Annotated in this window: 33 protein-coding genes; 24 read left to right on the top strand and 9 right to left on the bottom strand. The window is 44.3% G+C overall.

The genetic code is table 11. From position 1 onward, the window contains the following. Positions 1 to 337: 337 nt before the first annotated feature. Entirely contained in the window at positions 338 to 553 is a 216-nt protein-coding gene (locus ACED53_RS14805; protein ID WP_017100312.1) for a hypothetical protein, read from the top strand. A gap of 172 nt (positions 554 to 725) precedes the next feature. Here ACED53_RS14805 and ACED53_RS14800 read toward each other — a convergent pair whose 3' ends face one another. The 3 genes from ACED53_RS14800 to ACED53_RS14790 form a co-directional block, all read right to left on the bottom strand. Further along, complete coding sequence (locus ACED53_RS14800; RefSeq protein WP_029225412.1) at positions 726 to 3,566, bottom strand: Hsp70 family protein; 2,841 nt, start codon at positions 3,564 to 3,566, stop codon at positions 726 to 728. A gap of 138 nt (positions 3,567 to 3,704) precedes the next feature. Beyond that, positions 3,705 to 5,678, bottom strand: a complete 1,974-nt coding sequence (locus ACED53_RS14795) for an Hsp70 family protein (RefSeq protein ID WP_017100314.1) — start codon at positions 5,676 to 5,678, stop codon at positions 3,705 to 3,707. Then, the gene (locus ACED53_RS14790; protein WP_017100315.1) at positions 5,678 to 6,310 is read right to left on the bottom strand and encodes a DUF2760 domain-containing protein; all 633 of its coding nucleotides are present in this window, start codon (positions 6,308 to 6,310) and stop codon (positions 5,678 to 5,680) included. Before ACED53_RS14790 ends, ACED53_RS14795 begins: the two co-directional genes overlap by 1 nt. Before the next feature lie 348 nt (positions 6,311 to 6,658). Between ACED53_RS14790 and ACED53_RS14785 the strand changes: the two genes are divergently transcribed. The 6 genes from ACED53_RS14785 (at position 6,659) to ACED53_RS14760 (ending at position 11,813) form a co-directional block, all read left to right on the top strand. Next, complete coding sequence (locus tag ACED53_RS14785; protein WP_017100316.1) at positions 6,659 to 8,197, top strand: sensor domain-containing diguanylate cyclase; 1,539 nt, start codon at positions 6,659 to 6,661, stop codon at positions 8,195 to 8,197. Positions 8,198 to 8,284: 87 nt separating this feature from the next. Continuing rightward, positions 8,285 to 8,815, top strand: a complete 531-nt coding sequence (locus tag ACED53_RS14780; RefSeq protein ID WP_009847018.1) for a 3'-5' exonuclease — start codon at positions 8,285 to 8,287, stop codon at positions 8,813 to 8,815. Positions 8,816 to 9,184: 369 nt separating this feature from the next. Beyond that, positions 9,185 to 9,541, top strand: coding sequence for an antibiotic biosynthesis monooxygenase (locus ACED53_RS14775; RefSeq protein WP_017100317.1), 357 nt, complete (start codon positions 9,185 to 9,187; stop codon positions 9,539 to 9,541). A 16-nt stretch (positions 9,542 to 9,557) separates the two neighbouring features. Continuing rightward, entirely contained in the window at positions 9,558 to 10,253 is a 696-nt protein-coding gene (locus tag ACED53_RS14770; protein WP_009847016.1) for a hypothetical protein, read from the top strand. A gap of 418 nt (positions 10,254 to 10,671) precedes the next feature. Further along, on the top strand, positions 10,672 to 11,370 hold the full coding sequence (locus tag ACED53_RS14765; protein ID WP_032499115.1) for a helix-turn-helix domain-containing protein: 699 nt from the start codon (positions 10,672 to 10,674) through the stop codon (positions 11,368 to 11,370). A gap of 5 nt (positions 11,371 to 11,375) precedes the next feature. Further along, entirely contained in the window at positions 11,376 to 11,813 is a 438-nt protein-coding gene (locus ACED53_RS14760; RefSeq protein ID WP_029222865.1) for a hypothetical protein, read from the top strand. Between the two features lie 33 nt (positions 11,814 to 11,846). Here the strand turns inward: ACED53_RS14760 and ACED53_RS14755 are convergent, their stop codons facing one another. The 3 genes from ACED53_RS14755 to ACED53_RS14745 all read right to left on the bottom strand — a co-directional run bounded on the left by ACED53_RS14755 (position 11,847) and on the right by ACED53_RS14745 (position 15,245). After that, entirely contained in the window at positions 11,847 to 12,296 is a 450-nt protein-coding gene (locus ACED53_RS14755) for a TerB family tellurite resistance protein (protein ID WP_017100319.1), read from the bottom strand. Between the two features lie 393 nt (positions 12,297 to 12,689). Next, positions 12,690 to 14,735 (bottom strand): alkaline phosphatase D family protein, encoded by a 2,046-nt coding sequence (locus ACED53_RS14750; protein ID WP_017101162.1) that lies wholly within the window; start codon positions 14,733 to 14,735, stop codon positions 12,690 to 12,692. A 24-nt stretch (positions 14,736 to 14,759) separates the two neighbouring features. Beyond that, positions 14,760 to 15,245, bottom strand: coding sequence for a hypothetical protein (locus ACED53_RS14745; RefSeq protein ID WP_017101161.1), 486 nt, complete (start codon positions 15,243 to 15,245; stop codon positions 14,760 to 14,762). A gap of 81 nt (positions 15,246 to 15,326) precedes the next feature. Here ACED53_RS14745 and ACED53_RS14740 point away from each other — a divergent pair, with 81 nt between their 5' ends. From ACED53_RS14740 to ACED53_RS14730, 3 genes are all read left to right on the top strand, one after another. Then, positions 15,327 to 16,640 (top strand): MipA/OmpV family protein, encoded by a 1,314-nt coding sequence (locus ACED53_RS14740; RefSeq protein WP_017101160.1) that lies wholly within the window; start codon positions 15,327 to 15,329, stop codon positions 16,638 to 16,640. Positions 16,641 to 16,867: 227 nt separating this feature from the next. Continuing rightward, positions 16,868 to 20,950 carry an ATP-dependent RNA helicase HrpA gene (gene hrpA, locus ACED53_RS14735; RefSeq protein WP_102579976.1) on the top strand — a complete coding sequence of 1,361 codons (4,083 nt, stop codon included), beginning with the start codon at positions 16,868 to 16,870 and terminating at the stop codon, positions 20,948 to 20,950. Positions 20,951 to 21,093: 143 nt separating this feature from the next. Further along, positions 21,094 to 21,588: an outer membrane beta-barrel protein gene (locus tag ACED53_RS14730; protein WP_009847008.1), complete on the top strand. Its 495-nt coding sequence runs from the start codon at positions 21,094 to 21,096 to the stop codon at positions 21,586 to 21,588. A 327-nt stretch (positions 21,589 to 21,915) separates the two neighbouring features. Here ACED53_RS14730 and ACED53_RS14725 read toward each other — a convergent pair whose 3' ends face one another. Together ACED53_RS14725 and ACED53_RS14720 are read right to left on the bottom strand one after the other, a co-directional pair. After that, entirely contained in the window at positions 21,916 to 22,692 is a 777-nt protein-coding gene (locus ACED53_RS14725) for a hypothetical protein (protein ID WP_009847007.1), read from the bottom strand. Next, on the bottom strand, positions 22,613 to 23,392 hold the full coding sequence (locus ACED53_RS14720) for a hypothetical protein (RefSeq protein WP_102579977.1): 780 nt from the start codon (positions 23,390 to 23,392) through the stop codon (positions 22,613 to 22,615). The genes ACED53_RS14725 and ACED53_RS14720 overlap by 80 nt, the downstream gene beginning before the upstream one ends. Before the next feature lie 207 nt (positions 23,393 to 23,599). Between ACED53_RS14720 and ACED53_RS14715 the strand changes: the two genes are divergently transcribed. The 12 genes from ACED53_RS14715 to ACED53_RS14660 all read left to right on the top strand — a co-directional run bounded on the left by ACED53_RS14715 (position 23,600) and on the right by ACED53_RS14660 (position 39,711). After that, positions 23,600 to 23,782 carry a hypothetical protein gene (locus tag ACED53_RS14715; RefSeq protein ID WP_069591697.1) on the top strand — a complete coding sequence of 61 codons (183 nt, stop codon included), beginning with the start codon at positions 23,600 to 23,602 and terminating at the stop codon, positions 23,780 to 23,782. Positions 23,783 to 24,005: 223 nt separating this feature from the next. Further along, entirely contained in the window at positions 24,006 to 24,791 is a 786-nt protein-coding gene (locus tag ACED53_RS14710; protein ID WP_017099755.1) for a TetR/AcrR family transcriptional regulator, read from the top strand. 120 nt (positions 24,792 to 24,911) lie between these two features. Next, positions 24,912 to 27,584 carry an MMPL family transporter gene (locus ACED53_RS14705; protein ID WP_029225341.1) on the top strand — a complete coding sequence of 891 codons (2,673 nt, stop codon included), beginning with the start codon at positions 24,912 to 24,914 and terminating at the stop codon, positions 27,582 to 27,584. Between the two features lie 44 nt (positions 27,585 to 27,628). After that, positions 27,629 to 28,450, top strand: a complete 822-nt coding sequence (locus tag ACED53_RS14700) for an outer membrane lipoprotein-sorting protein (RefSeq protein WP_017099753.1) — start codon at positions 27,629 to 27,631, stop codon at positions 28,448 to 28,450. Between the two features lie 9 nt (positions 28,451 to 28,459). Continuing rightward, positions 28,460 to 29,692, top strand: coding sequence for a hypothetical protein (locus ACED53_RS14695; RefSeq protein ID WP_017099752.1), 1,233 nt, complete (start codon positions 28,460 to 28,462; stop codon positions 29,690 to 29,692). 270 nt (positions 29,693 to 29,962) lie between these two features. Continuing rightward, positions 29,963 to 31,072 (top strand): GGDEF domain-containing protein, encoded by a 1,110-nt coding sequence (locus tag ACED53_RS14690; protein ID WP_029225340.1) that lies wholly within the window; start codon positions 29,963 to 29,965, stop codon positions 31,070 to 31,072. Positions 31,073 to 31,383: 311 nt separating this feature from the next. Next, on the top strand, positions 31,384 to 32,367 hold the full coding sequence (gene pheS, locus ACED53_RS14685) for a phenylalanine--tRNA ligase subunit alpha (RefSeq protein WP_004734764.1): 984 nt from the start codon (positions 31,384 to 31,386) through the stop codon (positions 32,365 to 32,367). Positions 32,368 to 32,385: 18 nt separating this feature from the next. Further along, positions 32,386 to 34,791, top strand: coding sequence for a phenylalanine--tRNA ligase subunit beta (pheT, locus tag ACED53_RS14680; protein ID WP_017099750.1), 2,406 nt, complete (start codon positions 32,386 to 32,388; stop codon positions 34,789 to 34,791). 203 nt (positions 34,792 to 34,994) lie between these two features. Then, positions 34,995 to 36,173 carry a DUF4297 family anti-phage-associated protein gene (locus ACED53_RS14675; protein WP_017099749.1) on the top strand — a complete coding sequence of 393 codons (1,179 nt, stop codon included), beginning with the start codon at positions 34,995 to 34,997 and terminating at the stop codon, positions 36,171 to 36,173. Next, positions 36,170 to 37,888, top strand: coding sequence for an anti-phage-associated helicase HerA (gene herA / locus ACED53_RS14670; RefSeq protein ID WP_017099748.1), 1,719 nt, complete (start codon positions 36,170 to 36,172; stop codon positions 37,886 to 37,888). The genes ACED53_RS14675 and herA overlap by 4 nt, the downstream gene beginning before the upstream one ends. Positions 37,889 to 38,254: 366 nt before the next feature. Further along, entirely contained in the window at positions 38,255 to 38,461 is a 207-nt protein-coding gene (locus ACED53_RS14665) for a hypothetical protein (protein ID WP_017099747.1), read from the top strand. 323 nt (positions 38,462 to 38,784) lie between these two features. After that, positions 38,785 to 39,711, top strand: coding sequence for a hypothetical protein (locus ACED53_RS14660; RefSeq protein ID WP_029225339.1), 927 nt, complete (start codon positions 38,785 to 38,787; stop codon positions 39,709 to 39,711). Between the two features lie 116 nt (positions 39,712 to 39,827). Here the strand turns inward: ACED53_RS14660 and ACED53_RS14655 are convergent, their stop codons facing one another. Further along, positions 39,828 to 41,336, bottom strand: a complete 1,509-nt coding sequence (locus ACED53_RS14655) for a DUF3360 domain-containing protein (RefSeq protein WP_012604176.1) — start codon at positions 41,334 to 41,336, stop codon at positions 39,828 to 39,830. Positions 41,337 to 41,748: 412 nt separating this feature from the next. On the opposite strand from ACED53_RS14655, the gene ACED53_RS14650 reads away from it, so the two are divergent. Further along, positions 41,749 to 42,303 (top strand): hypothetical protein, encoded by a 555-nt coding sequence (locus tag ACED53_RS14650; RefSeq protein ID WP_009846993.1) that lies wholly within the window; start codon positions 41,749 to 41,751, stop codon positions 42,301 to 42,303. Positions 42,304 to 42,637: 334 nt separating this feature from the next. Beyond that, a complete protein-coding gene (locus ACED53_RS14645; protein WP_029225338.1) occupies positions 42,638 to 43,510 on the top strand; it encodes a patatin-like phospholipase family protein in 873 nt (290 codons plus the stop codon). Positions 43,511 to 43,614: the final 104 nt, after the last annotated feature.

Raw genomic sequence — 43,614 nt, 5'->3', positions numbered from 1 at the left:
GGGTTAGGTATGCCTGAAACTTGTCGTATTGATTAAGAAATACGCGAAACGGGGTAGTTCTATCTTTAAATTTAATTACGCAACAAAGCCGAGTGTTGGCGATCCGATCAACAGATAGACAGACAAGAAGCGAGCATTGAGCTCGCTTTTTTTATGCCTAACGACCTTCGAAGATCACCGGGAGGAAACGATTATTTTACCTCAGCTGAGGATGACTATTTTTACAGACATAGAGGCAGTTAAATTTAGAAATTGAGATCGCTATCTCATTGGCTTAGTTGAAGTTTTGTGGGGTTGAGCTATCTTTATATTACTGCCTTAGTGGAGGTGAAGTATTATGATTTGGGATACTCTCGAACGTGTAAATAAACTTCGCAAGGAAGCAATGGAAGATCCAGAGTTTTTGGATTCAGCAAAAATGCATGAGGAATGGCTTTTAAGCGAAACTCATAATCAAGCGAACAAAGGAGCCAAAGAGAAAAAACCGAAAAAGTTATCTGATATTTATGAAAATACGGATTTTCCTATCAATCCAACTGGAACGAAACATTAACAATGATGAACTGCAACACGGCTGAGGCTCTTAACCAAAAAGCGATAAGTCGACTAAACATACCAGCCTTAAGCCACCAATAAAAAAGCCACTTTCAACGAACCGAAAGTGGCTTTTTCTTTTCCTGTTAGCTTCTTTACTCATTAACAACTAAAGCTAATCGTTTTGAATGCTAGCTATTGATTAGGCTTAAGCCGCTTGGTAATGCATCACCAAACACGCGCTTAGACTCGCTCTCAGAAAGCTCAGTAACTTCACTTACTAGTGTTAACCAAGACTCTGGCACCTTGCTTTGCTTTAATTTTTCAAGAACCTGAGCACGGTAGTCATCAGAGATATCGAACTGTCGGTCACCCGTCTTACGACAAATCATCACAGCCGCGAAGGCAATCATCTGCTCTTTCTGCCAATTCTGGTCAAGCAGCTTTGGTAACCACTGTTCTGCTTGCTCTCTTGGAATGACGCTGTGTTGGCTTCCGTATAACGGTGTACGAGACGCTAAGCGACCCAGAGCCCACCAGTGAGCCTGTTCGAACTGATTATGGTTAATCGCTTTGCTTAAGAACCAAGTCGCTAATAGAACCTTGTCTTCCACTTCAAGTTGCTCAAGTGATGCTGCCAATCTCACCATGGCTTCATAGCCATTGTCTTGCGCATCTTTAGCCGTTTTAGGGTTCTTCATTGCACCTGGGTGAAGGTACTTCGCGATATCAGCCAAGATGTTCTCTTGCTGCTCTTGATTCAGGCCACCGGCAACACGACGCCAGAATACCCACCAATCTGTCCAACCTTGATGGTTCTGGAACTGAATGTTCTGTTGGTAGAGCCCCCAAATTTGTTCAATACGCCATGAATCGGTTGGATCACCAAAGCCGGGACGCAAAGAGTAACCTGCCAAACGGAGCCAGTTTTTCTCGTGTGCTTCTGAACGACGACGGCGTTTACGACCTAATGAAAAGGTATCAAACAGATGGCGAAGGGTCGTGAAGTCCCATTCATCACGCTTACCGAGTCGTTTCTCAAGATCTTTCGATAGTGTTTTGATCTCTTTCGATTCAGCACTCTTCTTGTTGCCGCTGTACAGACGAGAAATCAATTCCTTACATTCATCCAGCCTTGGGTGAAGTTTAGCGGTATCAGACTCATCGCCTTGCTTGTTTCTGACTTCAAACTCGAGCAACCAACGTTTAGAGTCATCTTCTGTACTCACACACTCCATTTTCAGTGTGCCGACTTCTGTTAATTGACACGCGAGCAATACTTCGACGCGTTCTTTTTGGTTGGCTTGGAGCTCTGCAGTACCTGAACCTTCCAGTGTTGAAATATACGGTGGAAGAGGGGAGAACAAGTCAGCGTCGACATTGACCATCACACCATTTTGAATAGCGGTGTCATGAGCAATTTGATCGTGGGTTGAAGTCAGTAGATTAAATCGTACTGGCTCACCTAAAGTCAGCGAGAAACGACGGCTGTTTAAGCGTATCTCTTGGCCTTCTTCAGTCCTTTTAGCAAGCAGACAAAGCGCTTTACCCATCTTGTTCTTCTCTTGTAAATGCAAGAAGTAAGAACGAGCGGCACCACCACCGATTTTCAGTTGTGCACCACGGCGTGCTTTACCAAAAGCTACAGCACCAAGGGCTACAGACCAGTCAGGGTGAGGGTTATCTAAGACGGTGATTGGTGCACCGTTCCAATTGCCAAGTAACTGAGTAATACGTTCGGTGACAAGCTCACTGTTGAACACACCACCGTTGAGTAGTACACCAACAGGAATTGCAGGTTTGGTATCGTCAAACTCAACAGAGTCTGACTTTTCCAATGCGGCTTTAGATACTTGCTGGTGGGTCGCTAGGAATTCGGCAACGTGCTTACTTACAGCAGGATCTGCTGCGTAGGGTAGACCGAACTCTACAACCGCGCTACGTCGTTTGTCGGGTATTTCCGTAAACTCTGAAAGCGGGAAGAAACCTTCTAGTGCAATCTGATGAACTTCTTGTTTGGTTAAACCAATACTCTTCGTTCCGCCAAGCAGTTTTGAACCGCTGCCCAGCATGGTGATCTTCACATCGTCTGGCGCATTAGCAGAAAGCAGGCTCTCTTTTGCGGCGCGAGTCTGCTGAATAAGCTTGGTTAGGCTCGAAGCATTCAATTTTTTGTTTTGATTGAAGCGCTGCTCTGCAAGGTGGGCAAGAGCTAAATCGAGGTTATCACCCCCGAGCATCAAGTGTTCGCCAACGCCGATACGGTCGAGTGCGAGCTCTTGATTGCCACCGTTATCCGATTTGAAGCTCGCTTCGATCAAACTTAAATCGGTAGTGCCGCCACCAACATCACACACTAGAATCAGCGGGATCTGTTGAAGTTCGTCTGTAGCGGTTTGTTGGTGACGGGCATACCAGTCATAACAAACGGCTTGCGGCTCTTCGAGCAATAGAATCTTACCTAAACCAGCAAGTGCTGCCGCTTCGAGTGTCAGCTTACGTGCTGTCTCATCGAATGAAGCAGGAACGGTGACTACAACGTCTTGGTCTTCAAGCTTATTGCTTGGGTTACGGTAGTTCCATGCTTGACGGATGTGGTTAAGGTAGCTTGCGCTTGCGACAACAGGAGACACCTTATCGACGTCAGTTGCGCCTGCCCAAGGCAGAATGTCGGAGTTACGATCAACCGCTTGGTGAGATAACCAGCTCTTTGCACTGGATACTTGGCGGCCTTCGACTTTTGCGCCCAGTTCGCGAGCCCATTCACCAACGATGACATTTTGAATATCGCCTTCAACTAAGCTCGGTTCCCAAGGCATGGTGAGATCGGAAGGGGAGATCTGACCTTGTGCGGGATGATAACGAAATGATGGAAGTAGAGGCTTGCGAACCACTTCACCGGGGCCGATGAGTTGGTCAATATCGAAAAGAGAAACGGGAGCATGTTGTAGGTCGTCGTTGATTTCACAGTAAGCGACAACAGTATTGGTTGTGCCTAAGTCAATGCCGACTAAAAAACGAGGAGATGCCATACAAAACCTTATTCTGCCAAAGTGATGACCAGTTAATGGATAATTTTGGTCTTATTATTGTCTTTGGAATGCTTTTAATACAGGGCTAGGGAATCGCATTGATAAAGTAACGGCACCCGCTAAGGTGCCGTTGATTCATTATGCTTCTACGTTTGAGTCGTTATTCGAGTCTTCACGAACGTCGAACTCAACATGCCATTTCTGACCATTGTCAGTGGCTATCGCTTCTAGGTATAACGTGCCTAATTCAGTAACACGAGACGCCAAAGTCACCGGAACCACTTCACCTTCGCGACGACCTTCAGAAACAGGCAGTGTCACTTGGATTTCAGGAAGCTCATCAAGATCTTCTGGAGCCCAGTGATCAAGGTGCGTACCTGCTTGGTCTTCACGACGTGTTGTTGAACCGAAGAATTGGAAGTGTACTGGCTGACCAATCACTAGACCGAACTCTTGGCTAGGAACTTGAACGCTTGAGCCTTCTTCCATACCAAATGGTGCAACACACAGTGCTTCCATTGGAGGAGCCATACCTGGGATAGCTGGCATCGCGCTTTCAATTCCTACGTAGTAAGAAGAAGCGATACCACCGCGGATACGAACGCCTTGACCACGACGTACTGCGCCGTAGTAAGAAGCGCCACTTGCAACCGCTAGGTCTAAGTCTAAGCCTGAAAGCTGTTTAGCGAATTCAGCGTCTGCATTAATTAGCCATTCATTGATCGTGTCTGAAAGACGATCAGCAAGTAGGTTAGATTTTAGAACACCACCATTGAACAGTACCGCTGTTGGTTTGATGAAGTCTGCTGCTGGCGCTTCTGTACCGGGCATACCTGGCATGTTTGCAAACGGGTTGAAATCTTGTTGAGCGGCTTCGCTATTTCCAGAAAGCGCATTGGCTTGCTTAGAAAGGAATGCAGCAATATGACGAGTAATACCCGCATCTTGAGCGTAAGGCAGACCCATTTGAGTCAGTGCACCACGAGTTTTCTGTACTGGGTGATCCGTTACAGCGACTTGTGGGAAGAAGCCATCAACCAATGTTTGTTGTACTTCTTGCTGAGTCAGTTCTGTTTTCAGTGTTGCGCCAAGTAGCTTAGAGCCACGGCTTGGAACAACGATCGGCACAGATTGGAGTTCTGCATCGTTTAGCAATGCTTCTTTCGCATCACGACATGCATGAGTCATCGCTTGAACCTGCCAAGGAGCCAGTTCTTTGCCTTCTTGAGCCAGCTTCATTTTCAGGCGGTAAGCGAGCGCTAAGTCCATGTTGTCGCCGCCAAGTAGGATATGTTCACCTACTGCGATACGGTTCAGACTTAGGTTGCCTTCATCTTGTGTTACTTCAACCAACGAAAGGTCAGTCGTACCACCACCGATATCGACAACAAGAACGATGTCGCCAACGTTCACTTCATCGCGCCAAGTATCGTTGCTGTTATCAATCCAGCTGTAAAGAGCTGCTTGTGGCTCTTCAAGAAGCGTTAGGTGAGTAAAACCAACATTACGCGCAGCTTCAGCCGTTAGGTCTCGAGCCGCAGGATCGAACGAAGCTGGAACGGTGATCGTTACATCTTGGTCTGCCAGTTTGTGTTCTGGGTTAGCGTGGTTCCAAGCATCTTTAAGGTGCTCAAGGTACAACTCAGTTGTCTTAAGCGGAGATACCTTTTCAACTTCTTCAGGGCTGCCTGCTGGAAGGAACGCATCACGACGGTTAACACCACCGTGGCATAGCCAAGATTTTGCACTTGCGACCAAACGGATAGGGGTTTTCGAACCTAGGTTACGAGCAATCGCACCGACTAGCGCTTTAGGTTCAGAAGACCAAGGAAGAACGCGAGAGCCCGCATTCATTTCATGTTCGTGCGGCTGGTATAGGAACGAGCCAAGTTGGCTGCGAGTTTCTACGGTACCTGGAGCCGTCAATTGAGGGATTGGCATCACCTCAACGCGAGCATCTTCATTGCTTGTGTCGATGTAAGACAAAACGCAGTGTGTTGTACCTAAATCGATACCAACACTGAACTTAGGCGCTTGCTCTTGTGAATGCATCTGCGGCGTATGTTCTTGAGAAGAAGACTCGTGCGATGATGGCTGAGTTTGGTGTTCCATTATAGCTCTACCTCTGCCGGTGCAATTACAGATGCATCGTAGTTTTCAGCAAGCTTAGGCAGGTTCATGTCAGTTGCTTTCCAACCTTTGTGAATCAATGTGCCATTGAACGGTGCGTTACCCGTTACGTTGCCAGTTAGGCGAATTTCTTGAGGGTTGAAACCTTCAGCAATAGTGATACGTGTTTCTTCATCTTCAGTGCGGATGTGAGACAGCGTTACGTAATCGGCTAATACTTTTTGACCGCCAGTGTGAATAACACGAGCTGCCGCGCCAACTTCCTCATCAGAGAATGACGTTAGGTCTTCTTTTAGGAAGTCAATTAAACGAGCTTCTTGCTGCATGATAGACAGTAGCTGCATTGCAGAATCTGTTGGTGCTGTTGCCAGCTTAGATTCAACTTCTACTACTTTTTCGATCACACGTTCAACTTCAACAACTTTCTCTACTTCGACAATTTTCTCAACTGGCTTTTCAACTTCAACGATCTTTTCTACTGGTTTTTCTACGACTTTCTCAACCATTTTGGTTTTACGAGAAACGGCAATTAGCAGTAGTAAAACGCTTGATGCAGTCAGGCCTGCGTGAAGCATATCAAACGTTTGTGGGATTAGGTTCAAATCAACGATCATAGTGATTTCTCTTTAAAATTGATTTAACGGTATATTCGTCGGTTTAAAGGAATATACAGATTGGAAAGAAACTCGGTAGCACGAGACTGAAACGGTCGCTTTCAAGCTATAAATATGGGTGGATACTAGCATATTCAAGGCTTAAGAGGTGTATTTAATGTTTTCAAACAAGTGGCTTTTTAGTGTGTTAGCTTGAAATTTAGTCGAGATTTGTCTGGTTATTGGTCATGAGGGGCAGTAAAATTTACAAAATGCCCGTTTAATGTGACATTTAGGACTAAACATGAATGGAGCATTATTTCCGTCCGTTATATACTTTTCATTCAATAGAGCCTATTTGGAACCCGCATGCCCCAAACTACTGACCCACTAACAGGGTTGAAGAGACAAACTCTCCCGTTGGTCGTATTTTCGGTCAGTTTTTTGATTACTGTTTTGTGCTTTGTATTAGTCATGCTTAATCAAAAGCGTGCGCTGAATATGAATTTGGATAGTTTTGCTACTCACCAGACATTGAGCTTGGAAGCCTTTATAGATAATGATGTGGCATATATTGGGTCTGGTGCTAATTTTTTCTACGCAAATGACCCTGAAAATTGGGATAAGTTTGATCGCTTTGCTAAGCAAACCATAGATGATTCAAAGAGTTTAATTGCCTTGCAGTGGATGCAAAAAGTGCCCGCAGACGAGATAGCTGAGCACACGGCGAAAATGAAAGAAAAGTACCCATTCTTTAAGCTGTATACCATTCCTAAGAACCAAGCAAAAACCTATGGCTACATTTTGGATGGTCAGCCAGCTTTCGTTGCTAGCGATATTTTCCCCAATACAGAACCAAACAACAAAGTTCTTGGCTTTTACTCTTCTAGAGAGCGATTTGATCTCGTTCTAGATAATATCAAACAGACACGTAAGGCGAATATTTCAGACAAAGTTCGCTTGATACAAGATGGGCTAGATAAAGACACAAAAAAGAGTGGCATGTTGGTGTATCACCCTGTCTTTGAGGGAGGGAGTGACAACTTACTCGGCGTTGTAATTGGTGTGGTTCGCACCACATACTATTTTGAGAACTTGCTGGCTTCGACGGTTGGGGATATGAATGTTTATGTCCGCGTTAGTGATGTCGGTTTTGAAGCCGAAGATGCACCTGTCTTGTTCGAAACGAAAGGTTATGAGGGTGTGACTGGACAACATATCACCAAGAAAATCACACTCACTAACCGTGAATGGGTTGTCGACTTCAAGATAGACTCATGCATTTCGTTTAATGGTTACCTGGTGTTGGCCGGGATTGCCCTCGTGGGCACGACTATTTCACTGTTGCTTTCTTATATCGTTAAACTGCAAGTCCAAGAAAAAGTACGCCTGTATAAAATGATTGATGAAAGAACGGAAGAACTCCGTTTTCTTGCCAATCATGACAGCCTTACAGAGATTTATAATCGACGAGCCTTTAATAAGGTGCTCGATAAAGCGATACAAGGTGACAAGCCGTTTAGCTTGATTGGATTTGATGTCGATAAATTTAAAGGGATTAATGATCAATTTGGCCACCCGGCTGGTGATGCCTTACTGGTTCATGTAATTCAGTTGATTTCAGGCAGTTTGAAAGAGGGCGATCATGTCTTCCGTATGGGAGGAGATGAGTTTGGTATCATTTCGAGCGTCATTGAACACGACGCACTGGCTCGTTATTTAGAATGCATTTTAGATACGGTGAGCGAGTCTCACTGTGAGCATAAAGGTCAACTATTGAGTTGTACTCTAAGTATCGGTGCTACCATCCGCAGTAAAGAAGACATCGAAGAACTCCTTCAAAAAACCGATAGTATGCTTTACCTAAGTAAGTCAAATGGCCGAAATCGCGTTACAATTGCAGGCTAAATGAGCACTTGATGCAACTAGGGTCGAGTTCTGTATTGGGCTAATGTACAATTTGACAAAATTTTTGACGAGAGAATTAGGCGACGTATGAATCACAATCGAGTGGTATGTTTCGATTTGGAAATGTGCTGTTGGAGCGAAGACGGTGTGGGAACAACAGGCGAGATCATTGAAGTTGGTCTTGCTGAAATTGATCTAGCATCTGGCACTATCGTCAAGCGAGCACAATACTACGTTAAGCCAGAGAAAGATGAAGTCTCTCTGTTCTGCGCCGAGCTAACGGGCATAACACCTCGTAAAATCGAAAAGCAAGGTCGTCCATTAGAATCTGTCATCAAGTCGATGATTAAGAACTTCGGTGGACCAAAAAAAATCTATGCAGCGTGGGGACGTGACGACCTTATCTTACACAAAGAGTGTATTGAGAAAGGCATCGAACCTCCGTTTAGCGAGTTCTTGAATATCGCCACGCTTTATCGAGTTCAGAATCGATTGAAAGAAAAACGTATTGGTCACCGTGCTGCTCAAGAAGCGAAAAACATTGAGTGGGAAGGTCGTCAGCACTCTGGTTATGTTGACGCTTATAACTTGGCAAAGCTTGCGCTGACTATGTTGTAATCGTTTGTATTTCAGAGAGGCGCTTGGTTAAATACTTAAAGGTTAAACACTTAAAGTTAGCCTGAATCTTGTGAGTTATTAAAATGAAGAGCCACCTACTTATTAGGTGGTTTTTTTGTGCCTGTTATTTGAGGGTAATGACGATCCAAATTGAGGGCAATGACTATTCACGTTAAGGGCAATGACTATCCCAAGAAACCTAATTTCAACAAGTGGTTTATCAATAGTGAATGGCTACATCGCTTATTTTACGAGTGAATAATATTGGTTTGAAATTTAGCTTTTTAATTAATATTAAATCGCAGGTCTCGACCTTGATTGGGTAGGGCTAGGTGGTAGCGTTAGCTCACCCAAAACAAGGAGAATAGGATGAAGAACATTATTAAGTATGGATTGGCACTGGGGGCGCTAAGCGTAAGTGCGTTGGTTTCGGCACAACCCGTTGTATTGATAAATACCTTTTCAGTCGAGCCGGCCCATGAGGCCGCTACATTAACGTATTGGGAAAATGCGCGAGACGTATTGGTGAAGCAACCTGGATATATCTCTACCAAATTGCACCGCTCTTTAAGCTCGGATGCGACATACCGTTTTATTAATGTTGCAGAGTGGGAAAGCAAAAAGCATTTCCATGATGCGATACAGGCGATGAGAAAAGAATTACCACCTTTAAAAACTGAAGGGGTTTCTGCTGACCCTAACTTGTATGAAATTATTCGCGACTAATTAGGAAGCCACCACAATGAAAACAACTCTAGGAACCTTTTTAGCTATTTTTAGCTTTCTATTTTCAGCCATTCTTTTTTCAACCCATGCCCACGCAGCGGCATACGGCGTGTCAGTGGCTTGGAAAACCGATGACGCCCAAGCCGTATTTGAGGCAATGCCTCATCAGAAAAAAGCATTTGCCAACCTGATTGATGCGGGCTTGGTACACGATATGTTCGTATCACAAAGCTTTATTGGGGATAAAAAGTTTCCGATGATTAAGTTTGTGATTGAAGCGGACAGTGAACAGCACGTTCGAGAGTTGATTGGTAACCTACCATTCCAATTTAAAGAGCTTGTCGAGGTGACTGAAATCAGAGACATCGGTAATAAATGGTTAAACACTGACGTCGCTTTCAAAAACTACGCAGTCGAACTCGCTTGGACAGAGCCTGAGAATCAATTCATTGTCGATGAGATTATCAGCCAAGATTTACAAATGGTTGTCGATTGGAGCGCTCAAGGCGTGATTACTTCTGCTTACTTAAAACATCAAGAAATAGCTCAAGAGAAGCCAAACCAAAAAGCGATGATCAGACCCATTTACTCAATGGCAATATTGGCTAAAAACGAAGAACAAGCTCGCGGAGTTGCCAGTCAGTTGAATGCAGTAAAGTTAGGCTTCGCTGAAGTTATGATTAGTGAACTTGGATTCAAACTGGAACTATAATTTCGCTAGAACAAAATTGTGACCTCGTTTTCAGATTGCGTAACGACGAGGTCTTAATATAGGACCATGACAAGTTTAGAGTTAAACTTGGCTATGTTCATAGGTGAGTGAGTTTTCGTGACTGGCTCACCTTGTTGTTATTTTATCTTGTTACTTGCTGAGCTTATATTTGGCTTAATTATTGACTAAACTTATTACTCTTCTTTTCCATGTATGGTTTGGTATTAGCTCGACCAAATAAACACCTTTTTGATGACCTTTTATTTATGAACGCCTCGCCGAAATGAACGCCAATAGCCCTGATAAGATCACCTTAGACGCTTCGGGTATCGAATTGAATAACAATACTCTCATTAATTCGAGCTCTAACAAGCAGGTCACCTTGTCTTCATCCGAAAGTTTGATCCTTGAACATTTGGTGATGAATAGCCCGAAAGCGATTGGCCGAGACTTCCTTCTTGAACATTGCTGGCCTGGGCGGGTGGTGACAGGAAGCTCGCTAAACGTAGCGATAAAGAACATTCGTACAGCGTTGAATGAACTGAACTGTGAGTGCAAAATTTTAACGGTTCAGAAGCAAGGGTACAGTTTTAGCAGGCCTCAACAGCTTGGTGGTTATCTATCAACACCCATTTCTGCTATTCAAACTCAAGTAGCTCAAGTTAATGTTCCTAATGAAACCGTTGAGCTAGAGGTTTTTAATACTGACAGTGATCGCAGTGATGACAGTAAAAGCGAGTCTGTATTACCCCAACAACGGGAACTTCATAAACAGCGAAGGGTTAAGAGTTTTCTCACTCGTCACCAATCTCGTATCGTAGGGATGGTCGTCAGCGCGCTTCTTCTCGTGCTGTTTTATCAGTTCGTTTTTTTTATGGATAAAACGAGCTATCGTGGCATGGATGTTTATCACGACAGTTTGAATTTTGATCAAGAATTATTAACCGAACTCAATACCGTCTCAGAACTCGGTGTTGATTCGCTTTATCTGCATCGCATCGGAGTTGGGTGCCAGAATATCCAAGCCGTCGCATTGATAAACGGGCGCTGGAAAGAGATGAGTCACCAGTTTAAATCTTTGTCTTGCGATGACGATAATGACGATGAGCGAGGGTGAGTGATATGAATCGTAAGTTTTGGATGCCTATCTTACTCACGTTTTTTGTGATTCTAAATGTAGGCTTAATTTCTGGGCTCGCAACCAAAAGTACTTATAAATTTTCCGCAGAATACCCGATGGTAGGCTGGGAAAAAATATCACTTCGATTGGAAAATGGTCGAGTCAAAATGCAGTACATTGGTTACGATATCGATGGGAATATCGCTCAAACTAAGCAAATGTTTGGCGTGTTCTTGCGCTGGGGGAATCATTACTACTTTTATCAATTGGATCAAGATCAGGCCCAAGATAAGCAGACATTCAATATCAAGCACTTATACATTCAACAAACACAAGGCAAGCGCAGTGTGTTGGTATCAAATCAGCGCGGCCTTTATGTCACTAAGAAGGGCACGCCGTTAGAGCTCAAAGGCATCATGCATGGCGACCGTTTACGTTGATCCAGTCACTTAACGTGAGTATCGAGCCTTTGGTTAGCTTTTACCGATGACGTTCAGCTTAGTTTTGATAAAGTCACTGTGGTCAACGTAGAGCAGTTCTGCGGTTTTACGGATCACTGAATCTTCAAGTGGGTCAATCTCTCCATCCGCATGCGCGACTTCCCACATAGCTTTGATTAAATCTATGCGAACCGGCTGCGAAAGCTCTCGCAGTTGAGAAGTGAAATCGTACAGAGAAACAGATTGTTCAACTTGAGGCTCAGCTTGTGTTAATAAAGCTTTTGATTCTTCTTCGGTTATGTTCAGTAAACGCTGAAGTAAGTGCAGTTTGGCTTGTTGCTCTGATTCGTTGATCGCGTGGTCTGCACCAGCGACTTCGCATAACAAGCTGGCGATGGCTAAGTTAGGTGAGGCAGTGGGCGTTTTGCCTAAATCAGAGCCGTCAACTAATTGTTTAAATAACGAGGTAAGTGAGTTAAACATAAGAGCATTCCAGTTTTGGTGAATATTATTACTATTGGGCCTACGGAGTGTGATCGCAAGCGTCTTTACTTAAAACTGACATTACGAAGAGGTCAGCAATAAGGAACACTTGTTTAGGGCGTATTGACCTTTCGCGGTTAAACTTTGTTCGAGATAAAAGCGTTTTAATCGCGGCGAGGGGGAAGTAGCCTAGTCATTCTAAGCAAATCTCCCTCAACAAAGAGTAAAACGCTTTTTGCGGGGGCGCCCAGCCCGAACCCTTCGGGCAGCGCTTGCTGGTCATTTCTACTGTGTTATCGGCTTCTCATGTAGGCTAGCTATACATCGAAGCCTCTGCCTTGTATAAATACCCAGCAACTCGCTGCAAAAATTAGCTCGAAAGGTCAACACGCCCTAGTAAGGTTCAGGAAAGCGGGTGGTTTTACCGTCACCGCTAAGTGTTGTGATCAACTGTGGTTTACCATCCTCATCTAGCCTTAATTCACCAATCGCACTTCGGTTTGAAAGGCGATAGAAGGTTTGATTGTCTGGGCTCCGCTTCTCGATCTTTAAGCGCTTTCGCTTGGTGAAATAGTTCAGAATCGAGCGCGGGCTATACAATAGTCTGTCCCACACATCGCAGAATTTAAGCAGCGGAGCTGGGAATTGATTTTTAATGCCACTACAGGTGATTTGATAAATGTTCGGGCTATTTCGGCGGTATCTAAGCTTGATATCGTAAGCAAAGGAGTAGTGAACATCGCCCGAAAGCACCACGAAATTGGTCGGTGTTTTGGTATGGGTAAAGATACTGATCAGCGTATTGGCACTGCCCGGATGTGCCATCCAGTTTTCAGCGTCAATCACCAATGGCTTACCAATTGTAGTCGCCATCTTTTGCAATGTTTCAATAAACTTCACGCCAAACATCGGTGCAGCTGAAACGATCACGACTTTATCTTGATGCATCAATTGATGTTGAAATTCAATCAAGGCCTCCCAGTCCATCAAACCTGAAGGTTTATTCATACGAGATTCCGAACGCCAGCGACGGGTTCGGGTATCCAACACAATGACTTTGGGTGAAGTATCTATTGTGTAATGCCACTCCTCAAAGCGACTCAACATCTCAATGAAGGCTCGATGCTTGTTTGGCTCGATGTCGCTAACAGAGTGAGTAGTCGCGGCATCGCCGGTTTCACTGTTCGTTTGTTTAAGGTTGTCCGTTTGTTCAACGTCATGCGTTTGTTTAAGAACGCGCGGTTGATCGATAAAAAGCTGTTTTGCTTGCTCGATGAATGTCTCGTCGAAGCTCTCCGGTTTATTACCCCAGCCCTGACACATCCAGTAGGCCGCAAGGCCGTTACCAATGACTTGAGTTGCGAACTGGTTTTGGTCTACGGCATGTTCCCAACCCACGGTAAGGTTCCAATCATCGGTCACATCGTGATCATCAAAGATCATGTACGTAGGGATATGTGCGAACAGACGTTGTACTTGCGGTAAGCCAGCAATGAAATCATCCATGATGACGCTTTCATCACGCCACTGTTGCTGCTCAGTCGGTGTTAATTGGCGTCCACCTTGAGTGAAGTTATTCTCAATTAAGCGCTCTCGATTGACACACTGCCACAGTGTCGGCGACCAAACTAACAGGTACATCGCGATAAACTCAGACAGCGTGACCAAGTGGTTTTCACAATCGGTAGAGCTAAAAATCGGTACGCCACGATTCGGGAAGAACTTATCGAGCATGGATTCTGAAGTGGTGTGGTGTGGCAAGTACTGATCACGTTGATATAAGTGATATTCGCTCTCAAATAAGGCGTCACTGCTGTTGATTCGGTTAACTTGCGAGTCAGTCGGTAAGCTCTCTCCCACTAGGCCAAGCAATTGAATCACTTGCTGAATAGCATCAAGTGTTGGGCCTGCCACATGGTCAGCGTAGATCTGATCGCCGCTCATCATCAGCATATCGGGCCTTTCAGCGACGGTTTGATCGGCCATCTTGTTATCTGCTGCGACTAGGCTGTCTTTGCTTGGATGATGTGGATTACGGCAAGAGCCATGAAGAATGTAATCAGCCGAGGTCGATATCTTAAACTCAACGCGAGATTTACCGTTGAAAACAAGGTGAGGTGCGAGCTCTTTTAATGAGCCTGACTCTGTGTGAACGTCATACTCTAGAGGTGTATTCGTCGGGAACTCACCTTGTAAGCGGATGAGCGTTACCCACGCATGTGTACCGATTTGAATCGAATCATGATCTTCAAGCGATGAGGTATAAAACGGCTGGTCTTGTGCTGCTTCAGAATCGTCTATTTCTTGAGTATGAAGTTCGGCTCTGCCTGTCAGAGGCGAGCTGGTGGCTAACCAAAGTACGACTTCAGTTGCAGTCGTTTTTCTTAAAATGGGTCCGGCGAGTAACAGGGGAAGAGATGATGTCGTAGAGGGTTTCAATACGGTACCTAAAATCGTTGGTGGCTAGTCGTCGTGGTGTTGTTTTGTTTCGAGCTTGTTCGTTTCAGGCTCTGTTATGTCAGGCGCGATCATTTCAGACTCAGGTGTTTCAGAACCATCTGCTTCAAGGAGTTCGATAACTTCCGAGCTAGAAAGTTCATGGCCCATTAGAAATATTGCCAATAGGGCATCGGCTTTGGTCTTGGTATCGGATGTGTCGTCTAACACTTGCTCCAGTTTTTCACGAATCATAGCAATTTCGTGTTCAACAAAACCACGGCCTTCTTCATCCCCTTGATTGTCTTCAGGGGCATTGTCGAACTCAAGAAATAGCATGTCGCCGTCTAGGTTGGTATTCACCAAACGCTCGGGCAACCATGCCTCACCAATAACAATATCCGGATCGGAATCTTTGGGTAAGTGATCTATAATGTTTTGTAATTCGGAGACTTTCACAATGCTTTCATTTAACCGAGAATATTCTACATTGTAACGGTCAATGCCGCTCAAACCTAAAATTAGTTAGCCGTTATGGCTAATAAATGTCTATTCAGTAACACAAAATTTATTACAAAGAGTAATTACATAAGAATGAAGCTCAAATATTTACCGACTCTCGCTTCGTCGGGCGTTGTTTTCGTCAGTAGCGTTTTCCTAAGTACGAATGCGTGGGCCGCTGAAGAGCAAGAGTGGGGCATCGCTGCAATGTTTCGTACGGCAAGTATTCCTTACGACACGTCAGGTGGCGACCAAACAGTTAGCTCTTTTGTTCCAATGCTATTTTTCAAGAACGATTATGTGTTCATTGATGGGACTGAGATGGGGGCTTACCTTTACCAACCCGACGACGAGAAATGGTCTCTGAATGCTATATCTCGCCTGCGCTTTATTGACATTCCAGCTTCTGAACAGAACGCTATTGAAGGCGATACAGCGGACTTCGGTGCCCAGTTAACGTATCAACTGGATGAACAATGGACTCTTGAGACAGAGTTTATGAGTGACAGTGAATACAACTTCCACGGTAACTTACGAGCGAAAGCCAAGTATGAAACCGGAGACTGGGAGCTCACTCCGCGTGCGACACTGCGTTATAAAAGTGCTGACTTCAACAGCGAGTATTACTCAGCAGCGAGTGAAACCATCGGCGCAGGTGTGGACCTGAATGTCGGTGTAGAAGCGCGTTACCATGTGTTTTCGAACTTGTATTTATTGGGTTCAACCAGTGTGACTCGACTGGATGATAACGCCTATGACTCGTCGATTGTCGAAGACCGTTATCAAGGCGAACTTTACCTTGGTTTTGGCTTTTTCAACGATAAAACCAAAGCGCCAAAACCTAAGCTGAGCAATGCGCCGTATTTACGTGTTGCACACGGCTGGGCGACGCCATCGAATATTGGCGACATCATGAAGTTCAACAGGGAGAAAGACGAATACAACAACCAGTTGACCTCATTCTTCTATGGCCACCCGTTAACCGATGAGATCTTCGGTTTCCCATTGGACATCTACTTAACGCCAGGTATCGCGCATCACTGGAGTTCAGATGTTCAGTCAAGCAGCACCGAATACATTGTCGCAATTAAAGCGTATTACACTTTCGACTGGCCAACTCAATGGCGTGTTGGTGTGGCAGAAGGTATGTCTTACATCGATTCGCTGACTTACATCGAAGCGAAAGAGATGAAAGAGAAGGGTTATAACGGGAGCCACTTGCTTAATTATCTCGACTTTTCGTTCGACGTAAACGTAGGTGATTTAATGAGTAAGAATGACCTGAACAACTTATGGTTCGGCTATTCGTTGCATCACCGCTCTGCTATTTTTGAAAACGCCTCTCAGTTTGGTCGAATCAAAGGCGGCAGTAACTACAACACGGTTTATCTACAGTACGAGTTTTAAGCGCGTTTTTTAGCAGGCAGTTTATAACAGGCGTTTTTAGCGTTTAGTTTTTAACTGTGATTTTTGAAACATTCGGTTTGCGTTCGTCACGCTTCCATCGCTTTTACTAACGTGAGAGTGACTAATCAGCCTGATAGCAAAAGGTTTTCCCTTTGTTGTCAGGCTTTTTTGTTTGAGACTTGTGATATAATCGCGCGAGTTTAATAAGTACAAGAATAGGACACGCTTTGACTTCGTCTCCGGAAAAAGCAGATAACAACAAGAATGCAGCACAGCCAAGTTCTCCACAGAACGAAGCGAAATCAAATAAGCCTGCATCGAACCGACCTGCTAAACAATTAAATGCTGAACAAGCAAATGCCAAGAAAGCTGAACAGTCAGCGACAAAGACAAAATCATCTCAGAATAGCCCAGTATCTCTTCGTAAAGCGCTCCACGAATGTATGATGCGTGATCGCTTCCGTTTGAGTAAGCGAATTACTGGCGCGAGTAAAATCAAGAACGAACAATCTAAGCACGCTGTCTTCGATGAGATTGCGTTAGATATTGCCAAGTCAATGATGACGGCAACTCAGCGTGCTGCGCAGAAACCAACCATCGAATACCCAGAGATTCTCCCAGTAAGCCAAAAGCGCGATGATATTGCGAAAGCCATTGCTGAAAACCAAGTGGTTATCGTGGCGGGTGAAACGGGTTCGGGAAAAACTACTCAGTTACCCAAGATCTGTTCTGAGCTTGGCCGAGGTCGTTTTGGCCTAATTGGTCATACTCAGCCTCGTCGTCTTGCGGCGCGTTCGGTTGCAAACCGTATTGCGGAAGAGATGGAAACGCAGTTGGGTGAATTCGTTGGTTACAAGGTTCGATTCAACGACCAAATTTCTGAAAACACCCAAATCAAATTGATGACCGACGGTATTCTACTGGCGGAAATTCAACACGACCGTTTCTTAAGCCAGTACGACACCATCATTATCGATGAAGCGCACGAACGTAGCCTGAACATCGACTTCATCATGGGTTACTTGAGAGAGCTTCTACCAAAGCGTCCTGACTTGAAAGTGATTATCACGTCGGCGACTATCGATCCTGAGCGTTTCTCGAAGCACTTTAACAACGCGCCGATCATTGAAGTGTCAGGCCGTACTTACCCAGTAGATACGCGTTACCGCCCACTAGGTGGTGATGACAGTGATTCAGACCGCGATCAAATCGAAGGTATCTTTGAAGCCGTTGATGAGCTGTGTGATGAAGGCCAAGGCGATATCTTGATCTTCATGAACGGTGAGCGTGAGATTCGTGATACCGCGGACTCTTTAAGTAAACGTAACTTGCGTGATACCGAAATTGTTCCGCTTTACGCACGCCTTTCTGCGGGTGAACAGAACCGTATCTTCCAGTCTCATACTGGTCGACGCATCGTTCTGGCGACCAACGTGGCAGAAACCTCGTTAACCGTTCCGGGTATTAAGTATGTCATCGACCCGGGTACGGCGCGTATCAGCCGTTACAGCTACCGCACTAAAGTACAGCGCCTACCGATTGAGCCAGTGTCTCAAGCGAGTGCTAACCAGCGTAAAGGTCGTTGTGGTCGTGTTGCGGAAGGTATCTGTATTCGCCTGTACTCTGAGGAAGATTTTGAATCACGCCCAGAGTTTACTGACCCTGAGATTCTTCGTACTAACCTAGCATCGGTTATCCTTCAGATGACAGCGTTAGGCCTAGGCGACATTCAAGCATTCCCATTTGTTGAAGCGCCAGATAAGCGCAACATTCAAGATGGTGTAAGGCTACTTGAAGAGTTGGGTGCGATTGCGACCGTTGAACCGTCAGCGAACAAAAACAAGAACCATGGCGACGATAAGAAGAAGCTAACGGCAATTGGTCGTAAGCTCGCTAAGCTGCCGATTGATCCACGTTTAGCGCGTATGGTGATTGAAGCGCCAAGCAACCGCTGTTTGCACGAAGTAATGGTGATTGCCTCTGCATTGTCGATTCAAGACCCGCGTGAGCGTCCATCAGACAAGCAACAATCATCTGACGATAAGCACAAGCGCTTCTTCGATAAAGAGTCGGATTTCATCACGTTTGTGAACCTTTGGGATTACGTTAAGCAGCAACAAAAAGAGCTGTCGAGTAACCAGTTCCGCAAACAGTGTAAGCAAGATTATTTAAACTATTTACGTATCCGTGAATGGCAAGATGTGTACTTCCAAATTCACCAAGCGATGCGTGAATTGGATACCAAGCTGAATACAGAACCGGGTAGCTACGATGGCATTCACATGTCTCTGCTATCAGGTTTGCTTTCACACATCGGTATGAAAGACCAAGAGAAGAATGAATATCAAGGTGCTCGTAACGCACGCTTCCATATCTTCCCTGCGTCTGGCTTATTTAAGAAACAGCCTAAGTGGATCATGTCTGCTGAGCTTGTGGAGACCTCAAAACTTTGGGGCCGTGTTATCGCCAAAATTCAGCCTGAATGGATTGAGCCATTAGCGAAACACTTGATTAAGCGTAGCTACAGCGAACCACATTGGTCGAAGAAGCAAGCGGCAGTAATGGCTCACGAAAAAGTGATGCTTTACGGAATCCCAATCATCCCGAAACGTTTAGTGAACTATGGTGCGATTGACGCAACCGTCAGCCGTGAGCTGTTTGTACGTAGCGCACTTGTTGAAGGTGAGTGGGAAACTAAACATGCCTTCTTCAAACAAAACCGTAAGCTTCTACAAGAAGTGGAAGAGCTAGAACATAAATCGCGTCGTCGTGACATCTTGATCGACGATGATGAACTGTTCGATTTCTATGACCAGCGTGTGGGTGAAGAGGCAGTTTCAGGACGTCACTTCGACACATGGTGGAAGAAGACCAGCCAGAAAACACCGGAACTGCTTAACTTTGAAAAGTCGATGCTGTTCCGAGGCGATGCTAGCCACGTTACTGATTTGGATTACCCGAACTTCTGGCATCAAAATGGTATCAAGCTGAAGCTGAGCTACCAATTTGAGCCGGGCGACGACAACGATGGTGTAACGGTACACATTCCGCTGCCTATCTTGAACCAAATAGACCAGAACGGTTTTGATTGGCAGATCCCAGGCCTACGTCAGGAACTGGTGATTAGCCTAATTAAGTCGTTACCAAAAACGCTACGCCGTAACTTTGTGCCTGCGCCAAACTACGCTGATGCGTTCTTGGCTCGTGTTACGCCGCTTGAAGCTCCACTATTGGATTCCCTTGAGAAAGAGCTGCGCCGTATGACCGGTGTGGAAGTGGTACGTGATGACTGGAAGTTAGACCAGATTCCAGAGCACTTAAAGGTAACATTCCGTGCTGTGGATCATCGCAAGCGCAAACTGAAAGAGCAGAAAGACCTGCATGAGTTGAAAGAGAGCCTGAAAGACAAGGTTCAAGAAACACTTTCTAAAGTGGCAGACGATGACATCGAGCAGCAAAACCTGCATACGTGGAGCTTTGGTGAGTTACCAAAAGTCTACCAACAGAAACGTGGTGGCTATGATGTTAAAGCCTTCCCAGCACTGGTGGACACCAAAGACAGCGTAGAGATCAAATTGTTCGAAACAGAACAAGAGCAGATCACCGCAATGAAATCGGGTCAGCGTCGTTTAATTCTGTTGAACGTGCCATCGCCGATCAAATACTTGCACTCGAATTTACCGAACAAATCTAAGCTCGGTTTGTACTTCAACCCATACGGACAGGTGCTCGATCTTATCGATGACTGTATCGCTTGTGGTATTGATAAGCTGATTGAGCAGAAGGGCGGCATAGTTTGGGAGCCAGAACAGTTTGAAGCTCTAAAAGAACACGTACGTGCGGAGTTGGATGACACAGTTGTTGAGATTGCTCAACAGGTTGAAACCATCTTAACCACGGCATTCGCCATCAGTAAGAAGCTGAAAGGGCGTGTCGATCTTTCAATGGCATTTGCGCTTTCAGACATTAAAGCTCAAATAGAAGGTTTGATTTTTAAGGGGTTTGCCACAGAATGCGGCTGGAAACGCTTGCCGGATATTCTACGCTATATGAAAGCGATAGAGCGCCGAATGGAAAAACTGCCGATTGACCCGAATAAAGATCGCCTTCATATGATCAAAGTGGACTCTGTAATGAATGATTACAAAGAGCTGCTGAATAAAATTCCAAAAGGGATCGCGGTTCCAGAAAATGTAAAAGAGGTGCGTTGGATGATAGAAGAGCTTCGTGTAAGCTTCTTCGCACAGCAACTCGGTACACCTTACCCAGTATCAGATAAGCGTGTTAAAAACGCGATTGATGCTTGCTAAACGAATAAAGCTAGACGCAATGGCAAGGTTTGGGTATAAATCTTGCTTGTTGCATTACTAATTGAATAGTTATTACATACAGGGCGACTTGGTGGCAATTCATTACCACGCAAGGCCTGCCAACAGGACGAAAAAGGTCGAATATGAAAAAAACGTTATTGGCTCTAGCACTGCTAGGTGCATCTTCAACAGCGATGGCTGATTCTTGGTTGTACGGCGGCGCAATGGGTGGTCAAAACTCATTAGGTAATCAAGAAGAGACAGCGATGGGTATCCACGTGGGTACGGGCATCCTTCCATTTATTGGTGTTGAAGCGGGTTACTGGGATCTAGGTTCTTTCGACAGTGTTAAATACGGCAACCAAACACTGACTAAACTAGACGCAAGCACAACTTACCTAGCAATCAAACCAAGCATCGACTTTGGTCCTCTTCACGTATACGCGAAGGGTGGTCTTCACTCTTACGAGCTTAAAGCGAACGGCTTCAAGCAAGACGAAGTTGATATCATGTACGGTGTAGGCGCAGAATACTTCATCTTTGGCCCACTATCTGTAGGCGCTAGCTACCAAAACTTCAACATGAAAGATGACGACTCAGGCGTTTTCTCTCTAAACGCAACTATCCACCTACTGTAATTAATCAGTAAGGCGATCGTAAATAGCGGTCGGATAATTGTTTGATGGGTTTATAATACCAATCGTAGTAAATAACTGTTCATCCTAGCTAGTTAAAACGCTCGATAACTTCGTTAGAAATTTTGATTGTAGAATAACTACTTATCAAAAATTGCTGCCTTGTTCTCAAGCCTTTTTCCGGCGCTATTTATGATCATTTACTTACTGTGATTGGTATAAAAACTCATAAAAAATGCCAGCTTGATAGCTGGCATTTTTGTATCTATTGACCGGGTAATCTTGACGGTATTTTCTGACCGTAGACCGTAGACCGTAGACCGTAGAAGGCTACTTTTTACTGTTTAGAATTTTCTGAATTCTTGGGTTAATCGCTTTGCCGTGTTGGCTTTCGTACTCTTCACGTTTTAAATCGTTCAGGTTCTTTACGGAGTTAGCAGCAAGAAGGAACTGCGGTAATTCAGTTTCTAGCATGCCTTTCTCATCTAAACGTTTTGCTTCCAAATAGTACTTCTTAAACAGGCCATCAAGCTTGTTTTCAGCGGTGCGTTTCAAGTCGTACAGCTTGTTTTGGATAAGCCACTTTTCAATGTTGTTAACAGCTGTGCGTGACAACACGCGAATGCGGCTATCAAGCAGCTCTTCTTCTGTTAATGAATCCTTTAGAATCCAAAGCTCACCCATTTGCGGCGGCCAACTGTTGCCAAGTTGAATACGTTCATGACAGTGCATTAGCACGCGGTTAAGGCCGTCTGAGTCAACAGAGTGGGCAAACTCAAGAAACTTTCCGCTTGGCTCACTACCGTATTGGTATTCCCACTGAGTTTCGTACACGCTCAAGAAAGAACCGAAAACATGGATACACCAATCGGTCAGCTCCAACTCTGCGGGATCTTGGTCAACAACAGGCACTTGTTGAGACGAACCCGTGCTAGCAGCATTGGGTGTCGCTACTTCAGTGCTCTGTGCTTCAATAACCTCAGGTACTACAGAGCCTGTAGAGTCAGGAACAACAGGTGAAGCTGGCTCAGAAGGTTGGCTTTTTGCCTTTTTGAATGAGCTGCTGCCTGAAGCGTTCAGATGGGCTAAGCTTTTGTCGATACCCATTTCCTTGAGCTTGTCCTGCATTTCCTGAATATTGAGAGGTCTTCTGCTGTTGTTGTCTTTCATTTTGCTTCTCGTTAACTAGCCAGTACTGCAGCTTGGATTCAATCCGAGATAGTGGCATTAATTCATTGGCTTTGGCTTTATACCAGAGGACAAATTTCTTCCATACTAAACTATGGTCACCGGTCAAACCGGAGAATTTAAACGCACGTTCTGCCCATGATGGTATCTCTTCTTCGTTGAGATCATGAGTAGATACGGTGTTGCTGTTCATTGAGCCTCGGCCTTGTGGGCGAGGGGCATGCTGCATGTGTTGCATCGGTGCCGGAGCAGGCTGAAACTTGGGTGCAGGTGCAGGTGCAGGTGCAGGTGCCGTAGAGTAGACAGGAATACTGTTGGTCGGTTGAACCTCAACGTGCGCCGTAGCTTGCTCTTGCTCAATGAGCATTTTGAAAACGTGAATCTCTTTTTGATCTCGATAATCTACTTTTATCTTATCGAGAAAACCTTGGTCGACTAAACACTTAAGGCAGTCGGCTAAACCAAACGTAGAGAGAGCACAAAGTTGACCTGCTGTTTGTAAGCACACATTGGTGTAGCCGAATTCGTCAGCACCGTCTGCAAGCATCAATAAAACAAGCTTTTCTGCTGGGCTAGAAGTATTCACTTGCCAAGCTAAATAAGAATATTTGGCGCTCAATATCGTGTTCTCAAAAAAGGTAAGTCGTTGTCACTATTGTAAGTCACCCCTTACCTAATTTATAGCAACTTAGTAGAAAACGGCATTAGTAAGCCAAATATTAACCATAAGGAGAGGTCTGCACCAAAAAGTGAACCTGAACTCACTCATTCTCGTGGTTTACGTACCCCTCCATTCGGCTCGAATAGCTGACTGTCCTAAACCATCATGCTCTATTTAGATGAAGACAGCGTAATGGGCTTGTATTGGTTTCGCCAAACTAAGGCGCTTCTTCCTGTGTTGGTTAGTGATGCCGCGTTGGTTAGTGATGCTGTGTCGGTTATTGATCTTATGTTGGTTACTGATGCTATGCCAGTTAATGACGGCAGGCTGGTGAGTAACGCGATGTGATTATTGATGGTTTTCACATCTATTCATAACGTGAATTTAATTTTATGAAACACCTTGATATGATCAATATTTGCGCTATTATGACGATAAGTCATAAATGACGAAGCGTCACAAAATGGTTAACTACATGAATTTACTATTCGTGTTAATATATTGGATAGGAGCGTTTTAAATACTGGCGAAGCTTAGATGATAGCTAAGCTCAAATACGGACTGAGAAATTATGTTTGGCTTTGGTTGTAAAGGCGATAAACAAGGTATCTTTGGTTGCAAAGGCGTGTTGTCTAAAAAGCAGCAGTCTATAGCAGACCGAGAAGTAGAATTGATGTTGTTAGCAAAAGATCTGGTTCGAGAACAAGGGTTCGGAAACCTCACGATGGATAGGCTAACGGCAGCAAGTTCTTATTCTAAAGGTACGATATACAATCACTTTTGCAGCAAAGAAGACGTGGTTTTAGCCTTGTGTATTCACTCTTTAAAGACCGAGGCATTAATGTTTGCTCGCTCTGGAGAGTTTGAAGGCAACACACGTGAAAAGATTGTCGCACTGCACGTTGCTTACCGAATCTATGTTCGCATGGAACCGGTACTATCAACCTGTGCGATCATGGCGAAAAGCCCGTGGGTACTAGAGAAAGCGTCTAGTGCACGTGTAACCGAGATGAATGAACTGGAAGAGTTGGTGATTGAACAAGCCGATTCAATGGTAAACCGAGCAGTAGAAGCCGGTGACCTTAAGTTCTCTTCTGGTGTGGGTTCAGATGCCATCGTGTTTGCTAACTGGTCAATCGCATTTGGTTCAAATGCCTTGTCTCAGAACGCATCAAACAGTCATTGTATCAAGCGGTTACAAGACCCGTATTCAGTATTACATAACGCGAACATGCTACTAGACGGCCTAAATTGGCAGCCCCTTTCTAGCGATTGGGATTACCGCAAAACCTGGCGCCGTGTAGAACAAGAACTGTTCAGTGAAGAAGTCGCTTACCTAGAGTCAGTAGGTCGATAATCTTCCATTAAGCCCACTCGTGTGGGTTTATTAATAACCATTAGTGACGATTCGTCATAAACTTAAGTTTGCCTAGTGTGGTTTTGGTTTTCTTGAGTGTATGACTAAGAATTGTGTCTTTTGTCAGCTCCGGCTGGCTTTTTAAGACACAACTATGACGAATCGTCACAAATGGAGACTGTGATGGAACATGACAGCCAGAAGCCCAACTTAGCTAATAGCTCTGATTTAATGAGTAACCCTGATTCAACTAGTCACCTCGATCTAGCTAATAACCCCGATTTAGAGAGTCAATCGTCCAACTCAGGTCAACAGGCTCATAATCTAGATAACAGTTGGCACTCAATACCGACCAAGCGTTCGTTTATCGTTTTGCTGGTGGTTTTTTCAATCATCATGCTCTCTGCTCTAGGGGCCAAGAACCTCTACTTTAGAGGGGACTACAACATCTTCTTCGAAGGCACCAACAAACAGTTGATGGCGTTCGACGAAATCCAAACTACCTTTGCGAAAACCGACAACCTCGCGATTGTCGTCGCGCCTGAAGGCGGCAATGTCTTCACCCCAGAAACCCTCACCTTAATTCAAAACCTCACGGTCGATGCGTGGCAGATCCCGTACTCAAGCCGTGTTGATTCGCTGGCCAATTATCAGCATACCGAAGCCGTTGAAGATGACCTCTTAGTGGAAGACCTTCTTTACGAAGAATACGAGCACACACCAGAGCGAATCGCCAAAGTAAAACAGATCGCGCTCAACGAACCACTGCTTAAGAATGCATTGGTGTCGGCCTCTGGCGATGTGACCATTGTTAACGTCACCGTGCAATTGCCTGAAGTGGACAAAACCGCCGAAGTGCAAGAAGTGATCGCGGCCATCAATACTATGATCGCCAAGTACCAAGCCGATTACCCGAGCGTCGAATTCCATAAAGCGGGCATCATTGCCATGAACAACGCGTTTATGATGTCGGCTCAAGAAGACAGCTCAACACTCGTGCCGTTAATGCTGTTGGTGGTATTGGTGTTCCTGACCTTTATGTTGCGCTCGTTCTTTAGCGTGGTGGCTACCTTAGTTGTGATTATCTCTTCGATTGTTGCGACCATGGGTTTGTCTGGCTGGGCAGGGATGTTCCTCAGCACCGCAACGGTCAACGTTCCAACCTTAGTACTAACCCTTGCCGTTGCTGATTGTGTTCACGTGATTGTGACCATGAGACAAGCCATGCAGCGCGGGATGGAGAAAGCACAAGCCATTCAATACAGCATCAAGCTTAATGCGATGCCGATCTTAATTACTTCTGTCACCACCGCGATTGGTTTCTTGATGATGAACATGTCGGATTCTCCAGTATTGCGAGACTTCGGTAACTTGTCGGCATTGGGCGTGCTCATCGCATGTTTCCTCTCTGTGACTATGCTGCCTGCGCTGTTAAAACTATTGCCAGTGAAGACTCTACCAGCCAGCTTATCTACGCAAGGAAAAGGGGCAGCAGAAAGCAAAGTCACTTTCATGGATAAGCTGGGTGATTTTGTCGTAGCGAACCGTAATGCTCTGCTGCCTATTTCTACCTTAGTGATTGTTGGCGCAGCCGCGTTAATTCCATTGAATAAAGTGAACGATGAATCGGTGAAGTATTTCGATACCTCAAGCGAATTTAGACAAGCAGCTGACTTCATGGAAGAGACAGTAAGCGGCATGACGACCATCAGTATTGCGGTGAAAACCAACGAGTCTCAAGCGATTGCTGACCCTGTGTTCTTGCAAGCGATTGGCGACTTTACTGAATGGCTACGCGTTCAACCAGAAACCGACCATGTCGCCACGCTTTCCGATGTTTACATGCGTTTGAATAAGAACATGCATGGCGATGACGATAGCTATTATCAACTGCCGCTTAACCGTGAACTTGCCGCGCAATACCTGCTGCTTTACGAAATGTCTTTGCCGTATGGCTTGGACTTGAACAACCAGATCAACGTCGATAAGTCATCGATCAAAATGGTACTCACGGTCGACAACCTAGGCAGTGTGGAATTGGTAGAACTCGAAGAGCGCATTTACTCATGGTTTGCAGCTAATGCACCTCAGTATGAAGTGGTCGCGTCGAGCCCATCACTGATGTTTGCTCACATTGGCGAAACCAACATGGCGAGCATGTTATCAACTTTGCCTATCACCTTAGTGCTTATCTCTGGCTTGATGATCTTTGCATTGCGCTCAGTTCGCTTAGGCATGATTAGCCTAGTACCAAACATTGCCCCGGCGATTATTGGCTTTGGTTTGTGGGCGTTGATCTCTGGTGAAATCAACTTGGGTTTGTCAGTCGTGGTCACGCTCACACTGGGTATCGTTGTTGATGATGCAGTGCACTTCTTGAGTAAATACCAACGCGCCAGAATGGAAGGGAAATCAGCAGAAGAAGCCGTTCGTTACGCCTTCCACACTGTTGGCCGCGCACTGTGGATCACCACGGTTGTGCTTGTGGCTGGTTTCTCTGTACTGGCGATGTCGAGCTTTAGACTCAATTCCGACATGGGCTTACTCAGTGCGATTGTGATTTTCATTGCGCTAGTAGTCGACTTCATCTTGCTACCGAGCTTACTGATGATCTTCGACAAACAGACGCACTATGCAGATAAACCTCAGCACGAATCAGAGCTATCTAAAGCCGAGCTATCTAAAACAGAGTTATCTAAAACAGAGTTATCTAAAACAGAGCTATCTAAAACAGAGCTATCTAAAACAGCGCAAGCTAACCCAGCTGGCGAACTGACTACGTCGTCCAAATAAGGAATCGTCAGCCTGCTGCGGTGGGCTGACTCAAGGAGAAATTTATGAAAAGCGCTAAACAATCATTCGTTACCACATTACTTTCCGTCAGCTCATTAACCGTCGGCACGTTAACAGTAGGCACATTCGCAGCTTTCCCTACGTTAGCCGACCCCGCGAAAGGCCTAGAGATTGCCGAACAACGTAAAGCCGTTGATATGGGGTGGGGCGATTCTGTCGCGACCATGGAAATGCTACTTCGCAACAAACAGGGCGAAAGCAGCACCCGCCTAATGCGATTGAAGTCGTTAGAAGTGGATGACGATGGTGATAAAGGGCTGACGATTTTTGATGAGCCGCGTGACGTAAAAGGCACGGCTTTCTTAAACCATTCACACATCACTAAATCGGATGACCAGTGGTTGTATCTGCCTGCATTGAAACGTGTAAAACGGATCTCTTCACGCAACAAATCGGGCCCGTTTATGGGCAGTGAATTTGCTTACGAAGACTTAAGCTCGTTTGAGCTAGAAAAGTACACCTTCAACTACATTGAAGACGCCAAAATTGAAGGTGTTGATACCTTTGTTTTAGAGCAAGTACCGACCGATAAAAACTCTGGCTACACCATGCAGAAAGTATGGCTAGACCAACAATATTACCGCCCCGTTCAAGTGGAGTTTTACGACCGTAAAGGCGCATTGTTGAAAACCCTGTCATTCCAAGACTACAAACAATACCTAAACCAATACTGGCGCGCGCACACTATGTCGATGCAAAACCACCAAACAGGCAAAAGTACGGTATTAACCACGACAGATTTAGCGTTCCAGACCGGTCTTAAGGACAAGGACTTTCAAAAAAACACACTTAAACGTGCAAAGTAAGGCAAGAATATGAAAAGGATTGTGTTAACAGGAACGCAGTTATCTTTAACCTTGGCGGCGACAGTTGGGCTAATGCAAGTGTCGTTGCCATGTGTGGCGGGTGGTTTTAGCTCCGAGTTCGTAGAACAGATTAGTCCGGAACTCGCAGGGCAGATTAACCTTGAACACAGGCAGTTCTTTAGTGACGGTTTGCAAGGGCAAGATAAAGGACAAAGCTCACTGGTGTTGCAACCAGAGTTTTATTGGGAACAACAAGAGGGCAACGGCAGCTTTACCTTCACGCCGTTTTACCGCCTAGACAGCGAAGACGATGAGCGTACCCATGGAGATGTTCGTGAAGCTCTGTATCTCAATTATTGGGACGATTACGAACTGCGAGCCGGTGTCGGCAAGGTGTTTTGGGGCGTAACTGAATCGGCGCACTTGGTCGATGTGGTAAACCAAACCGATGCCATTGAATCGGTCGATGGTGAATCGAAATTGGGTCAGCCAATGGTCCACTTCACCTCGATCAAAGACTGGGGAACTATCGATGCCATGTTACTGCCGTATTTTCGTGAGCGTACCTTCGCAGGGGAAGACGGTCGCTTAAGGCCGACAGTGCCTGTATCGGACGATGCGCTTTACGAATCTTCGAGAGAAGAAAAGCACGTCGATGTGGCACTGCGTTATAGCCAAATGTGCGGTGATTGGGATGTCGGTTTAAGCTACTTAGGCGGCACAAATCGCGACCCTTATTATCGTGTAGAAGGCAATGAACTCAAGCCGTATTACGCGCAAATGCAGCACTTCGGACTCGATGTGCAAGGCATTATTGGTGACTGGTTATGGAAGCTTGAAAGCATTTATCGCGACAGCTACGACAACCACACTGGCGTCGCGACAGGTTTTGAATACACATGGGTTGGGGCGCTTGAATCGTATTGGGACATTGGCTTCATTGCTGAATACCTGTATGACAGCCGAGGTAACAACGCCCAAACCATCGGCCAAAACGATGTGTTCCTTGGTGCGCGTTTCGCCTTGAACGATGAAGACGGCACCGAAGTACTTACGGGCATCACTCAAGACTTAGATAACAGCGATGTCTACAGTGCAAAGCTGGAAGCATCAAGCCGCATCAATAACAACCTCAAGTGGCGATTGAACGCTTGGTTGTTTGAGAACGAAACCCCAGAAGACTTGTTGTTCTTCGCGCGTAAGGACGACTTTGTTGAGATGGCGTTGGAATATTACTTTTAGTCTTTACAAAAAGGGATTATTTCCAACAAGTTAGCGTTTCCAAAAAGTTGGCATCTCCAAAAAGTTAATATTAGCTTCATGAGGCGTTCTTCTTAAGGGGAGCGTCTCATATTTAAGATGAGCCATATTTAGAATGTTTAACGTCGTCTTTTTATAAAGTGGATCAAACAATCAAATAGCCCCACAGGTAAGATGGTTATATTTTTCGAACCTCTATAACCTCCGCATATGAATGTAAATTGTGCTGGTGGTATCGGCCCTAAGGGATTTATGAATTCATTTAATTGGGATAAAAACTTTGAAACAGGCATTGGTGTCGTAGACGAACAACATCAATACCTTGTTGGTTTTATCAATCATTACGGAAACCTGTTGTCAGAGAATACGATCTCTATAGACGACATGAGCGTCGCTTTACTCGACCTCACACGCTATGCCGAATTTCACTTTAAAGAAGAAGAATCTTTGATGAGAGATTGCGGGCTCTATGACTTACACATTGAAGAGCACATCAAGGTGCATCGTGTGTTTATGCAAGATATCTACAGCATGCAAGCTTTCATCTTGGAAGAAGATCAGGCGTCAGCACGTCAGCTACTGGACTTCCTGATTCATTGGCTTGCTTATCACATCCTCGGCATCGACCAAAACATGGCGCGACAAGTGGCCGCGATAGAACAGGGCGCAACACCCCTAGAAGCCTTTGAGGCAGAAGAAAAGCAGCAAGACTCGTCAACCATCCCTTTATTGGCCGCGCTTAAAGGCTTATTTGAGCAGGTCTCTGAACGCAACAAACAGTTGTTACGCTTCAACCAGTTACTCGAAGACAAAGTTGAGGAACGTACGGCAGAGTTAAAACAAGCGAATAAGAAACTTGAAGAACTGTCCTTAACAGACTCACTCACTAATTTGCCTAACCGCCGCTGCGCTTTTAAACAGTTAGCCGTGCATTGGCAAGACTCCAAAGAACTTGGCGTGCCTTTGGTGTGCATTATGATTGATGCCGACCACTTCAAGCGCATTAATGACACCAGTGGCCATGATGCAGGTGATTTGGTGCTAAAAACCCTCTCGCGCGAACTGAAAAACACATTCCGCAACGATGATATTGTGTGCCGATTAGGGGGCGATGAATTCTTGGTGATTTGCCCTGATACCGATCTTAAAGGGGGTATGCACATCGCAGAAACGACTCGACAGAAAGTGTCTGAATTAGAGGTCGAAACCGGCAACCAAGCTTGGATTGGCAGCATTAGTGTCGGTGTGGCTGAAATGACCCAAGAATTCGAAACCATGAATGAATTGATTAAAGCGGCTGATGAGTCCGTTTATTTAGCGAAAAACGCGGGGAAGAACAGCGTTTGTTCGATTCAGATTTAGATCTCGGTTTACTTAAGATTTAGAACCATAGCTCTCGTCAGTTTTAGCGCTCAGTTCACTTTAAATCTAAAACCTAGCTCGCTTTATTTTTTGAGCGCGATTCGCCTCCAAATTAAGGAGTGGTACCAGTAATTGTTCCACTTCTTCCTACTCCTCATTAATATCCTGTTAAATTTGCCGTGTTTTTAGTCAATAACTTGTTCTTTTAACGATTCAATTTGGCATTGGTAGCGTGTTTGATTACTATGTGTAGCTATCTAAAAAAACTAATCATCCGATACGGACACTACCAACTGGTAGATGAGGAAATGATGCAACATCTAGAAGAGATCATTGCTAATGCAACGACTGCTATTGATACAGCAGATTCGTTAGTCGCACTTGATGAAGTGCGAGTTCAGTATTTAGGTAAGAAGGGTGAACTAACTCTTCAACTACAAAGCCTAGGTAAACTTCCACCTGAAGAGCGTCGCACTGCTGGTCAAGAGATCAACAAAGCGAAAGGTGCTGTTCAACAAGCGATCGCAGCTCGCAAAGACGCACTACAACGTGCAGAGCTTGAAGCGAAACTAGCTGAAGAAACTATCGATGTGAGCCTACCAGGTCGTCGCATTGAGAACGGTGGTCTTCACCCAGTTACTCGCACCGTTGAGCGTATCGAACAGTTCTTTGGTGAGCTTGGCTTTAGCACTGAGTCTGGCCCTGAGATCGAAGATGCATTCCACAACTTTGATGCACTAAACATCGCAGACGATCACCCAGCTCGTACTGATCACGATACTTTCTTCTTCAACCCTGATCTAATGCTACGTACGCACACTTCTGGTGTTCAAATCCGTACGATGGAAAACGGCAAACCGCCATTCCGCTTCATTGCTCCGGGTCGTGTTTACCGTAACGACTACGATCAAACTCACACGCCAATGTTCCACCAAGTGGAAGGTATGTTAGTTGATGAGAACGTAAACTTCGCACAACTTAAAGGCATTCTTAACGATTTCCTTTGTAACTTCTTTGAAGAAGAAGTTGAAGTGCGTTTCCGTCCTTCATTCTTCCCGTTCACAGAGCCTTCAGCTGAAGTTGACGTGAAACGTAAAGATGGCAAATGGCTAGAAGTTCTAGGCTGTGGCATGGTTCACCCTAACGTACTTCGCTCTGTTGGCATCGACCCTGAGAAATACTCTGGTTTTGCATTCGGTATGGGTGTAGAGCGTCTAACGATGCTTCGTTACGGCGTAAATGACCTTCGTGCGTTCTTCGAGAACGACCTTCGTTTCCTTAAACAATTCAAGTAATCCGGGGCAGTCAAAACTATGAAATTCAGTGAATCTTGGCTACGCGAGTGGGTTAAACCCGCAATTAACAGCGAAGAGCTAGCTCACCAAATCACTATGGCTGGTTTGGAAGTTGACGATGTAGAACCTGTTGCGGGTGTTTTCACCGGCGTTAAAGTAGGTAAAGTGGTTGAGTGCGGTCAGCACCCAGACGCAGACAAACTACAAGTTACAAAAATTGATATCGGCGCTGTTGATGCAGACGGTAATAAAGAGCTTTTAGACATCGTATGTGGTGCATCTAACTGTCGTCTTGGTCTAACTGTAGCAGTAGCAACAGTTGGCGCAGTACTTCCTGGTGACTTCAAAATCAAGAAAGCAAAACTACGTGGCGTTCCATCGCACGGCATGCTTTGTTCTTTCTCTGAGCTAGGTATCGACGTAGAGTCTGACGGCATCCTTGAGCTGCCAGAAGGTACAACGCTAGGTATGGACGTTCGTGAGCTTCTAGAGCTTAACGACGTAACTATCGACGTAGACCTAACAGCAAACCGCGCAGACTGCTTCAGCATCCGTGGTCTTGCTCGTGAAGTTGGCGTACTAAACCGCGCAGACGTTACAGAGCCAACAGTTGAAGCTGTTGCAACAAGCATTGAAGACACAGTATCTGTTGAAATCAAAGCAACTGATGCTTGTCCACGTTACCTTGGCCGTGTGGTTAAGAACGTAAACGTGAAAGCGGAATCTCCAATCTGGATGCAAGAAAAACTGCGTCGTTGTGGTATCCGTTCAATCGACCCAGTTGTAGACATCACAAACTACGTGATGTTAGAGCAAGGCCAACCAATGCACGCATTTGATCTAGCTAAGATCGAAGGCGGTATCGTGGTTCGTCTAGCAGAGCAGGGCGAAAAGCTAACACTTCTAGATGGCAACGAAGCTGAACTAAACAGCAACACACTTGTTATCGCTGACCAAAACAAAGCACTAGCAATCGCTGGTATCTTTGGCGGTCAAGATTCAGGTGTTACTACTGAAACAACTGACGTTCTTCTTGAAGCAGCATTCTTCGCACCGGATCACATCCGTGGTCGCGCACGTGCTTACGGCCTTCATACTGATTCTTCTCTACGTTTCGAACGTGGTGTTGATTCAACGCTACAAGCAGCAGCAATGGAGCGTGCAACACAGCTTCTAGTTGAAATCTGTGGTGGTGAAGTTGCGCCAGTAAACGGCAGCGAATCTGAAGCTGATCTACCAAAAGCAAACGTAGTTGCTCTACGTCGCGCTAAGCTAGACAGCCTATTAGGTCACGAAATTCCATCTACAGACGTAGTGGAAATTCTTACTCGCCTAGGTTGTAACGTTGAAACGACAGAAGCTGGTTGGACGGCAACGTCTCCATCTTGGCGTTTTGATATCGCAATCGAGCAAGACCTAATTGAAGAAGTAGGTCGTATCTACGGTTACGATAACATTCCAAACCAAGCGCCTAAAGCGGCACTTAAAATGAATGACCACAAAGAAGCTAACCAACCGCTTAAGCGCGTTCGTGACCTTCTTGTAGACCGTGGCTACCACGAAGCAATCACATACAGCTTCGTAGAACCAGAACAGCAAAAGCTTGTTGTACCTGGTGTTGAGCCGCTAATCCTGCCATTCCCAATTTCTGCGGATATGTCAGCAATGCGTCTTGGCCTAATCCAAGGCCTTCTAAACACAGTTGTTCACAACCAGAAGCGTCAACAGTCTCGCGTTCGTCTATTCGAATCAGGCCTACGTTTCATCCCTGAAGCAACGGCTGAAAACGGCATGCGCCAAGAAATGATGCTTGCGGGCGTTATCTCTGGTACTCGTGGCGAAGAGCACTGGGACATTGCAACTAACACTGTAGATTTCTTCGATCTTAAAGGTGACCTAGAAGCAGTTCTTGAGCTTTCTGCAAACGAAATCGCATACAGCTTCAAAGCAGCTAAGCACCCAGCACTTCACCCAGGTCAAACTGCGGCTATCGTAGTAGACGGCAAAGAAGTGGGTATCATTGGTACTGTTCACCCAGAACTAGAGCGTAAGTTTGGTCTTAACGGCCGCACTATCGTATTCGAAATCGAATGGGCAGCTATCAACACTCGCGTGCTTCCAGAAGCAGTAGCCGTATCTAAGTTCCCTGCAAACCGTCGTGATATCGCCGTAGTTGTTGACGAAGCAGTTGCTTCTGGCGACATCGTTGAAGCGTGTATCGCTGCTGGTGGCGAATTCCTAACAGGCGCTAAACTGTTCGACGTATACGTTGGTCAAGGCGTTGAAGAAGGTAAGAAGAGCCTAGCAATCGCACTTAGCCTACAGTCTGTAGAGCGCACACTTGAAGATGCAGACATCGCTGGTTCAGTAGATGCTATCGTAGCTTCAATCTCAGAGAAATTCGGCGCAGCACTTCGCGACTAATCTCTTCTGATAGATAGAAAACCAAAGGCCTCGCATTGCGAGGCCTTTTTTTTGGGACGAATACTAGGGTGTAGCTACAGACTCATAACTAACCGGATACCACTCATAAACTATTGATTTTTTTGATGAATGGCACGGTTACGCATTAATTTGTATAGTAATGTTTTGCTTATGTGTTTTCTTTGTCATAGTAAGGGGAAAATTTGGACAGATCAGCGATAAATACAATTAGAGGTTATTGCTACCAGTTTGACAAGTCGATTCTAGAATTGATGAAACTGAGTGAAGGTAGCGATAGTATCGAAGTGGAGGGCATTGAGGATGTAGACGTTAAGGTTAACGATGAAACTACAGCAGTTCAATGTAAATACTATGAAAATACTGACTATGTACCTTCGGTTATTGCTAAACCTATTAGATTAATGTTGGAACACTTTAAAAGTAATCCAACATCAATAAACAAATATCATATATATGGTCATTATAAATCAGGTCATGAAAAGCTAGTATTACCCATTACTCTCACATATTTAAAAGAGAAATTCCTGACATACAAGAAAGATAAAATTGAGATTAGAGAGTACGAAAGGTTAGGTATAGATGATTCAGATTTAAATAAATTTCTTTTGAAGTTGTCAATTGATATAAATGCAACTAGTTTCGATAAACAACAAGAAGAGGTTATAACTTGCCTTTCTAAATACTTTGATTGTGACAGGGACATTGCTAATCATTATTACAATAATGCATTCACGGTTGTTAAAGAACTTGGTTGTAATCATATATCTAGACAGATAACCAAGCAAAATTTTGTAAATGAAATAGATAATTCAAAGGTACTATATAACTCATGGAGAGAGCTTGCTATTGGGCGAGAGCAATATATTAAAGAGTTGAATAGAACATATTTCAAAAGAAGCCTGAGTACAGAAGCATATTCTAGGGTTTTCTCTATTGATTGCAAATATTCTGATAATAAAAGCATAAAAGATTGTATTTATGAAATTCAAAGAAAGTGGTCTCAACTCAGCACTAAAGCAGTTAAACCATTCAGTCCTTATATTTATCTAAATAATATTGATGAGGATAAGAAGATTAATTTAAAAAATGAATTGTATGATCAAGGGTTATTATTTTCGGATGGGTATAACTTCTTAGGGGCACTATTTTGTCATGATAGTATAATAAATTCCGAATCCGATACCAAAGTTAAATTCCAAATGTTTGATAATATTTCAGATATTGATCAGTTTATGTTAAATATAAAGAATAGAGTTGAAATTTACGAGTTCACCTATAGTTCTAGTATTTCTTTAATAAAACATCCAATAACGGCTTCTATTCAGATTAAAGGTTTTGAAGATATAAAGGGGATTGTATGATCGCACAAGAAAAAATCGTTGCTGAGGTGATATCAGTATCACCAAATAAGGTTAAGATTTCGGTTGATGAATTAAATGAATTCAAAATAGCAGACGAGCAACTCCGAGTAGGTTCTTACCTAAGAGTTTCAGATAACGATGATGTAGCTCTATTAGCAGTAATTGAAAATTTTTCGATAGAAGCTTTGGACGGGAATCGGAAGCAAAAATATATTATAGAAGCTAACCCAGTAGGTTTAATAAAAGATGGTAAATTTCAGCGAGGTGGAGATTCAATCGCTTTGCCTCCAAAGAGTGTGGTTCCTGCGCAGATCGATGATATAAGAGCCATCTATGAAGAGAGTGTAGAAGAAGACGAGCAATTTACTTTCTCAAAGCTTTTATTGAATCGTGAAATAAATGTACCTGTCAATGGTAACAGGTTTTTTAATAAGCATATTGCAGTCGTCGGCTCTACTGGCTCTGGAAAGTCACATACTGTCGCTAAGATAATACAAAATGCCACTCAAGTAAAAAAAGATGGTTTCAGTGGATTAAATAATTCTCATATAGTTATATTTGATATTCACTCTGAGTATCTTTCTGCTTTCCCTACCTCAAATAGACTAGATGTAAGTGAGCTTAATCTACCATACTGGCTTTTGAATAGTGAAGAACTTACAGAATTGTTTATTGATACTGAGTCTAATGACCATAATCAAAGGAATATATTCAAAGAGGCTATAGTATATAATAAAAAACAACACTTTAATGGTAATGATAAAAAGTTTATACATTTTGATTCACCCGTTTATTTTGATATTAATGAAGTCGTAACTTATATTTCTAACAGAAATAATGAGAAGAAATCAGGAACAAATGATATAAAGTGGTCAGATTCGGATGGCTGTGAGTTTATATTCAATGACGAAAATGCTCACAAGTTGTTTAATGATGATTTAAAACCTTTAGGTTCAAGTGCATCTGGGACTCAAAATGGAAAACTAATAAACTTTATAAATAGACTTGAAAATAAGATTAATGATCAAAGGCTAAACTTTCTTCTAGGTGATAAGGCTAGATCTGCAACATTTGAAGAGACAATAAGAAGTATTCTTGGTTATAAAGTTGATTTTGAATCAAATGTTAACATAATAGATTTAAGTGGAGTCCCATTTGAAGTTTTGAGTACGAGTGTTTCTTTGATTTCACGATTATTATTCGATGTCGGTTATTATAACAAGAAAAATAGTAATGCTCTTGGGAAAAACCAAGATGTCCCATTATTGTTGGTGTATGAAGAAGCACATAAATATGTTCCAAAAAGTAGTTTGAGTAAATATAGGTCATCTAAAATAGCGATTGAGAGAATCGCAAAAGAAGGGCGAAAGTATGGCGTAACTTTAATGCTTGCAAGTCAAAGACCTTCTGAAATATCCGAAACTATATTTTCTCAGTGTAATAGTTTTATATCAATGCGTTTAACCAACCCAGAAGATCAGAATTATGTCAAAAGACTTCTACCAGATACGTTAGGAGATATCACTACAATATTACCATCTCTTAGAGAAGGAGATGCTTTAATCATGGGGGATTCAATCTCAATTCCTTCACTGGTTAAAATCGACCGATGTTCTTTAGAGCCTTCGTCAACAGATGTAAAATATCTTGAAGTCTGGCAAGAAAAGTGGAAAGATTTAGCATTTACTCAGTTGATAGAAGGTTGGGGGAAATAGCTTAAGTTCATGTTAAGGGTGCAACTAGTTAGTTTCAATATCTCTAGTTTGGAAATGGAGTAATTTGTTTTACGTCAACTCTGATTTCAATTTTCAGTATTTATAAAGGGTAAGTTTCTTCGTTTGCCCTTCTTTTATGTAAGCGGCTGAAGCGAATCTCCCATTTGAAACAATAGTTTAAATTACATGAAACTTGATAAACGGAATTATCTTCATTGATTTTTATCGTATTTTATTACTTCAGCCTCAAACTTATTTTGGCGAAAAAGCAACCCTTGACCTGTCTATAACTTCACACTTTATAGTGTCTATTTTGATTGAGAGGGGCGCTTTCTGCGTACCCTCCAAAGTAAGTAGAGAGACACTATGAAACGTTTAATTCTAAACACCACACTCTTGGTATTCATGGTACTTGGTAGCATGAATGCCATAGCTTATGATTCGACGGTTAAGTTCGGTATCGCGATATCTCACGATGGTGAGCACATTGCGTATGGCAAAAGTGGAAGTGGGGAGACGGCACTGATCTTCATTCACGGTTCGAGCTCAGACAGCAATTCAACACAATGTTGATGAAAGCGGTTAAGTCAGTGAAGTAGGGCGCTGTAGTTGTTAAATGACGGCTGCAACTGTTGATATAAAAACCAAGGCCTCGCGATTGCGAGGCCTTTTTGGTAGTTGGAGGTTTTGTTAGCTACATTCATTTCAATTTGCGAGTAATGATCGCTTCGTTCACTCGTTTATGGTCCTTAAACGACAGCCTCATAGTTATATAAATGCTCTACCAACCACCCCTAGATATGTAATCAGCACCACCGTTATTGGTAAGGGCTGACCGAATCTAGGGGTGCTTTCTACTGACAATCACTTTAACTATGTGTTTAGGATGTCCTGCTATGGCTAAGAAAATAATATTCATTCATGGTCGCGCTCAAAAGCCCGATAAAGATTCCCTTCAAGCACTCTGGTACGAGGCTATAGAGCATGGCTTGCAGCGATATTGTGGAGACTCAAGTTCATTACAAGCTTTTAAAGATGTCGATAAACGGTTTGTCTATTACGGAGAACTATCAAACACATTGTTAGATAAACCAACGGAAGACCCTGCAAGTCGACAACAAGCGCTGTCTGAACTCAAAAAGTACAAGACAAGCCAGTTCAATAAAACAACGTATAACAAGGTATCTAAAGTTGGTTTTCTAAAAGAGGCGTTAGCAGATACTTTTTCATCGCTGTTTGGAAAGCTGGGTGTGGCTGAGACACTCATAACGAAGGTTGCGCCGGATATGGCGCATTATTGGTATGAAGATACTTATTATGGAAGCGATGTTAGGCATAGGCTGATGGTTGAACTGAAGGAAGCGCTTGATAATCAGGATGATGTGATGATTGTATCGCACAGTCTCGGGTCGATGATCAGTTATGACGTGCTGTGGAAGCTGTCTCATTACGGAGAGTATAGGCATGACTATGGTGCGGATAAGAAGGTTAACTTATTGCTTACGCTTGGGTCACCGTTAGGCGATGAAAACGTAAAAGATAGGCTAAAAGGGAGCCGCTTGAAAGATGAGAAGAAGTACCCTTTAAACATTCAGCAATGGATAAACATATCGGCAGAAGATGATTTTATCTCTCATGACAGCAAAATTAAAAATGACTTCAAAGATATGCTCAAACTGGATCTGATACCCGGCGGAATGAAAGATATCCATCCAGTTTATAACCTCAATATTCGCAACGGAAAAAGCAATCCGCATGCTTCCATCGGTTATCTAATCAATCCTAAATTCATTACAGTACTGGACGAATGGCTCTCTAATTGATTTGGTTTTATCATCGCCAATTGCTTCGGTGATCGTTCGTTGAAACTTAGATAAAACAAGGCCTCGCATGTGCGAGGCCTTTTTGTTTGTCGACTAAAACTAAATATTAATGGAGCTTAACGAAAACTCGGGATAATCGCCGGAATCCCCGGTAGAAGGCCAACTAACGCCATTACACCACTTAGCACAATGAACATAATGCCAGGCAACACCCAACGGCTCATTTTACTAAGCTCACTACTACGTTCTTTACAACCGACTAAGCCTAAGTTATCCAATAGCATGGTGAGAGCCCAACCAAATGCAGGGTTAACGAGCGCTGAAGAAAATACAACAATCGCTGCTGATTGTGTGGTTTTCCCTTCACGCGTCATTTCCATTCCAGCTTCTAGCAATGGCACAAATACCCCAACAATGAGCGCAACACAAAGCACAGGTTGCCAGATAGCTAGATCCATCGGGTAACCCCAAACCGCGGCGATGATACAGAACAGAGCTGTGAGCAATGCGCCGGCAGGAATAGGGCGTTTAGCAATCGCCGCTGGTACGATGTAAGTACCCCATGAAGACGTAAAGTTAGTACCGCCGAGCAGAGAGCCGAACGTTTGACGAATTGAAGCCGTGGTCATGGTGTCGTCAATGTTCATGTGTACTTTCTCGGTACGTTCTGGATAGCTGATTTTTTGAAACACTTGATGGCCTAAGAAATCTGGTGACCACATCGCCACGGCTAGAATTGCAAACGGCAATACCACCATGAAGTGCTCAATCGTTGGTAGGCCTAACATCCAACCGGTATCTTCTCCCCACCAATACATAGGGTTCATGTTAGGTAAGCCTGGCTCTGTGTGGAAAGCGAATGGGGCACCCATGGCAAATGCAATCGTACCACCCAGTAAGCAACTAAGAGGCACAGCTAACCAACGTTTACGGAAGTGTTCCAATAGCGCGTACAAGATAATGGTGCAAAAGATCACGACAAACGCGATGTGGCTCATGCCGATTCCTTCAGCCCAAGCGAACAGCTTTTTCACTTGAGAGGCGGTTCCAACAAAGCCAAGGTAGAGCAATAAGCCTCCACACACGCCTTTACTGGTAAGGTTGGCCAACATACTGCCACCTTTACTGATGGCTAAGATTAGGCCAAAAGCGCCAATCAGCAATCCAAACGCCATAGGGTGTCCGCCTGCTGCAACCACAATCGGAATTAAAGGAATGAGTGGGCCGTGTGTACCTGCGAGGTTCGCGGTCGGCAACAGGAAGCCAGAGAAAATAATAATGAAAACAGAGGCGATGAGGAGTTCATAACGAACGTTTTCTAGAATGAAGTCTTCATTTAATCCGAGAGCCCCAGCAAAGGTGGCTGCAATAGCGCCCACCATAACCACTTTACCAATGGTCGCCGCCATCGCTGGGATGGCGTCTTCTATCTCAAATCGATAATCTTTAAACGGCAAATTTGGACGCCAGCGCTTAGGCGACATGATTTGCAATTCGTGTTCTAGATACTGTTCTCGGGAATCAAATTCCGATCTTGGTTTATGTTGTTGTTCATAGGTGAGTTCATCCTCATGGACTTGAGGCTTCTCTGTTTGTATATGTGCGGACTCTAAAGTAGTGCTCATTTTGATTCCTTTCGTTCACACTCTGAGGTGTGTTATTCCAACAAACGTTGTTGACTCACGGCATGAAGTGAAAACAATGCGTCAACTTATCATTAAAAATTCATTAACATTTAGTTGTTAGTACCTTATACCAAACCAAAAAAAACAAATAGACTCAGTCGGTTAGACATTAGTCGTAGAGTCGGACGACTAGTATTAGACCCTGTAGATAGTATGTGTCTGTTTATTTGTAGGCGATGAGCTTTATTGGTAATAAATGAATATCTAACAAGAAATGCTTGGCGTTAAAGCATCAGATAGCATCCATCGATGAGTGGTTTCTGGGGTAACGTTTTTGGTTAAAAACTATTGATAATAATTCTCATTACGTTACCTTGTGGGCTCAAACACACTCATTGTTGCGGAGACCAACATGGAACACTCGGATATTACTCAACTGCTTATTCCAAAGAGCGATTGGGCATCGCCTGATCTCTTTCTCTATGAAGGGGAAGACAAACTTCATCTGAGCTTAGAAGGCGCAATTCAATACAGTGGATTGAACAGCATTGGTGGCGTGGTTCTGGGCTTTAGGATGATCCAACATGCGGTGCAACTCGCGGCGGGTGAGCAGTCTTTGCAACGTGATGGCATCAGTGTTTATACCGCGTTCCCTGGACGTGGTGCTCAAGATGCTTTTGAGTACACATGCCGCGCACTGCGTGATAGGCGCTATTGCTGTGATACCACATTGCATCACCCTGCAGCGCAAACCGGACAACGTGGTCAGTTCTTGTTTACGCTTCGCTTGAATGAACAGTCTATGGTGATGACGCCAGCAGACGGGCTTCCAAGAAAAAGCTATTTTGAGGCCGACAGACACGCACAAGAAGGTCGAGAGGCAGCATTGAGATGGCGTGATGAGAAGATTAACTTCGCCAATACGCTCTTGAGCTTGTCGCCAGAAGAGTGCTTACGCGTGTTGTAATTCTTTGTTCTCACTTACAGAATGAGCTCAAAAACACAATGAACAACAAGAGGTCGCTCGCTTTCAAGTGGGCGACTTTTTTGTATCAAGCGCTAACGGAAAGCAGATTCCTAGTCGCGCTTAGGCTTGCTGGAATGACTCACTTTTAGTTTAGTGCGGTAGTCTAAAGTCTATGAGTTTCAGCAATCAACTTAAGCTGCCCGATCTCAATCCGCGACACATTTAGGCACGCAGGTGGTGCAGTTTTCAAAGCATTACACAGCTTACACTGACACGAAGTGATATAATTTTTGCCCAAAGCTTTGAAGAGCTAATGAATTAAAGGATGAGTACGATGGAAAAAACGATCTCGTTGGTACTTGGCAGTGGTGGCGCAAGAGGCTTGGTTCACGTTGGAATCATCCGTTGGTTAATTGAGCATGGCTACCAGATAAAATCCATCTCTGGTTGTTCAATTGGCGCACTTATCGGTGGTGTCTATGCGGCGGGTAAGTTGGATGAATTTGAAGAGTGGGTCACCAGTATCGACCAATCGGATATGGCGATGATGTTGGATTTTTCATGGCAATCGAGTGGTATCTTCAAAGGGGACAAGATCATCGACACACTGCGTGGATTGATCGGTGAGATTTCAATTGAAGAACTGCCTATCCCTTATACCGCAGTTGCCGCTAACGTCGCCGATGAAAAAGAGGTTTGGCTGCAATCAGGCTCTCTGTTTGATGCCATTCGCGCTTCTATCTCTTTGCCATTGTTCTTCACGCCTCATGTGATTAATGGCGAAGCGCTGATTGATGGCGGGGTACTCAACCCTGTGCCGATTGCGCCTACCTTTGGTGATAAGACAGACTTTACTCTGGCTGTGAACTTAGGCGGCGAACCTGAAATTGTTCAACAGGAAGTGACACCGGTTTCCCTACCAACAAAAGAGAGTAACCTGCATGAGAAGGTTGTTCATTTTATCGATAATCTCGGTAGCAGTGTAAAAAGCAAAATGAGCTTCAATTTTGCAGCCTACGACATTGCCAACCAAGCGTTTGATGCGATGCAATCGACCATTGCTCGTCAAAAACTGGCCGCTTATCCCGCCGATATTACGCTTGAGATCCCACGTAATGCCTGTGGCACCTTAGAGTTTGATCGTTCACAAGAGATGATAGATAGAGGCTACCATTTGGCACAGGCTAAACTGGGCAATCGACTTTAATGTATTTGCTGCTGAATGAGACTAGGGCGTGTTGACCTTTCGCGGTTAAATTTTGTTCGAGATAAAAGCGTTTTAATCGCGGCGAGGGAGAAGTAGCCTAGTCA

It is taken from the genome of Vibrio sp. 1F169, from assembly GCF_041439605.1.
Classification (GTDB): Bacteria; Pseudomonadota; Gammaproteobacteria; order Enterobacterales; family Vibrionaceae; genus Vibrio; species Vibrio tasmaniensis_A.
The sequence above is the reverse complement of the archived record's forward strand: the minus strand, read 5'-3'. Positions and strand labels throughout refer to the sequence as shown.

Excerpts from the sequence above, each read along its gene's own strand:
- ACED53_RS14805 (WP_017100312.1), top strand. The coding sequence starts at position 338 with ATGATTTGGGATACTCTCGAACGTGTAAATAAACTTCGCAAGGAAGCA.
- ACED53_RS14800 (WP_029225412.1), bottom strand. The coding sequence starts at position 3,566 with ATGGCATCTCCTCGTTTTTTAGTCGGCATTGACTTAGGCACAACCAAT.
- ACED53_RS14795 (WP_017100314.1), bottom strand. The coding sequence starts at position 5,678 with ATGGAACACCAAACTCAGCCATCATCGCACGAGTCTTCTTCTCAAGAA.
- ACED53_RS14790 (WP_017100315.1), bottom strand. The coding sequence starts at position 6,310 with ATGATCGTTGATTTGAACCTAATCCCACAAACGTTTGATATGCTTCAC.
- ACED53_RS14785 (WP_017100316.1), top strand. The coding sequence starts at position 6,659 with ATGCCCCAAACTACTGACCCACTAACAGGGTTGAAGAGACAAACTCTC.
- ACED53_RS14780 (WP_009847018.1), top strand. The coding sequence starts at position 8,285 with ATGAATCACAATCGAGTGGTATGTTTCGATTTGGAAATGTGCTGTTGG.
- ACED53_RS14775 (WP_017100317.1), top strand. The coding sequence starts at position 9,185 with ATGAAGAACATTATTAAGTATGGATTGGCACTGGGGGCGCTAAGCGTA.
- ACED53_RS14770 (WP_009847016.1), top strand. The coding sequence starts at position 9,558 with ATGAAAACAACTCTAGGAACCTTTTTAGCTATTTTTAGCTTTCTATTT.
- ACED53_RS14760 (WP_029222865.1), top strand. The coding sequence starts at position 11,376 with ATGAATCGTAAGTTTTGGATGCCTATCTTACTCACGTTTTTTGTGATT.
- ACED53_RS14755 (WP_017100319.1), bottom strand. The coding sequence starts at position 12,296 with ATGTTTAACTCACTTACCTCGTTATTTAAACAATTAGTTGACGGCTCT.
- ACED53_RS14740 (WP_017101160.1), top strand. The coding sequence starts at position 15,327 with ATGAAGCTCAAATATTTACCGACTCTCGCTTCGTCGGGCGTTGTTTTC.
- ACED53_RS14730 (WP_009847008.1), top strand. The coding sequence starts at position 21,094 with ATGAAAAAAACGTTATTGGCTCTAGCACTGCTAGGTGCATCTTCAACA.
- ACED53_RS14725 (WP_009847007.1), bottom strand. The coding sequence starts at position 22,692 with ATGGGTATCGACAAAAGCTTAGCCCATCTGAACGCTTCAGGCAGCAGC.
- ACED53_RS14715 (WP_069591697.1), top strand. The coding sequence starts at position 23,600 with ATGCTCTATTTAGATGAAGACAGCGTAATGGGCTTGTATTGGTTTCGC.
- ACED53_RS14710 (WP_017099755.1), top strand. The coding sequence starts at position 24,006 with ATGTTTGGCTTTGGTTGTAAAGGCGATAAACAAGGTATCTTTGGTTGC.
- ACED53_RS14700 (WP_017099753.1), top strand. The coding sequence starts at position 27,629 with ATGAAAAGCGCTAAACAATCATTCGTTACCACATTACTTTCCGTCAGC.
- ACED53_RS14695 (WP_017099752.1), top strand. The coding sequence starts at position 28,460 with ATGAAAAGGATTGTGTTAACAGGAACGCAGTTATCTTTAACCTTGGCG.
- ACED53_RS14690 (WP_029225340.1), top strand. The coding sequence starts at position 29,963 with ATGAATTCATTTAATTGGGATAAAAACTTTGAAACAGGCATTGGTGTC.
- pheS (WP_004734764.1), top strand. The coding sequence starts at position 31,384 with ATGCAACATCTAGAAGAGATCATTGCTAATGCAACGACTGCTATTGAT.
- pheT (WP_017099750.1), top strand. The coding sequence starts at position 32,386 with ATGAAATTCAGTGAATCTTGGCTACGCGAGTGGGTTAAACCCGCAATT.
- herA (WP_017099748.1), top strand. The coding sequence starts at position 36,170 with ATGATCGCACAAGAAAAAATCGTTGCTGAGGTGATATCAGTATCACCA.
- ACED53_RS14665 (WP_017099747.1), top strand. The coding sequence starts at position 38,255 with ATGAAACGTTTAATTCTAAACACCACACTCTTGGTATTCATGGTACTT.
- ACED53_RS14660 (WP_029225339.1), top strand. The coding sequence starts at position 38,785 with ATGGCTAAGAAAATAATATTCATTCATGGTCGCGCTCAAAAGCCCGAT.
- ACED53_RS14655 (WP_012604176.1), bottom strand. The coding sequence starts at position 41,336 with ATGAGCACTACTTTAGAGTCCGCACATATACAAACAGAGAAGCCTCAA.
- ACED53_RS14650 (WP_009846993.1), top strand. The coding sequence starts at position 41,749 with ATGGAACACTCGGATATTACTCAACTGCTTATTCCAAAGAGCGATTGG.
- ACED53_RS14645 (WP_029225338.1), top strand. The coding sequence starts at position 42,638 with ATGGAAAAAACGATCTCGTTGGTACTTGGCAGTGGTGGCGCAAGAGGC.